The organism is Methylobacterium sp. 22177, from assembly GCF_052045615.1.
Classification (GTDB): domain Bacteria; phylum Pseudomonadota; class Alphaproteobacteria; order Rhizobiales; family Beijerinckiaceae; genus Methylobacterium; species Methylobacterium radiotolerans.
Genome location: NZ_JBQEPK010000021.1, coordinates 45446 through 99933 on the forward strand (window position 1 = coordinate 45446; position 54488 = coordinate 99933).

Below are 54488 nucleotides of genomic sequence, written 5' to 3' on the forward strand. Positions count from 1 at the left end.
GGCCTCGCCGCGCGCGCCATCTGGGACCGGTCGGATTGACTTGGCAGCGGGTCGCGCCGCTCTACCGAGGTGAGCTTTTCGGGGGCGGGATGGTGAGCTTTGCGCCGAGACGGTGCGGACGGGCGACCGCGTGGCTGGCGGCCTCCCTCGGCCTGTCGGCCTGCGCGGTCGGCCCGAACTACGTGGCGCCCGAGGCTCCGCCGGTCGGCCGCTACACCAAGGAACCGCTGCAGAATCCCTCCGCGGCCGACAAGATCCGGACGCGGCAGGGCGGCTCGGCCGACCAGAGCTTCGTCTCCGGCGCCGATATTCCTGGCTCGTGGTGGACCCTGTTCCACTCGAAGGCACTGAACCGCCTCGTCGAGCAGGCGCTCGCCAACAACCCGACGCTGGAGGCGGCGCAGGCCTCCCTGCGGGTGGCGCAGCAGAACGTGCTCGCCCAGAAGGGCACGCTCTACCCGAGCCTGACCGCGACGCCGCAGATCCAGGGGGCGCTGGCGCCCGGTCTCGACCTGCAATCGCCCCTCAACAACCAGAACCAGTATCTCTACAGCCTGTCCACGCCGCAGGCGGTGGTCTCGTACAATCCCGACGTGTTCGGCGGGAACCGCCGGCAGATCGAGTCCCTGGAGGCCACCACCGAGAACCAGCGGTTCCAGCTGGAAGCGGCCTACCTGAGCCTGACCGCCAACGTCGTCGCCGCCGCGATCCAGGAAGCGTCCCTGCGCGCGCAGATCGACGCGACCCGCAAGGTGATCCAGGCGCAGACCGAGGTGCTGCAGCTCTACAACAAGCAGCTGTCGCTGGGTCAGATCGCCGGGGCCGACGTGGTGCAGCAGCAGGCGGCGCTGGCGCTGTCGCAGCAGCTGCTGCCGCCGCTGGAGAAGGCGCTCGCCCAGCAGCGCAACCTGCTGACCGCGCTGGCAGGACGCCTGCCCTCCGACGAGGTCTCCGAGACCTTCGACCTCGCCGCCCTGCGCCTGCCGACCCGGCTTCCGGTGAGCCTGCCCTCGCGGCTCGTGCAGCAGCGGCCCGACGTGAAGGCGGCGGAGGCCCTGGTGCAGCAGGCGAGCGCCAGTGTCGGCGTCGCGGTGGCGAACCGCCTGCCGCAGTTCAGCCTGACCGCCACGGGCGGCTCCAGCGCCACGCGGATCGCGCAGGTGACCAGTCCGGGCGCGGCGTTCTTCACGATCATCGGGCAGGCGACGGCGCCGATCTTCGATGCCGGCACCCTGTTCCGGCGGCAGCGCGCCGCCGAGGAATCGCTGACGGAGGCGCAGGCGCAGTACAAGGCGACGGTGATCACCGCCTTCCAGAACGTCGCGGACGCGCTGCGGGCGCTCCAGGCCGACGCGAAGGCCGTGGCCGCTGCCGACGCCGCGGTGAGCGCCACGAACCAGAGCCTCGCGCTGATCCGCAAGCAGTACACCGCCGGGGCGATCACCTCCTCGCAGGTGCTGATCGCCCAGCAGGGCTATCTCTCGGCGCTGGTGACCTCGGCGGCGGCGCGGGCCACCCAGTACGCCGACACCGCCGCCCTGTTCGTGGCCCTGGGCGGCGGCTGGTGGAACCGCGCCGACGTGGCGCCGCCCCCGCCCGAGAAGGACCCGCTGAAGTTCCTCTGACGGGGTCGCGTCAGGTGTACATCGCGATGGCGTCCTGCAGCATCTGGTCGGTGGTGCTCATGACCTTGGTGTTGGCCGTGTAGGCCTGCTGGGTCTCGATCATCTTCGAGAACTGATCCGAGATCCCGGCATTCGACTGCTCCACCGAGCCGGCCGTGACGGTCGCGCCGTTGAGGCCGTAGCTCGGTGTCCCGGACTGGCCGGTGGCCACGTAGGTGCCGCCGTCGAGGGAGGCGAGGTTGTCCTGCATGCCGAACTGCGCCAGCTGCAGCGTCCCGAGGGCCAGGGTGCTGCCGTCCGCGGCCGTGCCCGTGAGGGTGCCGGCGGGCGAGACCGCGAGGCTCGCCAGGGTGCTGGCGCCGGTCGGGACCTGCACGGGGGTCGTCGCCGAGGGGCCGGCGAACAGGTAGTAGCCCGCGCCGTTGGAGAGGTAGCCGCTGGCGTCCGGCGCGAAGTCGCCGCGCCGGGTGTAGCCGGTATCACCGCCGAAGGCCGGGCTGTCCGGCGTCCCGGTGTTCTTCTTGACGATGAAGTAGCCGTTGCCCGAGATCGCGAGGTTGGTCGACACGCCGGTCGACTGCATCGTGCCCTGGATGTTGAGGCTGTTGCGCGTGCTCGGCAGCACGCCCCCGGCCAGCTGCGTGCTGTCGCCGGTCTCGGCCAGCATGTCGGCGAACCGCGTCTCGGTGGACTTGAAGCCCACCGTCTGGGTGTTGGCGATGTTCCCCGAGATGTTGTTCAGGGCCAGCGACTGCGCCGAGGCGCCGGAAATCGAGTTCGAGAGCGCAGTGAAAAGGCCCATCGGGGTCTCCGTTCGCCGGAGCGGCACGGTCCCCGATCCGACGGAGGCCGATAAGAGCCCGATATGGTTAACCGACGGTGTGTGACCGCGTGTTGCTGGGTCGGCGCGCCGCTCGCGCGACGCCGGCGGAGCGGTCACGCCCCGAGGACGCTCAGCACGATCTCCCGTCGGTGCGGCCGGTCGCGGTGCTCGATCAGGTAGATCCCCTGCCACGTGCCGAGCGCCAGCGCCCCGCCGACCAGCGGGATGGTCAGGGCCGAATCGGTGACCAGGGTGCGGATATGGGCCGGCATGTCGTCCGGCCCCTCGGCGCCGTGGACGTAGCCGGCCTGCCGCGGCGCGAACCCGTCCAGCGCGGTCATCAGGTCGGTCTGGACGTCGGGGTCGGCATTCTCCTGGATGGTCAGCGAGGCCGAGGTGTGCCGGCAGAACACCGTGACGAGCCCGTCCCGGACGCCGCTGCCGCGCACGAACTCGGCCACCGCCGCGGTGAAATCCGTGAAGCCCGGCCCCGGGGTCGCGACGGTGAGGCGGCCGCTGGCGTGGCGCGCCACCGGGCCGGAGGCCAGCGCCTCGACCGGCCCGATCCTGCCCTCCCGGCCGTGTCCCTGCCTCATGCGGTCTTCTCCATCAGCGTCGCGCCCGGCGCGATCTCGCGCTCGCCCCGGGCGAGGATCCGTTCGAGCACGTCGATCCGGTCGGCCTCCGCGGGCGGCTTGTCCCAGCGGATGCGGCTGACCCGGGGGAAGCGCATGGCCACGCCCGACTTGTGCCGGGTCGAGCGCTGCACGCCCTCGAAGGCGATCTCGAGGACGAGCCCGGCCTCGCGGCCGTGGGCGACCTCGCGCACCGGGCCGAAGCGCTTGGTGGTGTTGTTGCGGACGTAGCGGTCGAGCTTGGCCAGCTCGGCGTCGGTGAAGCCGTGATAGGCCTTGCCCACCGGCACCAGCTCGTCGCCGCCCTCGGGCGCCTCCCGCCAGACCCCGAACGTGTAGTCCGAGTAGAAGGACGAGCGCTTCCCGTGCCCGCGCTGGGCATACATCATCACGGCGTCGACGATGTGCGGCTCGCGCTTCCACTTCCACCACGGCCCCTTGGGGCGTCCCGGCAGGTAGGGGCTGTTGAGGCGCTTGAGCATCACGCCCTCGATGGCGTCGGCATCCGCGCCGGCGCCCACCGAGGCCGGATCCGCCCGGGCGGCCGCCAGGGCCTCCCAATCCGCGAAGGGCACGAGCGGCGAGATGTCGATCCGCGCGTGGTCGAGGCGCGTGACCAGCGCCTCCAGCTTCTGCCGCCGGGCCGCGAACGGCTCCCCGCGCAGATCGTCGCCCTCCAGGGTGAGGAGGTCGTAGGCCCGCACGTGGGCCGGGAACTCCTCCAGGAGCTTGCCCGTCACGGCCTTCCGGTTCAGGCGCTGCTGCAGCACGTTGAAGCTCTGCACCCGCCGCTCGCGGAGGATCAGCAGCTCGCCGTCGAGGGCGCCCGCGAAGGTGATGGCCTCGGCGAGGTCCGGGAACGCCCCGGTGATGTCCTCGCCGGTGCGGGAATAGACCTTCCCGACCTGCTGGCCGGCCCGATCGAGACCGCCGACGAGCTGGACGCGGATGCCGTCCCACTTCCACTCGGCCGAGAAGGCCTCGGCCTCCAGCTTCTCGAGGTCGGCCTCCTCCTCGATCGGGTGCGACAGCATCGGCGGCCGGAACGGCGCGGGGTTCAGGGTCTCGGGCCGCTCGGCCCGGCCCTCGACCCAGGCGAACAGAGTCTCGAAGGGCGGGGTCAGGCCGTGCCAGACCTCCTCGACGGCGTCGGCGTCGTGGCCGCCCAGCGCGCCGACGGCCGTCTTGGCGAGCCGCGCCGACACGCCGACCCGCAGGTTGCCGGTGACGAGCTTCAGGAGCGCCCAGCGCCCGGTCTCGTCGAGGGCGTCGAGCCAGTCCGCGAGATGGCGGGGCAGCTCGCGCTTGGGGATGGTCGCGAGGGTCTCCACGACCTCGGCCAGGGTCGGGACGTGGGGCGGCGGATTGTTGTGGCCGGGGCCCGGCTCCCGCGGCGCCTCCGTCGGTCCCGGCCAGATCAGCGCCGTCGTCTCCGCGAGGTCGCCCACGTAGTTGTGCGAGAGCCGGAACAGCACCGGGTCGATCCGCTCCTCCACCAGCCCGCGGATCAGGGCCGGCTTGGCCTCGCGGAAGCTCAGCGTACCGGTCATGGCGCCCAGCGCGTAGCCGCGCTCGGGGTCGGGCGTGCGCGCGAAGTAGTCCTGGAGCATGCGCAGCTTCGCGTTGCGGCGCGGCTCGTAGGCGAGGCGGTCGAGGAGATGGGCGAACTCGTTCACGCGGCCGCCTCCGCCTCAGAGCTCGCCTCCGAGGTCCCCTCGACCTCGCCGTCATCGCCGTAGCCGAGCAGGTGGAGCGGCTTCGCCCGGATGCCCTGCGTCCCGCACCAGTGGACCAGCGCGTCCTCCTGCCCGTGCGTCACCCAGACCTCTTCGGCGCCGGTGTCGCGGATGGTGCGGCACAAGTCAGGCCAGTCGGAATGGTCGGAGATCACCAGCGGCAGCTCGACGCCCTTCTGGCGGGCGCGGGCGCGCACCCGCATCCAGCCCGAGGCGAAGCAGGTCACCGGGTCGGGGAATTTGCGGGACCACAGGTCCTGGATCGACGAGGGCGGGCAGAGAACGATCGCCCCGTGCAGGTCCTTGCGCTCGGCGGCCACGACCTTGGGCGTGTCGCCCAGCGGCACGCCTTCCTCCTTGTACAGCGTGGTGAGCTTCTCCATGGCGCCGTGCAGGTGGATCGGGCGGTCCCAACCCTCCTCGCGCAGGAGCGCCATCACCCGCTGCGCCTTGCCGAGCGCGTAGGCCCCCACGATGTGGGCGCGCTCCGGGAACAGTCTGACCGATTCGAGGAGCTTGCGGACCTCGCCCCGCGTGTCGGGGTGGGTGAAGACCGGCAGGCCGAAGGTCGCCTCGGTGATGAACACGTCGCAGGGCACGACCTCGAACGGCAGGCAGGTCGGGTCCGGCGCGCGCTTGTAGTCGCCCGAGACCACGACGCGGACGCCGTCCCGCTCGATGGCGATCTGCGCCGAGCCGAGCACGTGGCCGGCCGGGGCGAAGCGCACGGTGACGTCGCCGACGCGGAGCGCCGCCCCGAGCGGCGCCTCCTGCCGCTGGCGGCAGAAATCCGTGCCGTAGCGCACCGCCATGATCCGCAGGGTCTCGGGCGTCGCCAGCACGTGGCCGTGGCCCGCGCGGGCGTGGTCGGCGTGCCCGTGGGTGATGAGCGCGCGCTCCACCGGCCAGGTCGGATCGACGTGGAAGCGCCCGAGGGGGCAGTAGAGACCCTCGCGGGTCAGGGTGAGGAGATCGCTGGCGCGTATCGGCATCGGGTCCGTGCTGCCGGTGGAGTCCGCCGGTGGCCCCGGTATATAGGCGCCCCCGAACCGGCAGACGCATGGCCTCGCAGCTCAGTTCCGGCGACCTCCTCGCCGATCGCCGCTACCGCTACGCCGAGGCCTGCCTCGCCGACGGCGACCACGCGGGCGCCGCCGACCTCGCCGAGCAGGCCCTGGAGCGCGCCCCGCGCTACGCGCCGGCCTGGCTCCTGCTGGGCCGGGCGCGCGCGGGTCTGGCCGCCTCCGGCACCGATCCGGCCCTGCGCGACGCGGCGGCGCAGGCCTACGCCCGCGCCCTCGACATCGATCCCGAGGACCGGCTGGGCGTGCGCGCGCATCTCGTCCGCCTGGGCGGTGGCGATACCCTCCCGGTCCTGTCGCCGGCCTATGTCCGCGCCCTGTTCGACGACTACGCACCGCGCTTCGAGCGCCACCTCGTGGAGGGCCTCGGCTATGTCGGCCCGCAACTCGTCCGCGACGCCCTGCCGCGCGTTCCGGAGCGCTTCGCGGTCGCCCTCGATCTCGGCTGCGGCACGGGGCTGATGGGCGAGGTCGTGCGCGACCGGGTCGATCATCTCACCGGGATCGACCTCTCCCCCGGGATGCTGGCGCTGGCGCGGACCAAGACGGCGCGGGGTCGGCCGCTCTACGAGCGCCTCGTCGAGGGCGACGTCGCCGCCGCCCTGGCCGACCTGCCGGAGGCCTCGGCCGACCTCTGCCTCGCCGCGGACGTCCTGATCTACGTCGCGGATCTGGCGTCGTTCCTGGCGGGCGTGGGGCGGGTCCTGCGGCCCGGCGGCCTCGGTGCCTTCACGGTGCAATCCCACGACGGCCCCGGCTCCGTCCTGGGCGAGGACGGCCGCTACGCCCACGCGGATGCCCATCTGGCGGCGACGGCCGCCGTGTCCGGCTTGGAACGGCTGGCGGCGAGGCCCGCGGAAGTCCGGCGGGAGGGAGGACGGCCGGTACCGGGCCGCGTCGTTGTGTTGCGGCGCACATCGGCATGAAACCGCCCCGCTATTCGTCCATTGTCAGTCGACCGCGACTGGGCGCGGCGGCTCGATCGGGGGATCAGCATGGCGGAATACGGAAGTCGGACAGGCGGAGCAGCACCGGAGCGGAAACCTGAGCCTCCAGCCGACAAGTCGTTTCCCGCCGACCCGCGAACCCGAATTCCCTTCGCGATCGCCCTGGCGGCGCTCGCGGGCTGCGCCGACTCCATCGGCTTCCTGGAATTCTCGCAGCTCTTCATGTCGTTCATGTCGGGCAACACCACCCGCTTCGGCGTGGCGGTGGCCAACGGCGACTGGGAGAATGTCAGCCGCGTCGCCAGCACCATCTGCATGTTCTGCTTCGGCGCCTTCCTGGGGACGCTGATCGCCGCCTGGGTCGGGCGCTGGCGCCTCGCCGTGCTACTGACGCTCCAGGCCCTGCTGCTCGCCGGCGGCCTGCTGATGCCCTGGGGCACCTTCGCCTACCCGCTGCACGCCTACCCGATCGTCCTGGCGCTGGGCCTCCAGAACGCGACGCTGCAGGACGAGGGCGGCCGCTCCCTGGCGCTCACCTACGTCACGGGCGCCGTGGTGCGTTTCGGCACGGGCTGCGCCAACCTGCTGCTCGGCACGGTGGCGCCCTCCTTCTGGATCCAGGCGCCGCTCTGGGCCGGGCTGAGCACCGGCGCGGTCGTGGGCGGCCTGCTCGACATGCGCTACGGCGAATCGGCCTTCCTGTTCCCGGCGGCTCTGGCCGCCATCCTGGCCCTGATCGCGATCGCCCTCACCGTCGCCAAGCCGGGCAGCACCCTGGTCGCCGGATCGTCCCCGGCACCCGATGCCAGCCCGAAGGCCGAGGTCATCGACGCGATCCACTGAGACCCGACCGGGGCAGGTGGGGTCAGCCGTCGGAATCCCGGATGCTGCCCCGGCCCTGCTTGATCGCGGCGCGGCTCTTCTTCGCGCCGATGCGCCGCTCCTGCGAGCCCCGGGTCGGCTTCGTGGGCCGGCGGATCGGCGGCGGCGGCTTGGCCGCCTCCGCCACGAGATCGACCAGCCGCTGCAGCACGTCGGCCCGGTTGCGTTCCTGTGTCCGGTGCCGCTGCCCCGCGAGGACGAGGACGCCGTCCTTGGTCATCCGCCGCCCGGCGAGCCGCGCGAGATTGGCCTTCACCCGCTCGTCGATGGCGGGGGACGCCAGCGCCGCCCAGCGGAGCTGGACGGCGGTCTCGACCTTGTTGACGTTCTGTCCGCCGGCGCCCGAGGCGCGCATGAAGGACAGCTCGATCTCGTCCTCGTCGATGGCGATGCGCGGCGTCACCCGCAGGGGCATGGCGGCCTCCCCGGCAGCGCGATGACGGCGCGCGGGCGGATGCGGATCGGCGGCTCCATCACCATATCTGTCCTGTGCTTCCCGCCCCGCTCACCGCGCCCCGTCGGAGCGATCTCCGGCAACCTCCCGGACGGAGCGACCCGGGCCGCGCCGCCGGTCGCCGCGCGTCGGCTCAGGCCGCCTCGGCCGGCGTGCGGGCGCGCAGCGCCAGGGCGTGCAGACCCCGCTTGAACGCGTCGTCGAGCAGCGCGTTCACCAAGCGGTGCCGCTCGACGCGGCTCTTGCCCTCGAACGCCGACGCGACGATGTCGAGCCGGTAATGGGTCTCGCCCCCCGGCCGCGCTCCGGCGTGGCCGGCATGCAGATGCGACTCGTCGATCACGTCGAGCCGCGCCGGCGCGAGCTGCTCCCGCAGCCGCGCCTCCATCCAGTCCCGCAGGGTGCTACCCGCGCCCGCACCGTCCGCCATCGTGCCCTCGCGTCGTGTCCGTGGGCGCCGTCAAGCCCGATCCCGCGCATGCGTCATCAGGCCCGGTGCCCTTGTGTCTCAGGTCCGCCCCCTCATAATCGGCCCGTCATGGATCTCAACTCGCGCCTGTTCGACAGCATCCGGATCAAACCGTCCTGCGACGAGCCGAAGGCCGCGGCCGAGGCCGTCTGCGAGAGTCCGGGCTGCACCCATCCGGGCCTCTACAGGGCACCGAAGGGGCGGAAGGCCGAGGGCCAGTACTGGCGCTTCTGCATCGACCATGTCCGCGCCTACAACGCCACCTACAATTACTTCGACGGCATGAACGACGCCGCCGTGCAGGCCTACCAGAAGGACGCGATCATCGGGCATCGTCCGACCTGGGCGATGGGCGTGAACCGGACCGGTCAGGCCAAGCCGGAGAATGAGCCGGCCCGCGACTGGGCCTACGTCGATCCGCTCGGCATCCTGCGCGGCGAGGGCGTCGGCGACGCGCGCCGGCGCGCCCGCCAGCCCGAGGAGCCGCGCAAGCCCAAACACTCGGCGACGGTGCGCCGCGCCCTCGACGTGATGGGCCTCGAGGAGGGGGCGGACTCGGCCGCCATCAAGGCGCAGTACAAGGTGCTGGTGAAGCGCTTCCACCCCGACGCCAACGGCGGCGACCGGTCGTTCGAGGAGCGCCTGCGCGACATCATCCGCGCCCACGACGTGCTCCGCGCGGCGGGTCTCTGCTGAGCGGCACGAACGATGCACGCCGGTTCGCAGCCAGGATAGGGCAAACCGCGCGGGGCGACCCTATATGGGATCCATGCCGGTCGGTGGCGCGCGAGCGCGCCGCCGTCTAAGGATGGCTCCGCCCCGCCGCGGAGGCCCGGCTCGACGTTCTTCCGCGCGGATGCTTCACTGTTTGGGAGTGGAGCGCCCGCGCCTCACGAGGTTCCGAATGCTCTCTGACGCTACGCCCGCCGCGCTGCCCGATCGCACCGTCTCCGTCCGCGATGTCTTCGGCATCGACCTCGACCTCAAGGTCCCGGCCTTCGCCGAGCCCGAGGAGCACGTGCCGGATGTCGACCCGGACTACATCTTCGACCGGGAGACGACGCTGGCGATCCTGGCCGGCTTCGCCCGCAACCGTCGCGTGATGGTCACCGGCTATCACGGCACCGGCAAGTCGACCCACATCGAGCAGGTGGCCGCCCGGCTGAACTGGCCGTGCATCCGGATCAACCTCGACAGCCACGTCTCGCGCATCGACCTCGTCGGTAAGGACGCCATCGTCCTGCAGGACGGCAAGCAGGTCACCGCCTTCCAGGACGGCATCCTGCCCTGGGCGCTGCAGAACAACGTCGCCCTCGTGTTCGACGAGTACGATGCCGGCCGCCCGGACGTGATGTTCGTGATCCAGCGCGTGCTGGAGCTCTCGGGCCGGCTGACGCTGCTCGACCAGAAGCGCGTGATCCGCCCGCACCCGGCCTTCCGGCTGTTCGCCACCGCCAACACGGTGGGCCTGGGCGACACGTCGGGCCTCTATCACGGCACCCAGCAGATCAACCAGGGCCAGATGGACCGCTGGTCGATCGTCACCACGCTCAACTACCTGCCGCACGACCGCGAGGTCGACATCGTGCTCTCGAAGGCGACCCATTACCGGGGCGACCAGGGCCGCGACATCGTCAACCGGATGGTGCGCGTGGCGGACCTGACCCGCAACGCCTTCATGAACGGCGACCTCTCGACCGTCATGAGCCCGCGCACGGTGATCACCTGGGCCGAGAACGCCGACATCTTCAAGGATATCGGCTTCGCGTTCCGGGTGACCTTCCTCAACAAGTGCGACGAGCTGGAGCGGACGCTGGTGGCCGAGTTCTACCAGCGCGCCTTCGGCAAGGAGCTGCCCGAGAGCGCGGTGAACGTCGCGCTGAGCTGACCCGCATGGAGGACGCGATGGCGCATCCGGCCCCCGCGCGCGAGGACGCCCCGGCGACTGCGCATGCCCGGGGACGGACGCGCCACGCGGACGATCTCTACACCTGGGTTCAGGAGCAGGTGGCCCTGCTCCGCGCCGGCCGGGTGGACGCGCTCGACCTCGACAACATCGCCGAGGAGCTGAGCGACGTGGGCCTGAGCGAGTATTACCGGCTCCAGAGTGCGGTCGAAATCATTATCCTTCACATGCTGAAGTGGGACCATCAGCCGGAACGGCGAAGCCGCAGTTGGGCACTCAGCATCGCCGAGCATCGGGAGCGCGCCACGATCCAACTGCGGAAGAGCCCGGGCCTGAAGTCGAGCCTCAATGAGATTCGGCACGACAGCTTCCGGCTCGGTCGCCTCGGGGCAGCCCGGCAGATGAAGCGCTCGCCCAAAACCCTGCCCGCGGACTGTCCCTACAGCTGGGATGAGATCCTGAACCGCCCCTTCGCGTTCGAGGACGACCGGTAGCGCTGATGTCCATCTCCAACCGCAAACCCGGCGAGCGCCGCGAACCCGTGGCCGAGCCCCTGAAGCGCTCGGTGGCCGGATGCCTGCGCGCCATCGCCCGGCGCTCCGAGGTCGAGGTCACCTACGCCACCGACCGGCCGGCGCTGACCGGCGACAAGGCCCGCCTGCCCGAGCCCCCGCGCAAGCTCTCGGCGCAGGACGTCGCGGTGCTGCGCGGCAACGCCGACGCCATGGCGCTGCGGCTCGGCTGCCACGACGTCGCCGTCCACCGCCGCCTCGCCCCCGAGAACAGCGCCGCCCGGGCGGTCTACGACGCGGTGGAGCAGGCGCGCGTGGAGGCGATCGGCTCGCGCCGGATGGCGGGCGTCGCCAGCAACATCTCGGCGATGCTGGAGGACCGCTATCACCGGGGCGGCAAGTACGAGACCATCACCGACCGGGCCGACGCCCCGATGGAGGACGCCGTCGCCCTGATGGTGCGCGAGCGCCTGACCGGCCAGAAGCCGCCCGAGGCCGCCACCAAGATCGTCGATCTGTGGCGGGAGCACATCGAGGCCAAGGCCGGCCCGAACCTCGACGGGCTGCTCGGCTCGATCGAGGACCAGCGCAAGTTCGCCCGCTCGGTGCGCGAGCTCCTCACCTCCCTCGACATGTCGGACGAGACGCCGTTCGACGCCGAGGACGACGAGAACGACGACGAGAACGACGCCCAGGACGACGAGCAGAACCCCAGCGAGGGCGATTCGGAGGAGAAGAGCCAGGGCGAGCGCGCCGAGATCGAGACCTCCGAGGAGGCCTCCGACGAGATCGAGGAGGGTGCGCAGGAATCCGCCGACGCGCCGTCCGGTGAGTTGCCCGAGGAGGCCGAGGACGCGGAGTCGGAGGAGGCGTCGGAGGCCTCGCGCCCGCCGCAGCGGCAGGGCAACGAGGCGCGCGGGCCCGAGTACAAGGTGTTCAATCCGCGGTTCGACGAGGTCATCCACGCCGAGGAGCTGTGCGACGCCGACGAGCTGTCGCGCCTGCGCTCCTACCTCGACAAGCAGCTCTCGCATCTGCAGGGCGTGGTCGGCCGGCTCGCGAACCGGCTGCAGCGGCGATTGCTCGCCCAGCAGAACCGCGCCTGGGATTTCGACCTGGAGGAGGGTCAGCTCGACCCGGCGCGGCTGGTCCGCGTGGTCATCGACCCCTACCAGCCGCTCTCCTTCAAGCAGGAGAAGGACACGAATTTCCGCGACACGGTGGTGACGCTGCTCCTCGACAATTCGGGCTCCATGCGCGGCCGGCCGATCACCGTGGCGGCGACCTGTGCCGACATCCTGGCGCGGACGCTGGAGCGCTGCGGCGTGAAGGTGGAGATCCTGGGCTTCACCACCCGGGCCTGGAAGGGCGGCCAGAGCCGCGAGGCGTGGCTCGCCGCCGGCAAGCCGCCGAATCCCGGGCGCCTGAACGACCTGCGCCACATCGTCTACAAGTCGGCCGACGCGCCCTGGCGGCGCGCGCGCAAGAACCTCGGGCTGATGATGCGCGAGGGGCTGCTCAAGGAGAACATCGACGGCGAGGCGCTCGACTGGGCGCACAAGCGCCTGCTCGGGCGGCCGGAGCAGCGCAAGATCCTGATGGTGATCTCCGACGGCGCGCCGGTGGACGACTCGACCCTGTCGGTGAATGCCGGCAACTACCTCGAGCGGCACCTGCGCTGGATGATCGAGGAGATCGAGACGCGCTCGCCCGTGGAGCTCCTCGCCATCGGCATCGGCCACGACGTGACCCGCTACTACCGCCGCGCCGTGACGATCATCGACGCCGAGGAGCTCGGCGGGGCGATGACCGAGAAGCTGGCCGAGCTGTTCGAGGAGGACGGCGCGGCGCCGACCGGCCGCATGCTGCGCGCGGCGGGCGGGCGGCGCTGATCGCCGGTCCGACCGAGCCGCTGCTCTGGCTCTCGGGCCGTCCGATCCGGGGCCTCATCCCGAGGCGCCCGAGCGCCGCGACTGACGCGTCCCTACCGTCACCGCGAGCGAAGCGCAGTGATCCAGGGCGCCCCGACCCCGGTGGGCGCAGCGCCACTGGTCTGCTTCGCTCCGCCCGCGATGACGGCGGCGTCGGAGGCATCGACCGGAGACGGTATGCATGGGACTGTCCGGATCAGTCTGCCTGTCGCGCAAGCGGAAACCGCCGCGGCCCCGAGGGTCACGGCGGTTGAAACCATCCGGTCAGGAACGGTGAAGCCCGACGACTCAGGCCGCGGCGGCCGGGGTCTCGGCGAGCTTCTTGTGGATCTCGCGCTTCAGGAGGCGCGCGGTCTGCGACAGGTCGCCCTCGCCGGCCTTGATCAGGAAGGCGTCGAGGCCGCCGCGGTGCTCCACCGAGCGCAGGGCGTGCGCGGTGACCCGCAGGCGGACACGCTTGCCCAGCGCGTCGGACTGAAGGGTGACGTTGCACAGGTTCGGCAGGAACCGGCACTTGGTCTTGCGGTTCGAGTGGCTCACGAGGTGGCCGACCTGAACGGCCTTGCCGGTGAGTTCGCAGCGGCGCGCCATGATAAAAAACGATCCCGTCTCGTTCCGCCCGGTAGAGACCCGATCGCGGCCGGCGCGATCTTCGTCGCAGCAGGCGGCGCCCGTTGCGTGTTCCAGGTCCGGCGGAGTCCTGTTGAAGGCGCGAGCCTATAGGCGACGAAGGCGCGGTGCGTCAAGGTGCCGACGGGTGCCGGAGCCGCGCCCGACGCCCAACGGTCTGTTAACCACGATGCCGGGATATAGCCTTCTTCCACCTGCAGGAAGGCGCCTCTCCCCGCTCCGTGCGTCGCAGAGGACGCTGGCGAGCGGGTGTGTTCGAGAGGGCGCGTTCGAGCGAGTGTCTTGGCCCGCCCGCCCTGGGATGCGATCCGGATCATGAGCGCCACGCCAGTCCGTCGGATGATCAAGCCGTTGACCGAGCCGTCGACGAAGCACGCTGTCGGGCGGCTCGCGGGCAGCCTCCTCGCGGTCGCGGCCCTCGCGGCCCCGACCGATGCCGGGGCGCGGGTGTCGCGGGCCAAGCGGGCCGCGCCCGCCGCCGCGACCGTGGCGGTCGATTACGGCATCAACCTCGCCGGCCTCCCGATCGGCACGGCGCGCCTCGCCGGCTCCTTCGACCGCGACCGCTACATGATGGACGTGTCGGCGGTGCTCACCGGCCTCGTCGGGGCGATCACCGGCGGGAAGGGCTCCGCCCGGGCCTCGGGCAGCTTCTCGGCCGCGCCGCAGCCCGGCGCCTTCGCCATCGCCACTCAGACGGCGAGTTCCGGCATCGCGGTGCGCATGGCCCTGGCGCACGGCAACGTCGTCCAGGCCGAGATCACGCCGCCGTTGATCGACATGCAGGACCGCGTTCCGGTCACACCGGCCAACAAGCGCGGCATCATCGACCCGGTGAGCGCCCTGCTGATGCCGACCCAGGGGCGCGGCGAGCCCCTCGACCCGGAGAATTGCAACCGGACCCTGCCGGTCTTCGACGGCGCCACCCGCTTCAACGTCGTGCTGAGCTACGCCGAGACCCGCCCGGTGCAGAAGCCCGGCTATGCCGGCCCGGTACTCGTCTGCAATGCCCGCTACCAGGCGGTCGCCGGCCACCGCCCGGACCGGCCGGGGGTGAAGTTCATGGAGGAGAACCGCGAGATGTCGGTCTGGCTCGCCCCCGTCGAGGGGACGCGCGTCCTGATCCCGCTGCGCATCTCGGTGCTCACCACGATCGGCACCAACATCATCGAGGCCACGCGCTGGAGCCAGAGCGGCACGCCGACGACCACCGGCACGGCCGGCACCGGCGTGGCCGGCAACAGCGTCGCGCAGGCGAGCTTGGCCGGGCAGTAGCGCCGCCGCCCAGGCGTTTGACCGGCGGCCGGTTTCCCGGCACCTCGGCGCGGCGCGGCAGCCGCGCGGGGAGGTCAGCAGTGCCCAAGGGCTACATCATCGTCCGGATGACGGTCACCGATCCGGACACCTACAAGGACTACGCCGCCATGGCCTCCGAGGCGATGCGCCGCTACGGCTGCAAGCCGCTGGTGCGCGGCGGCCGGTGCGAGGCGCTGGAGGGCGAGGGCCGTCCGCGCAACGTCGTGCTGGAATTCGAGTCCTACGAGGCGGCGCGCAGCTACTACTTCTCGCCCGAGTACCAGGCCGCGGTGGCCAAGCGCCGGCCGGCGGGAATCGGCGAGGTGGTGCTCGTCGAGGGTGTCGACTGATCGACGTCTGGGTTGCTCCCGGATTCCGCGCGGTCCGCGAAACGCCCCTGGGAGGCGCGGAGCCGGCCCTCACCGCTCTCCCGGCTCGCCGTGCCGGTGGGGACGCACGCGGCGAGGTCCGCAGCCGCGCGGGTGGAGGGAATCTTCACGTTCCCGGCGATAATGCCCGGATGTGCTCGCCTGCCCTCCGAATCGCCCTCGCCCTGGCCGCGCTCGCAGGCCCGGCCGCCGCACAGCCCCTGAGCGCCGGATCCGCCGATCAGGGCTGCGGCGGTGACGCCTTCTCGTCGGCCGAAGTCGTCGAGAACAGGCCGCCCCGCCGCGGTCCCCTCGTCGCGACTCCCGACACGCTCTGCGCCGACCTCGCGCCGCAGCCGGGCACCCCGACGACGCAGATCGATATCTACCCGATGATCACGCCGCAGATTGGACCTGGCGGCGGCGGCATCCCATATGAGGGAGGACCGTACCGGCCCTAACGTCCCCGACGCGGCCGGCCGGTCGGACCCGCCTCCCCGCCCGCGCCGCGACGGCGCCGCGACGGCCTTCCCGCTCGAAGGAACCGCCGACCATCGACGCGCTGCTCCGCCCCACGTCCAGTCGCTCGCTGTCCCGCGAGGCCCGCGCCCGCGGCGTCACCGCGGTCCTCGGGCCGACCAACACCGGCAAGACGCATCTCGCCATCGAGCGGATGCTCGCGCACCCGACCGGCATGATCGGGCTGCCCCTGCGGCTGCTCGCCCGGGAGGTCTACCTGCGCGTCGTCGCGAAGGTGGGCCCCGAGAAGGTCGCCCTCGTCACCGGCGAGGAGAAGATCAAGCCGGACCGGCCGCGCTACTGGATCTGCACCATCGAGGCGATGCCGCGGGACCTCGACGTGGCGTTCGTGGCCATCGACGAGATCCAGCTCGCCGCCGACATGGATCGCGGCCACGTCTTCACCGACCGCCTGCTCTACGTCCGCGGCCGGGAGGAGACCCTGCTGATCGGCTCCTCGACCATGCTGCCGCTGGTCCAGGACCTGATCCCCAACGTCCACACCACGACCAGGCCGCGGCTCTCGCAGCTCACCTTCGCGGGGGAGAAGCGGCTGTCGCGGCTGCCCCGGCGCACCGCCATCGTGGCGTTCTCGGCCGAGGAGGTCTACGCGATCGCCGAGCTGATCCGCCGCCAGCGCGGGGGCGCCGCGGTGGTGCTCGGTGCCCTGTCGCCGCGGACCCGCAACGCCCAGGTCGAGATGTACCAGGCGGGCGACGTCGACTACCTCGTGGCCACCGACGCGGTCGGGATGGGCCTCAATCTCGACGTCGATCACGTCGCGTTCGCGGCCAACTGGAAGTACGACGGCACCCGCTTCCGCAAGCTCACGCCCGCCGAGATGGGCCAGATCGCGGGGCGCGCGGGGCGCCACCTCTCGGACGGCACCTTCGGCTCCACCGGCCGCTGCCCGCCGTTCGAGGCCGAGCTGGTGGAGCGGCTGGAGAGCCACGACTTCGATCCCCTGCGCATCCTGCAGTGGCGCAACCCGGATCTCACCTTCGGCAGCCTGGACGGCCTGCAGGCGAGCCTCGACGAGCACCCGCGCGAATCGGGCCTGACCCGCGCCCCGATGGGCGAGGATCAGCAGGCCCTCGAGATCCTCATGAAGGAGGACGACATCCGCGACATGGCGCGCAGCGCCGCCGCGGTGCGCCGCCTGTGGGACGTCTGCGGCGTCCCGGACTACCGCAAGGTCCACCCGCAGGTGCACGCCGACCTCGTGGCCCAGCTCTACCGGTTCCTCATGAAGGGCATGGCGGGCCGCATCCCCGACACGTGGTTCGCCGAGCAGGTCGCGATGATCGACCGGACCGACGGCGACATCGACACGCTGTCCCGCCGGATCGCGCAGGGGCGCACCTGGACCTTCGTGGCGAACCGTCCCGACTGGCTGCGCGACCCAGAACATTGGCAGGGCGAGACGCGTCGGGTAGAGGACAGGCTGTCCGACGCCCTGCACGAACGCCTCGCGAGCCGCTTCGTCGACCGGCGCACAAGCGTCCTGATGCGGCGCCTGAGAGAGAACACGATGCTCGAAGCCCAGATCACCGCCGACGGTGACGTCACCGTCGAGGGTCAGCATGTCGGCCACCTTCACGGATTCCTGTTCGTTCCCGATGCCAGCGCCGAGGGGCACGAGGCAAAGACACTGAGGAGCGCCGCCGAGAAGGCGCTCGCGGGCGAGATCGAGGCGCGGGCCGAGCGATTCGCCGCGGCCGCCGATTCGACCCTCGTGCTCTCGCACGACGGCACGATCCGCTGGACCGGCGCGCCCGTCGCCAAGCTCACGCCCGGCGAGAAGCTGTTCGCCCCGCAGATCCGTCTGCTGGCGGACGACAGCCTGACCGGCGCGCATCGCGAGAAGGTCGAGGGCCGCCTCGACGCGTGGCTGAAGGCCTACATCGTGCGGCTGCTCGGCCCGCTCATGGAGATCGAGACCGCGGCCGACCTCACCGGCCTCGCCAAGGGGATCGGCTACCAGGTGGTCGAGGCGCTCGGCGTCCTGGAGCGCTCGAAGGTGGCGCACGAGATGCGCAGCCTCGACCAGGACGGCCGCGGGGCCCTGCGCCGCCACGGCGTCCGCTTCGGCGCCTACCACATCTTCCTGCCGGCCCTGCTGAAGCCGGCGCCCCGCACGCTCGCGGCCCAGCTCTGGGCCCTGCGCAACGGCGGCCTCGACCAGCGCGGCCTCGACGAGATCGCGCATCTCGCCGGCTCCGGCCGCACCTCGATCAAGGTCGATCGCGAGATCGCCAAGGGGCTCTACCGCGCCGCCGGCTTCCGGGTCAGCGGCGAGCGGGCGGTGCGCGTCGATATCCTGGAGCGGCTCGCCGACCTGATCCGCCCGGCGATCGCCTACCGGCCCGGCACCACCCCGGGCGCACCGCCGGACGGCACGGCCGACGGCGACGGCTTCGTGGCCACCGTCGGCATGACCTCGCTGGTCGGCTGCTCGGGCGAGGATTTCGCCTCGATCCTGAAGTCGCTCGGCTACACGGCCGAAGCGCGCCCCGGCCCGGCCATCACGGTGCCGCTCGTCCCCGCCGCCGCCACCGCGCCGGCGGCACCGGCCGTCGCCGCCGAGGCATCCTCCGAGGAGGCCGTCGCCGCGCAGGCGGACGCCGCCGAGCCGGTCGGCGACGAGGTTCCGGACGCCGAGGGCGAGACCGCCGCCGACAACGCTCCCGCGGCCGAGGAAGCCCCGGCCGCCGAAGCCGAGGCGGCGCCCGCCGTGGGCGAGGTTCCGGACGACGCGGCCGGCGCGCCCGTCGAGGAGGCCGCCGCGACCGAGGCCTCCGCGGCCGAGGCTTCCGCGACCGACGCGCCCCACGCCGGGGCGGAGCAGCCGGCCGACGGGGTCACCGAACCCATGGCCGAGTCCATCGCCGAGCCCCCGGCCGCATCCGCCGAGGAGACCGCGCCCGAGACCGCCGCCGAGGCGCAGCCCGCCGCGGCCGACATGGCGGACGCCTCGGGTGCCGAGGGCGAGGGTGCCGCCGAGATCCCGCAGATCGAGGTCTGGCGCCTGCAGCGCCACCAGCGCCCGGCTCACCAGCGCCCGCAGAACCGCCCTCGCGGGGGCGGCCGGGGCCGTGACGGCAGCCAGCAGGGCCAGCACCCGGGACAGGGTCGGCCCGAGGGCGGCCGGCCCGAGCAGCGCCGGGCCGAGGGCGACGGCCCGCGTCCCGGCCGGGATCGCGGCCCGCGCCGCGACCGGTTCGAGGGTGGGCGGCCGGAGCGCCGCGACGACCAGCGCAGCGCGGAGCAGCGCCATTCCGGCCCGCGGCCCGACCAGCGGCCGCCGCGGCGCGAGCGGGCGCCCGATCCGGATTCGCCGTTCGCCAAGCTCGCGGCCCTGAAGGCGCAGCTCGAGGCCGGCGACGGCGGGAAGCGCTGACCCGCGGCGGATGCGCGAGGACCGGCAGCGCCTCGACAAGTGGCTGTGGTTCGCGCGGTTCGCGCGGACCCGGTCGCTCGCGGCGCGGCTGGCTTCCGACGGCTTCGTGCGGGTGAACGGCAGCCGGGCCGAGAACCCCGCGAAGGCCATCGGCGTCGGCGACGTGGTGACGGTGGCCGCGCCGCACGCGACGCTGGCGGTGCGGGTGCTCGGTCTCGGCCTGCGCCGCGGCCCGGCGCCGGAGGCGCGGCTGCTCTACGACGACCTGTCGGGCGGTGCTCTGTCCGTCGAGGCCGGCCCGGAGGGGCCATCCGAGTGATGAGGCCGGGCCACAGCGGCCGCGCGAGCGACCCGGCGCGAACCCATGCGGCGCCCGCACGCTTGTCAGTCCGGGAGGCAGCGTCTAGAGCCGTGGGCCTCCGAGGCCCGGCTCCGTGCCGTGTCTCACCGGCGTTCCCCTCGCAGCACCCTCCGGGCGCGCGGGCCGTCTCCAGGCTCCGCCCGGGCCAAGTCGAGTTTTAGGACGAAGACATCCGATGACCTACGTCGTCACCGACAATTGCATCAAGTGCAAGTACACGGACTGCGTCGAGGTCTGTCCGGTGGACTGCTTCTACGAAGGCGAGAACATGCTCGTCATCCACCCGGACGAGTGCATCGACTGCGGCGTCTGCGAGCCGGAATGCCCGGCCGAGGCGATCAAGCCCGACACGGAGTCGAACCTCGACACGTGGCTGAAGCTGAACGCCGACTACGCCAAGAGCTGGCCGAACATCACGCAGAAGAAGGAAGCCCCGGCCGACGCCAAGGAGTGGGACGGCAAGACCGGGAAGCTCGAGGCGCATTTCTCGCCCAACCCCGGCTCGGGCGACTGAAGCCCGGCCTCGGAGGTTCTGGCGTCGGCCCGCGGCTCGCTCTCCAGATCGCAGGAAGATCTGCCGAGCCCATCCCGCCGCTGAACCGCGCGGCGGGGCTGCGTCATACGAAGCCCTGATACGCGGCCAGGTCATTCCTGTCCCGCCGCACCAGTGTAAAACTCTTTGGCGCCGCGCTCGGTCCGCGCGTGCGTCTTCAGGGATGCTTTGATCTGCGCGCCGGATTGTGGTAGACAATCTGCCTGCCGTCGCTCGCGCCTGACGTGCTCCCTCCGGCCGAAACGCCTTCGAATTTCGTGGGTTAGGAGTAGTACGCGCTCGACCGCTGAAGGAGACTTCGGCGGACGGGCCAGGCGTTCGCACGGCCGCGCCGGGGAACGTCCGGATTCGTGCGCTCGGCGCCGGGTCCGGGAGCGGCGAGGCAGACCGGGTGTCCCGCCCGGAAGAACACGGTTTCGCGCGGCGCCGAACGCTGCGCGCCAGTGGAGGCCCTTCTCGCATGACCACAGCCAAGAAGACGACGACCGCAGGCCGGCAGGGCTTCAAGACCGGCGAGGCTGTCGTGTATCCGGCCCACGGCGTCGGTCGCATCACCGCGATCGAGGAGCAGGAGATCGCCGGCTACAAGCTTGAGCTGTTCGTCGTATCGTTCGAGAAGGACAAGATGGTCCTGCGCGTCCCCACCGCGAAGGCCAACAGCGTCGGCATGCGCAAGCTCGCCGAGCCGGAGCTGGTGAAGAAGGCCCTCGACCTGCTGACCGGCCGTGCCCGGATCAAGCGCACCATGTGGTCGCGCCGCGCGCAGGAATACGAGGCCAAGATCAACTCGGGCGACCTGCTCGCCGTCACCGAGGTCGTGCGCGACCTGTTCCGGTCCGAGGCCCAGCCGGAGCAGTCCTACTCCGAGCGTCAGCTCTACGAGGCCGCGCTGGATCGGATCGTGCGCGAGATCTCGTCGGTGAACCGCATCACCGAGACCGAGGCCCTGAAGCTGATCGAGCAGAGCCTCGCCAAGTCGCCCCGCCGCGCCAAGAGCGAGGCGGAGCCCGAGGCCGAGGCCGACGGGGACAGCGAGGGCGACGACATCCAGGAGGAGGCCGCCTGAGGCGCCTTTCTCCGCGAACGGCATCGAACCCGGCCCTGGTGGCCGGGTTTTTTGTGCCTGCGGGCCGGACCGGAGCGCCGAACGCGGTCGTTTCGGGACTTGCGGCCTGGACGGCGCGGGGCCGGATCCCATCTGATCGAGACAGAACACGATTTCGTGGCCGCCCGACTGTCGCATTGTGGGGCATCGGGACGGAACTTTCGCGTTTTGCCTTCCGTTGTCGGTTGCCTGGCGTCGCCCCCCGGTGGCGCCTGCGCGTCGGGCTATTGGCTCGACGCCGCAACAGCACTCGACAACAAGAGGCAGGCGGATGGCTGAGATCGCGGGAATTCGACGGCAGTTCATACGGACTGCCATGGAGGCACCCTTCCTGGCCCGGGAAGAAGAGCGCGGCCTCGCCGTCCGCTGGAAGGACGAGCGCGACGAGCGGGCCCTCCACCGTCTGATCTCGGCCCATATGCGCCTCGTCATCGCCCTGGCGGGGCGTTTTCGTCACTACGGCCTGCCCATGGCCGATCTCGTCCAGGAAGGGCATGTCGGCCTGATGGAGGCCGCGGCCCGGTTCGAGCCCGAGCGGGATGTCCGCTTCTCGACCTACGCGACGTGGTGGATCCGCGCCTCGATCCAGGACTACATCCTGCGCAACTGGTCGATCGTGCGCGGCGGCACCTCCTCCGCGCAGAAAGCCCTGTTCTTCAACCTGCGCCGGCTGCGCGCCCGGCTGATGCAGTCCACCGAGGAGCATGTCGGCGACGAGATCCACCGCCGCATCGCCAGCGCCATCGGCGTCTCCCGCGACGACGTCGCCCTGATGGACGCGCGCCTGTCCGGGCCTGACATGTCGCTCAACGCGCCCGTGGGCGAGGACAGCGACGCCTCCTCCGAGCGGATGGACTTCCTCGTCGACGGCGCCGACCTGCCGGACGAGACCGTGAGCGCCACGGTCGACGGCGAGCGTCGGTTGAGCTGGCTCCAGCAGGCCCTGACGGTCCTGTCGGAGCGCGAGCTGCGCATCCTGCGCGAGCGACGCCTCGCCGAGGATCAGGCGACCCTGGAGGCCCTCGGCCAGCGGCTCGGCATCTCCAAGGAGCGCGTCCGCCAGATCGAGAACCGGGCCCTGGAGAAGCTGCGCCGCGCCCTGGCCGACCGCTTCCCCGCCGCCACGGGCAGCCCGCATATCGGCTGACCCTCGGTCGCGTCGCTGTCCCGAAGCCCGGCCCCGAGGCCGGGCTCCCGCATGTCAGACATCAGTCGTTCGGCGCCCCGCCGTCCGGACGCGAGGCCGCGACGGCGCGGCCGATTCAGGCTCCCTGAACGGCGGCGCCGCGCCGCTCCCGGCGGCGGCGGCGGCGGCCGGGCTCGGGCGTCGCGTCGAGCCAGATCACCAGCGCGAGGGCGACGAGCGCCGGCACGCCGAGGGCCAGGAAGGCGCCGGTCCAGCCGAACAGCCCGTAGGACAGGCCGCCGTACCAGCCCGACAGCGCCCCGCCGACGCCCTGCACGGCGTTGACGCTGCCGAGGGCCGTCTGCGTCCGGCCGGATCCCCAGGTCAGGTCGGCGACCACCACCGGCACCGCCACCCCGACGATGCCCGAGGCGACGCCGTCCAGCACCTCGGCGGCGATCAGCCAGACCGGATCGTCGATCAGGCCGGACAGGAGCGCCCGCACCGGCAGGACCGCGAAGGCGACCATGAGCAGCTGGCGGCGGCCGCGCCTGTCGGCGAGCGATCCGGCGAACAGCGCCACCGGGACCATCACCAGCTGGGCCACCATGACGTAGCGGGCCGTCCAGGTCGTCGCGTCGGAGGCGGTCGCGACCAGCTTCTGGCCGAGCAGCGAGAGCATGCCGCCGTTCCCGAGATTGAACAGGGTCAGCGCCACGGTCAGCACCAGCAGGCGGCGGTTCCCCAGGACTTGGCGGATGCCGCTGCGTTCCGGCTCGTCGGCATCGTCCTCCTTCCAGCCGACGGCGCGGCGGCGGTTCCAGGCTCCGGCCGGCGTCGTCACCGTCGCGACGATCGCCGCCAGCGCCATGCCGCCGAGCACCCAGAAGGCGATCGCGGGCCCGAAATAGCCGGTGCCGAGGCTGATGCCGCCCGCCGCGATCAGGATGCCGATGTGATTGAAGGCCTGATTGCGCCCCTGCTGCGCGGGGAACCGGTCCTTCCCGACGATGCCCAGGGTCAGCGCCGCGACGGCCGGCAGCAGCAGCGTGCCGCCGGCCGCGGCGAGGAGCTGCGCGCCCAGCACCGCCGGGAAGCTGCGGGCCGGCAGGAGCAGCAGCGTCCCCACCAGGATCGCCCCGCAGGCCAGCGCGATCAGCAGGCGCGGGCGCGGGAACCGGTCAACCAGGGCGCCGAACGGACCGCTCAGGAACAGCGTGCCGAATCCGACCAGCGTGATGACGAACCCGACCCGGGCCGGGCTCCACGAGGCCGACTGCGCCAGCCAGGTCCCGAGGAAGGGTCCGAGGCCGCCCTGGATGTCTCCGATGAACAGGTTGATCAGGGCGAGGTTTGCGGTGGGGGCCATGCGATCCTGGAGCCGTTTCGGGCCCCGGACCTGTACTCCGCCCCCGGAACGGTCAAGCCCGGATCGTGGCCGCCATCGCCGCACCGCGCCCGCGGCGGCTTCGCCGCGCCGGCCTCACGGCTCCGGGGCCCGTCCTGCATCGGCCCGTTCCCGAGCGATCGGGCCTCCGCGCTGACCTCGACGGAGTTGATGAAGACGTCCGCCGGTGCCACGCCGGGGTCGCGGGCGAGATTGCGGCTCACCGCGGCGCAGGGGGCGCGCTTCTGCGCCGTGCCCTGCGCGGCGTTGGCGCGGATCTGGACGATGACGGGGCGGTCGCGGCGCCGGATCCCGAGATCGTCGGGTCCGTGGCCGGGATCCGACACGCGTGGTCGATCTCGGCAGCGTCACCCGGACGCCGAGGCGCTCGCCGCCCGGCCGGGCGCCCAGCGGCGGCCCTGCGCGCGCTGACGGGCGCCTATCGCGGCCCCGGCGGCCGCAGAGCGGCCGCCGGCCCGTCCTGACTCAGGAAGCGAGCGGGCCCTGGGCGCCCTGCTGCTCCATCACCTTCTGCCGGTAGAGGCCGACGAAATCGATCGGATCGATGTACAGCGGCGGGAAGCCGCCGTTGCGCACCGCCTCGGCCACGATCTGGCGGGCGAAGGGGAAGAGCAGGCGCGGGCACTCGATCATCACCGCCGGATGGATCTGGTCGGCCGGGATGTTGAGGAGCCGGAACACGCCGGCATAGGTCACCTCGAAGGCGAACAGCACCTCGTTCTGGATCTTGGCGTCGCCCTCGAGCTTCAGCTCGACCTCGAAATCGGTCTCGGAGAGCTGCTGCGCGTTGACGTTCACCTGGATGTTGATCTGCGGCCCCTGGCCCTCCTTGGGCTGGAGCGAGCGCGGCGCGTTCGGGTTCTCGAAGGAGAGATCCTTCGTGTACTGCGCCAGGGCATTGATGGTCGGCACATCGCCCTGCGGCATGCCGCCGCCGTTGCCGTTCGCTGCCGGGGAATCGGCCATGCGGATCATCCTTCTCGATCGACCGGCAGGGCCGGCGCGGGTTGTTGTCGCGGCGGGAGCGGCTGGATCACGCCGCGGAACTGCCCAAACGGCAGGGCCGCTAACACGCGGGCCGAGCCTGGACAAGCGAGCGAGCGGGCGCGGCGCTGGCGCCCGCGGCCCCCGCGACCCATATCGGCCGGTATCGCAATTGACGCGTGGGTTCGATCGTCCGGCCGACACAACCGGCTCGCTCCCGACGCGTTGGTCGGATATGAGTCGGCCAGACCTCTGCGCGCTTAGCCGGCGCCGCACCGCGCGTGGCCTGAGCAAGGGGCACAGGGTCTCGCCGCGGCCACCATCGGATCGGTGATGCAGGACAGTTTCGACGTTACGACGATCATCTTCCTCGCGCTGGCCGTCTTCGTGATCTGGCGTCTGCGCTCCGTGCTCGGCCAGAAGACGGGGGCGGAGCGCTCCCCGTTCAAGCCGGTCGACCGCAGCCGCACCGAGCCGCAGGCGCGCTCCGACGGCGACAACGTCGTGCGCCTGCCCGGTGCCGACCGGGTCCAGGCCGCGCCGCCGCCCGCCGCCGCGCCGCGGGACTGGCGGGGCATCGCCGAGCCGGGATCCGAGGTCGCCCGCGGCCTGGAGGCCTGCATCCAGGCCGAGCCCAGCTTCGATCCCCGCGCCTTCATCGAGGGCGCGAAATCCGCCTACGAAGCCATCATGATCGCGTTCGCCAAGGGTGACCGGAAGACCCTGCGCGGCCTGCTGTCGAAGGAGGTCGGCGAGGCGTTCGAGCGGGCGATCGCGGAGCGCGAGCGCAACCGGCAGACGCTCGAGACCACCTTCGTGTCGATCGACAAGGCCGAGATCGTCGCCGTCGAGGTGCGCAACCGCGTGGCGCACGTCACCGTGCGCTTCCTGTCAAACCTGATCACCGCCACCCGCAACGCCGACGGCAAGGTGGTGGACGGCAGCGCCGAGACGGTGGTCGAGGTGCCGGATGTCTGGACCTTCGCCCGCACGCTCGGCTCGCGGGATCCGAACTGGCAGCTCGTGGCCACCGAGGCCGGCGCCTGAGCCCGTGACCGGCGTGCCGTGACGATCTCGCCGTGCCGATCCCCCGCGCCCGGTCCGGAGCAGTCCCGGCCGCCCTCCTCGCGTCCCTCCTGAGCCAGGCCGTGTCCGCCGCGCCGGCGGCGGTCGGCGACGCGGTGCTGATCCCCGTCGCCGCGGCCGACCTGCCGGGCTTCCCCGGCGCGCGGGCGGACGCGGCGCTCGCCGCCTTCCGCCGGGTCTGCGCGGCTCCGCCGCCCGCCCTGCCCCAGCCCGACGGCGTCGCGGGGGATCCGGCGGCCCTCGCCGAGGCCTGCGCGGCCGCCGCCGACCCCGTGCCGGACGCGGCCGCCTTCTTCCGGGACCGGTTCGCGGCGTTCCGCGTCGCGCGGCCCGGCGCGGACCGACCCGGCTTCCTGACCGGCTATTTCGAGCCGGAACTCACGGGCTCCCTCGAGCCGGGCCCGGACTTCCCGACGCCGGTGCTCGCCCGCCCCGACGACCTGATCTCCCTCGGCCCCGGCGAGACCCGCCCGGGGCTCGATCCCGGCCTGCGCGCCGCCCGGGCCACGGCGGACGGGTTCGCCCCCTACCCCGACCGCGCCGCGATCGAGGACGGTGCCCTCGGCGCGCGCGCGAAGCCGATCCTGTGGCTGCGCGACCCGGTCGACCTGCTGGTCCTGCAGGTCCAGGGTTCCGGGCGCGTCCGGCTGCCGGACGGGCGCGCGGTCCGGGTGCTCTACGACGGCCGCAACGGCCGCCCGTACACGGCGGTGGCCAAGCTGATCGTCCAAGAGGGCCACCTGCCCCTGGAAGGACTGACGCTCGCCCGCTGGACCGGCTGGCTGCGCGCCCATCCCGAGACCGCCAAGCGCCTGATCCGCGCCAACGCCTCCTACATCTTCTTCCGCCTCGCCCCGGTCGCCGACCCGGCCCTCGGGCCGCCGGGCGCCGCGAACGCCCCGCTCAGTCCGGGCCGCAGCCTGGCGGTGGATTCGACCCTCTGGCGCTACGGCCTGCCGTTCTGGCTCGCGGGTCCGCTCCCCGCGGAGGCGGAAGCCGGCGCGCCGGACACGGCCGGGCGCCTCGTCGTCGCCGCCGATACCGGCTCGGCGATCGTCGGCCCCGCCCGCGGCGACCTCTTCGTCGGCACCGGTCCGGAGGCCGGGGCGGTCGCCGGAAACCTCCGCGACGCCGTGGGTTTCGTGGTCCTGCTGCCGCGTCGCGGCGGTGCATCCGGAGCCGCGCCGTGAGGGCCCCGCGCTGCGGGCGCCGCCTCACCGCGGGCGAGGCCCGGCTCTGGGACGCGATCGCCAAGCTGGTGACCCCGTTGCCGGGCCGCGCAGCCCCGATGCCCGAAGCGCCTCCGCCAGGGCCGGGCCCGACCGCCACCATGCCGGCCCTCTCGGCTCCGATCCTGAAGCCCAGCGCGCCGCCGGCCGCCAAGACGCCGCGGCCGAAGCATCCGCCGAAGCCGGCGCCCGAGCCGCCGCGCCCGGCCACCGCGCTGCCGTACCAAGCTCCCCCGCAGCGGCACGCGCCGACCGCGGGGCTGGAGCGGACCGCCAAGCTCGGCCTGCGCCGGGGACGGCTCGCGATCGAGGCGCGGATCGACCTGCACGGGATGGTGCAGGCCGAGGCCCACGCCGCGCTGACGGGATTCCTGCTCCGCGCCCGGGCCGCCGGGCATTCCTACGTGCTGGTCGTCACCGGCAAGGGCGGGCCGGGCTACGCGGACGCCTTCTCCGAACGGGGCGTGCTCCGCCGCAGCGTGCCGCACTGGCTGCGGGGGCCGGATCTGCGCGGCATCGTCCTCGGCTTCGAGGAGGCTGCCCGCCACCACGGCGGCGGCGGCGCGCTCTACGTTCGCCTGCGCCGCCGGTAGGGCGGGCCTCGTCAGGGGCCGCGCGGCAAACCGCGCCGGTTCCGCGCGGTTGCGGCCCGGGCCGATCCCGCCGATATCCGGGGCCGGCGCACCGGGCGCCGCGCACGCGAAAGCCGCGAGAGAGATGCCGGAGCTTCCCGAGGTCGAGACCGTGCGGCGGGGATTGGCGCCCGCCCTGGTCGGCGCGCGCTTCAGCCGCGTCACCCTGCGCCGGGCCAACCTGCGCTTCCCCTTCCCCGAGCGCTTCGCCGCCCGCCTCGAGGGCCGGACCGTCACGGGCCTCGCGCGCCGGGCGAAGTACCTCACCGCCGCGCTCGATTCCGGCGAGACGCTGGTCATGCATCTCGGCATGAGCGGCCGCTTCGACGTGGTTCTGCCCGACGGCAGCAACCTGTCGCCGGGGGATTTCTACCTCGAGGGCGCCCAGGGCACGCCCAAGCACGACCACGTGGTGATGGCGATGAGCACCGGCGCCACGGTGACCTACAACGACGCCCGCCGCTTCGGCTTCATGGATCTGGTCCCGAGCGCGGAGCTCGCGGCCTGCCGCCACTTCGCCCGGATGGGCGTGGAACCCCTCGACGGACTGACCGGGGCGGTGATCGCGCGGCTCTTCCGGCACAAGATCGCGCCGCTGAAGGCCGCCCTGCTCGACCAGCGCCTGATCGCGGGCCTCGGCAACATCTACGTGTGCGAGGCGCTGCACCGGGCGCGCCTGCATCCGGAGGCCCTGGCCGGGAGCCTCGCCCGGCCGGACGGGCGCCCGACGCCCGAGGCCAACGCCCTGGCCAAGGCGATCGTGCAGGTCCTCGAGGAGGCCGTGAAGGCCGGCGGCTCGACCCTGCGCGACTACGCCCACACGGACGGCAGCGCGGGCGCCTTCCAGCACGCCTTCCGGGTCTACGACCGGGTCGGCCTGCCCTGCAGCCGGCCGGGATGCGCCGGCGCGATCACCCGCATCGTGCAGGCCAACCGCTCGACCTTCTTCTGCGCCACCTGCCAGCCCCCGGGCTGAGCGTGCCGGCCGGCGCCTATCGCGCCGCGGAACGGCAATTTCGCCACAAACCCGACTAGGGTTAGAGCCCTCGACGTGCGCACCCGGTTGCGGGCAGCCGATCCCGGCCCGCGACGCGTGACGGGTCGCGCGGGCCCAGACAGGATCCCGATGTTCTTCCGCCGCTCAAAGACGCCCGCGCCCGAGACCACCGCGCAGGATCCGACGGACGAGCCCGCCCTGCCGCAGCGGCTGTCGCCGCGCTCGCCCGGCGAGGCGATCAAGCCGACGGTCGCGCCCCCGCCGCCGGAGAAGCCCGAGCGCGAGCGGAGCGGGCTCGTGGGCCTGATCAGCGGCGCCCTCACCTTCGCGGTCGTCATCGCCATCGCGGCGATGATCGGGATCACGCTGTTCCAGCGGCAGGTGCGCGAGCCGGGACCGCTCGCGGCCGACAAGGTCGTGGTCATTCCGACCCACAGCGGAACGGCCGAGATCGCCGAGACCCTCAAGCGCGAGGGCGTGATCGACCATACCGGCCTGTTCGAGTTCGCCGCCCGCTTCGGCGGCCGGCCGGCGCTGCGGGCCGGGGAGTACGTCTTCAAGGCGCACGCGAGCATCTCCGACGCGCTCGACACGATCGCCACGGGCCGGCAGGTCCAGCACGCCATCACCTTCCCGGAGGGCCTGACCTCCGAGCAGATCGTCAACCGCCTCAACGACAACGACGTGCTCGCCGGCGAGATCAACGAGATTCCCCCGGAGGGCTCGCTCCTGCCGGACACCTACAAGTTCGAGCGCGGCGCCACCCGGCAGCAGATCGTCAACCTGATGAAGGCCAAGCAGCGCGAGGTCCTGAACCAGATCTGGCTGCGGCGCAGCGCCGACGTGCCGGTGCGGACCCCGGCCGAGATGGTCACCCTCGCGTCCATCGTCGAGAAGGAGACCGGCCGCGCCGACGAGCGGCCCCGGGTGGCCGGCGTCTTCATCAACCGCCTCAACAAGCGGATGAAGCTGCAATCCGATCCCACGATCGTCTACGGGCTCGTGGGCGGGCGCGGCACCCTCGGCCGCGGCATCCTGCGCTCCGAGATCGACCGGCCGACCCCCTACAACACCTACGTGATCGAGGGCCTGCCGCCGGGCCCGATCGCCAATCCCGGCCGCGCCGCCCTGGAGGCGGTGGCCAACCCGTCCCGGACCAAGGATCTGTACTTCGTGGCGGACGGCACCGGCGGCCACGCCTTCGCCGATTCCCTCGAGGCGCACCAGCGCAACGTCGCCCGCTGGCGGGCGGTGGAGAAGAGCCGGCAGGCGCCGCCGGACGCCGTCGACAAGGTCGAGCCGGGCCCCGATCCGGCGACGCCCGGCCGCGCCTCGGCCTACGCGCCGGGCGGCGCCCCCGCGGGCAACGGGATCAACACCAACGCGGCCTTCGCCCTGGATACCGGCACGCCGGGCACGCGCGCCTTCGACGCCTCCGAGGGCACGCGCCTCGATCCGCTCAAGAACCGCACCTACGACCTGGGCTCGCCCAAGACGGTCCCGACCCTGAGCGAGCCGGCGCCGGCGCCCCGGGGTCGCCGCTAGGGAGCGGCGCCGGCCGCGACGCCGTCGCGCCGGCCTCAGTGCGCCTTCGGGTTCCGAGGGCGCCGCGCCACGTCCGGAGGGCTGCCCGACAGGGAGGCCGCGATCTGGCGTCCCAGCTCATACAGCAGGGCCTCGAGCAGCGGCTGAACCCGAGCCGCCTCGTCGGGCCCGAGATCGCCGACCATTTCCCACAGGCGCATCGCGTAATCCGCCATCCGCTCGACCGCGGTACCCTGCTCGGCCGGGGCGCCGAGAAAGCCGGCCGGCGGCTCGAGCGGGCCGTCGATCCGGCTGTCGGTGATGTCGATCACGATGCCGCGGCCGTAGACGTGCCCGTCCGGGCGCCGCTCGAACCGGCCGCGCGCCAGGACCCAGCGCACGAGCCCCGGGGCGGGCACGATGCGGTGCTCCCAGGCGAAGAGGCCGCCTTCCTCGCGCACGCGGCGGCGCTCGCTCTGATCCCGGGCGAGATCCTCGGGGTGGAAGATCGCGGAGAGCTGCTCCCAGGAAATCCCCTCCGCCGCCTCGGCCTCGCTCAGGCCGAAGATCCGCGCCATCGTCGCATCGCCGCGCACCCAGCCCTCGTGCGGCGCATCCTCCCAGATGCCGACGCCCAGCGCGGACATCCCGAACGGCTTGAGCGCGGCCCACCCCAATACTGATCGCGGCATGCGCCATCCGAGGTCATGTGCAAACGTGCGAGATTTCGAGCACACCTTCACTGCCAAATGCAACGTCGGCCGCGCGACACGACAGCGGAAACGTGGCGAGCCCGACCGGGCGATGACGACGGGCGCGCGGCCGCGGTCACGGTCGCGGACAGCCATCCCCGGCCGGGCAAGGATCCCGGCGCGTCCCGGCCGCACCGCCCTACAGGGCCGAGCCTGCGGTCGCCTTGCACGGGTCGCGCGGTGCCGGTCGCGGCGCGACGGCGGCGACCGGCCTCTTCCCCTCGGAGAGATCCGTGCTACAGGCCCCGATCTTCGAGGAGACGGGGGTCGGCGTGGCCCAGATCGCGAGCATGACCGGTTTCGCCCGGACGGCGGGCAGTGCCGGACCGGTGCACTGGGCCTGGGAGGTCCGCAGCGTCAACGGGCGCGGCCTCGACGTGCGCACCCGCGTGCCGGCCGGCTACGACGGGCTCGGCGAGACCGCCCGCACCGCCCTGCAGAAGACCCTGACCCGCGGACAGTGCCAGCTGACGCTGACCCTCACCAAGCCGGAGACGACCGCGCGGGTGCGGATCAACGAGACGCTCCTGGCGAGCCTCGCCCAGGCGGTGGCCCGGGTGCCGGTCCCCGAGGGCGTGGCCCCCGCCACGATGGACGGGCTGCTCGGCGTGCGCGGCGTGATCGAGGTCGAGGACGAGGCGGCCGACACCGACACCCTCGCCCGGGATCTGGCCGCGGGCGTGGTCCAGCTGGTCGCGGATCTCGTCGAGGCCCGCCGCGCCGAGGGGCGCCAGCTCGAGCAGGTCGTCACCGGCCAGGTCGAGCGGATCGCCGCGCTGACCCAGGCGGCCGAGGAGAATCCGGCCCGCCAGCCCGAGGCCGTGCGGGCGCGCCTGGAGGCGGCCGTCGCGGCCCTCGGCGGCAGCGGCCTCGACCCGGACCGCCTGCACCAGGAGGCGATGCTGCTCGCCGGCAAGGCGGATGTCCGCGAGGAGCTGGACCGGCTCCGCGCCCACGTGGCGAGCGCCCGGGACCTGCTGGCGGCCGGCGGGGCGATCGGCCGGCGGCTGGACTTCCTGGCCCAGGAATTCGGCCGCGAGGCCAACACCCTGTGCGCCAAGGCCAACGATATCAGCCTGTCGCGGATCGGACTCGACCTGAAGGCCGTGGTCGAGCAGTTCCGCGAGCAGGTGCAGAACATCGAGTGATGCCGGGCACGATGCCGGATCGGGACGTGAGGATGCGGATGCGAAACGTCGGGGAGCCACGCGCATGACCGAGGCGGCCGGGAACGTCTCCGACTCGATCGCGCGGCGCGGGTTGATCCTGATCCTCTCCTCGCCCTCCGGGGCGGGGAAGACCACCCTGACGCGGGCGATCGCGCAGGATCCGAGCTGGGCGCTCGACCTGTCGATCTCGGTGACCACGCGGGGGCGGCGGCCCTCGGAGATCGACGGGCGGCACTACCACTTCATCGATCGCGAGGCGTTCGACGACCTGCGCAACCGCGACGACCTGCTCGAATGGGCCGAGGTCCACGGCAACTTCTACGGCACGCCCCGGCGGCCAGTGGAGAAGGTGCTCGGCTCCGGCCGGGACATGATCTTCGACATCGACTACCAGGGCACGCGGCAGGTTCGCTCCAAGCTCGCCCAGGACGTGGTGACGGTCTTCATCCTGCCGCCCAGCATGGCCGAGCTGCGCCAGCGCCTGGAGCGCCGGGCGGAGGATTCCGCCGAGACGATCGAGAAGCGTCTCGCCAACGCCCGGACGGAGATCCAGCGCTGGGTCGAGTACGACTACGTCATCGTCAACGACGACCTGCAGAACGCCTTCCGGGCCCTCCAGGGGATCCTGGCGGCCGAGCGTCTCCGGCGGGCGCGCCGCACCGGACTCGCCCCCTTCGTCGAGGGCCTGCTGGCCGAGACGCCGTGATCCGGCCCTAGCGACGGATCAGCACGACGCCGCCGATCAGGAGCGCGATCCCGAGGAGGCGCGGCAGGTCGACGGGCCGCTGCGCGAGGCCGAGCAGGCCGGCGTGGTCGAACAGCACCGAGGCGAGCATCTGGCCCGTGACCAGGAGGGCGAAGAAGGTCGCGGCGCCGAGCTTCGGGACGAGCAGGATCGCGAGGCCGATGAACACCGCGCCGAACAGGCCGCCGCTCCAGGTCCACCACGGGATCCGCTCCGCCGCGCCGGCGGTCGGCACCGGGTCGCGCAGGGCGGCGGCGAGGAGCGCCATGCAGGCGAGACCGACCGCGTAGCTGGAGACGCCCGCCCAGGACGCCGAGTCGAGGCCCGCGCGCAGATTCGCGTTCAGGATCTGCTGCAGGACGAGGCCGGCGCCCGCCAGCACGGCGAGCAGGGCGGAGAGCGCGAAGGCGAGCATTGCGGGACGGACCTCTCAGTCGGGACGGCGGGCGGCATTGACGCCCGTCCCGGCCGGTGCCGTCAAACGCCGCGCCGGCCCGCGTCCATGCGTTCCGGCATGCCGAGTCCCGCCCGTCGCGACTTCCGCGGCGTCGCGGCTGATGGTCCATCCGGGGGAGAGCGCGACGCCCTCGGCGGCGCCCGAACGGCTCAGGCAGCGGCCGGCAGGTCCGGGACCGGGCAGAGCCACGCGCGCATCGCCGCGAAGGTCGACACGGCCGCGCCGGTGAGCGCGGCCTCCGCGGCCGGGTCGTCGCCGAACGCGTCCAGGCGCGCGCGGAAGGCGGCCCACATCGCCCCCGCGGCGGGCCCGTGCGCCCGGTAATAGGCGAGCCCCGCGCCGGAGAATCCGTGCAGGCCGGCGATGTGCCGGCCGATCAGCTGCCCGCCGAGGGTCGATCCCTCCAGCACGTAGAGCGCGCCCGTGGCGGCGGCCGGCCCGTGGAGAGCCGGAGCGGCCGGCCGCGGGAGCGCCGCGACCGCGTCCGGACGGAGGCCGAGATGGTCGAGATCGGCCGCGAGGAGCGCGAGACGGCGCCGCGGCGCCAGGAACGGCTCGTCGGCGAGTCCCGATCCGATGGCCGCCTCCCAGACCGCGTGGAAGCCGTAGAGGCGCCCCAGCAGGTCCCGGTAGCCGTCGAGCGTCGCCACCCGCGCCTGCCAGTCGAGGGACACCTCCAGCGCCCGGTGGGCCGGATCGGTCGCGGCGCGCAGCCGCGCGTGCAGGCCGTCGCGGGACCTCACGCGGTGATCGTGAAGCAGGCGCCGGGATTGTTGGCGACGGTGAGCTTGGCGTTGATCTGGTCGAGCATCGCCCGGATCAGTTTCATGCCGAGGCCCGAGCCCTTGCTCCGCGCCTTGGCGTCGGCCCAGTCGTCGGGCAGGCCGGCCCCGTCGTCGCAGACGCGCAGCTGGACCTCGCCGGGGCCGGAGGCCGAGACGCTGACCTCGACACGGCCGCCGCCGGCCGGGTTCGCCGCGTACTTGAAGGCGTTGGTGACGAGTTCCGTGGCGATCAGCGAGAGCGCCACCGCCTTGCGGTAGGGCACCATCAGGCCGGGCTCCGCCGACATGTCGACCGCGTGCCCGTCGCCGGCCAGCCCCGCGAGGTCGTTGCACAGGCTCTCGATGGTCTGGCCGAGATCGACCTCGTCGAACCGATCCGCCTGGTACAGGCTGTCGTGCACCCGCGCGACGCTCATCACCCGCGCGGAGGTGTCGGCGAAGGCCTGCCGGGCCTCGCCGTCGGCGATCTGGCGCCGCTGCATCTGCAGGAAGGCCGAGACGATCTGCAGGGAGTTCTTGACCCGGTGGTCGATCTCCCGCGTGAGGAGATCCTTCTGCTCGAGCAGGCGCTCCTTCTCGGCGAGCAGGCCGGTGAGTTCGTCGATCTTGCGCCGCTGGCGCAACACGACGCCCTCGACCGCCTCGGCCAGGGAGCCGGCGAGCTGGACCTGCCATTCCGCGAAGGGCGCGGCGAAGCCGGTGCGCTCCTCGACCCAGCGCTCGAACGAGCGGCGGGGCAGCACCGCCACGGGACCGCTTCCGGCGAGGACGGGCTTGCGCGGGTCGCCGCCCCACGTGACCGTGCTGGGCACCTCGGGCCGGAACCACACCAGCAGGTTCTCGCGCGAATCGTCCACGAAGGCCGAGAGCAGGCCGCTGGCGATCTCGCGATGCGGCCCGGTCTCCGGATAGTCGGCGCTGAAGCTGTCGCTGCTGTAGACGACCTCGCCCTCCGGCACGCGCGCCCGCAGCCAGCCCGCGATCGCCGCCACCATCTCGGCCGGCGGCGTCCGTCCGATCAGCGTGACCCGCTCGCCGGAGACGATGCCGGCGCCGGTGGCGCTGAACAGGTCGAGCAGCGTCGTCGTCCCGGCGGTCAGGGCGGCGACGAAGTCGTCGGATCGGGTCAGGCCGCGCACGAGGCGTCCCTCGACGTCGAGATGCGCCTGCCGCTCGGCCCAGAGCCGGCGCGACTCGATTTCCTCCACCCGCATGGCGAAGGCGTCGGTGAGCACCGTGGCGGCCGCGCGCGTCTCCGGCGTGACGTAGTGCGGGCGGCGATGGTGACCGATCATCAGGCCCCAGAGCCGTCCCTCGACCATGATCGAGATCGACATCGAGCCGTTCACGCCGAGGTTGCGCTGGTACTCCAGGTGGATCGGCGAGAGCGTGCGGTGCTGGGCGAAGGTCAGGTCGATCGGGCCGTTTCCGGCCCCGGGCGCCGCGACCAGCCCGACCGGGACGCTGTCGCGGTCGATGACGAAGCGGCTCTTGGCCTTGGTGTAGAGGGCCCGGGCCTGGGCGGGAATGTCGGAGGCGGGAAAGCGCAGGCCCAGCAGGCTGCGCGACCAGCCGGGCACCTTGTCCTCCGCCACGGCCTCGCCGTTCCAGTCCACGTCGAAGCGGTAGACCAGCACCGCCTCGAACCCGGTGAGGGCGCGGATCTCGAGGGCCGCGATCCGGGCGGCCTCCGCCAGGGTCCCGGCCTCGCGCAGGCGCCCCACGGCGAGTTCGGTGTCGACTTGGCTCGCCGTGGCGAAATCGTCGGCCGAATCCGGCTCCAGCTCGAGCTCGACGATGACGCGGCCGGCATGGGCGTGGGCGACGGCGTGGTAGGCGGCGCCGCGGTCCGGGATGGTCAGGGTCCGGCGCATGGAGGCGCCGTCGTCGAGGGTCCCGCTCGCGAGCCGGGCGCGGATCGCCGCGACGAACTCCGCCGGCAGCACGTCCGCCAGGGGCCGGCCCGCCAGCGGCGGCTCGATCGGGTCGATGATCTCGCCGACATTGGCCGAGTAGGCCGCGACCAAGAGAGTTCCGGCATCGGCCGCGAGCATCACGGCGTTGGGCTGGATCGAGCCCGGAATGTGGATCGGCTCGCGCTCGCAGATGCTGGCATCCACGGGCTCGGCGCGCACCCGCTGGCCGATCGCCGCCAGGACCGCCTCGCGCGACAGGTCGGCCCCGAGGCTCTCGACGGGATCGATGGTCAGCCACGTCACGGGGCGCAGGCCGCCGATCTGGCCGTGACGCATGTGGATCCGGGCCCGGAGCGGCTGCGGCAGCCGGCCGAAGACGTAGTCGAAGGTCTCGTCGAGGGCACCGCGGCGCGCGCCCGCCAGGAACCGGCCGCGGAAGCTCGGCACGTTCGTGCCGGGCATCACGTCGCGGAAATAGTCGCGCCCGAGGACGGCCTCGCGCGACAGCCCGGAGATCGCGCTCGCGCCCTCGCTGAAGGCCACGACGGTGCCGGCCGGGTCGAGGCCGATCACGCCCTGGTCCAGGCGGTCGAGCGCCTCCGGCGCGATGGCGTCGAGATCGACGTCCGTATCGGGGATCTGACTGGGCGGCATCAGGAACGAAACCGGCGTATTCAGCGGGGTATGGCGACCGAAATGGCCGAGCGCAATGCTTGTGATATCGGCAAGATCAACGCCTCAGCTTCTCTGTATCATCTTAGACATAATACTAGTAAGCCCTTCTTCAACCGTAGGATGATATACCGGCCGGTCATGCACGGCCTGGGCCGTTTTCTCGTCGGCGACGGCGTAGGTGAGCAGGTGCGCGAGGTGTTCCACCGCCGGCCCGAGCATCTCGCCGCCGAGCAGTCGCCCGGACCGATCGGCCCAGATCCGCATGCCGCCGCGGTTCAACCCCTCCACGCGGGCGCGCCCCTGATCCGAGAAATCCAGGGCGCCGACAATCCGTCGATCGTCCTCCGGATCGTAGGGCGCGCCGATCACCGCCGCCTGGGGATGGGTGAAGACCATCGCGAGGCGCGTCCACGGCTCCGGGGTCGCGACCGGGCGGCCCGCCGCGAGGGCTGCCGCGTTGGCGCCCGCGATCCCACCCTGGCGGCTCGCCTCGTGCAGCACCGGCCTCCAGCCGTCGACGTCGCCCGCGATCAGGATCGGTGCCCCCGCGCAGACGAGGCTGCGCCGGTCGAAAGCCGGCATGCCTTCGGGCTCGAGGCATAGACCGGTCGCCTCAAGCCGGAGGGCCTCCAGATTAGGAGAACGGCCGGCGGCGGCCAGCACCCGCGCCGCCCGCGTGGTCCGCTCGCGGCCGGCGCGGTCGGTCCAGTGGAGACACACGCCGTCGCCTTCCGGAACGGCCTTCCGGAGCTCGGCGCCGAGGTGGAGATCCAGCTCCGCGCCGAAGATCGCGGCGGCCTGCTGGGCGAGGTCGGGCTGGGTCAGGCCGGCGACGGTGTCGCCCGCGTCGATCACCGTGACGGCGACGCCGAGCCGCGCCATCGCCTGCGCGATCTCGATTCCGACGGCTCCGGCGCCGAGGACCGCCAGCGAAGCCGGGAGGTCGGGGATCTCGAAGAGGGTGTCGGTGGTGAGGACGAACGCGCCGAGGCCGCGCAGAGGCCCGGGGACGATCGGGCTCGATCCCGTGGCGATGACCGCCGCCCGGAAGCGGATCCGGGTCGCGTCGTCGACCAGGAGGGTACGGTCGTCCTCGAACCGGGCCGTGCCGTCGAGGCGCTCGCCCTCGGGGAGATCGTCGAGGCCGTCGAGGACACTGCCGACGAACCGGTCGCGCTCCGCGCGGAGGCGCCGCAGCACGGCGGGCCCGTCCACCGCGACCTCCGGAATCCGGATGCCGAACAGGTCCGCGGTGCGCGCCGCGTGGGCGGCAGCGCCCGCGGCGATCAGGAGCTTCGAGGGCATGCAGCCGACCCGCGCGCAGGTCGTCCCGCCGGGTCCGCGCTCGATCAGCACCGAACGCGCCCCAGCCGCCGTCGCGGCGCGATGGGCCGCGATGCCGGCGGTCCCGGCACCAATCACCGCCACGTCGTAGTCGAGCTCGCGCATCAGCATCCCGGACCGTCCGCCGGGGCCAAAGCGTCACGGCTCAGGTTCGTTCCGCCTGCGCGCTCACGTCTCAGCCCGACCTGCACCGGCCGGAGCCCCGCGCCCGCCCGCCCGGGCGGCGCGGAGCCGGGATGTCAGGCGCTGCGGCCGGGGGCCGTCCCGCCGAGGTGGAAGACCCGGTGCGGGATCAGCTCGCCGCGCTCCACGTCGCCCACGGCGACCAGGATGCCGGCGCAGGTCGCGAAGGCCTTGCCCTCGACGGGGGCGTCGCGGCCCCGCAGGATGACCGGCTGCCCCCGCATCAGGCGCAGGCCCAGATCGCGCGACACCGCGACCTCCGGGATGGAGTCGAGGGCCGTCTCCACGGGGCGCAGGTAGGCGAGGGCGGCCTCGGGGCTGCCGTCGGTCAGGGCCGAGACCGCGCAGGCCTCGGCCTCCGAGAAGGGCCCGACGCGGGTCCGCCGCAGGGCGGCCACGTGGCCGTAGCAGCCGAGCATCCGCCCGAGGTCGCGGGCCAGCGCCCGCACGTAGGTGCCCTTGCCGCACTCGGCCTCGATCACAGTGCGCTCGCCGTCGTGCTCGACCACCGCGAGCCGGTCGATCTGCACCGGCCGGGCGACCAGCTCCACGGTCTCGCCTTCGCGGGCGAGGTCGTAGGCACGCTCGCCCTGGATCTTGATGGCGGAGTAGCGCGGCGGGACCTGCTCGATCGCCCCCACGAAGGCCGGCAGCGCCGCCTCGACCGCCGCCCGGTCCGGGCGGGCATCGCTCGTCGCGACGGGGCGCCCCTCGGCATCGTCGGTGTCGGTCTCGATGCCCCACTGGACGGTGAACCGGTAGGCCTTGCGGCCGTCCATCACGAACGGGACGGTCTTGGTCGCCTCGCCGAGGGCGATCGGCAGGATGCCGGAGGCCAGCGGGTCGAGGGTGCCGGCATGGCCGGCCTTCTTGGCGTTGAAGGCGCGCTTCACCACCGCGACCGCGTGCGTCGAGGTCATGCCGACATGCTTGTCGAGGATCACCCAGCCCGAGACGTCCCGGCGCTTCGGCCGGTCGGGACGCGGCCCGCGCTGAGGACGGCGCCCCTCCGGCCCGCGGCGCTCAGCGCTCGGCAGGGGAGCCTGGCGCTCGGCCGGCGGCAAATCTTCCATGGAAACCGTCATGTCCGCGTGTCCCCCGGGGTCGATGCCCCGTCCCTTTCTGCTTGGTATCGGGACTCAATGCCCCGTCCCGGTCTCCGGTTCGTCGTCCTCGGGCGCGGAGTCGAGGTCGCGCTGGACCCGCTCGTCCCGCAGCAGCCTGTCGATGCGCGCCGCCTCGTCGAAGGTCTCGTCCCGCCGGAACCGCAGCTCCGGCGCGAATTTCAGGTTCACCCGTCGGGCCACCGCCTGGCGCAGCACCTTCCGGTGGCGCTCCAGAGCGGCGATCACAGGCGCCTCGTCGAGGCCGCCGAGCGGCATCACGTAGGCGGTGGCGAGCTTCAGGTCCGGCGACATCCGCACCTCCGGCACGGTCACGACATGCGTGCCGAGCACCGGATCCTGGATGTCGCCCCGCTGGAGCACCTCGGCGAGCGCGTGCCGCACGAGTTCGGCCACGCGCTGCTGGCGCTGCGAGGGGCCGGTGGAGGTCGGTTTCTGAGCCATTCTGTCTCGGGCCGGCCCGCCGGAGCGGTCGGCGCACGTCCTGAAAAAGAAAAGACGGCCGCGGCAGGTGCCGCGGCCGCCCTGTCCGGATGAGTCCGGAGCGTCAGAGGGTGCGGCGGATCTCCTCGACCCGGTAGCACTCGATCACGTCGCCCGCGCGCATGTTCTCGAAGTTCTCGAAGGCCATGCCGCACTCCTGGCCGGAGGTGACTTCCTTCGCGTCGTCCTTGAACCGCTTGAGCGTCTTGAGCTTGCCCTCGTGGATCACGACGCTGTCGCGGATCAGGCGGACATGGGCGCCCCGCTCCACGATGCCGTCGGTGACGCGGCAACCCGCGACCTTGCCGACCTTCGAGACCTCGAAGACCTCCTGGATCGTGGCCTCGCCCAGACGCTCCTCGCGCAGCGTCGGCGGCAGCATCCCCGACAGCGTGGCTTTGATGTCGTCCACGAGGTCGTAGATGATGTTGTAGTACCGGATCTCGATGCCGGCCCGCTCGGCGGCCTCGCGGGCCTCCTTGTGGGCGCGCACGTTGAAGCCGATGACGACCGCCTTCGAGGCCTGCGCCAGGGTGATGTCCGACTCGGTGATGCCGCCGACACCCGCCAGAAGGATGCGGGCCGCGACCTCGTCGTTGCCGAGCTTCTCCAGCGCGCCCGAGATCGCCTCGACCGAGCCCTGCACGTCCCCCTTGATGACGACCGGCAGCTCCTTGCGGCCGGCACCTTCCTTGAGGTCGCGCATCATGTCGACCAGCGAGCGGTTGGCACCGCCGGTCCGCGCGTTCTGGCGCTCGCGCTTCTGACGGGCGCGGTACTCGGTGACCTCGCGGGCGCGGGCCTCGCTCGGCACCACGATCACGCGGTCGCCGGCGTCCGGCGTGCCGTTGAAGCCCAGCACCTCGACCGGAACCGAGGGGCCGGCGTACTGCACGTTCTCGCCCAGATCGTCGATCAGGGCGCGCACGCGGCCCCACTCGGCGCCCGCCACGACGATGTCGCCGGTGAACAGGGTGCCGCGCTGGACCAGAACCGTAGCCACAGGGCCGCGGCCGCGGTCGAGCTGGGCCTCGATGACCGTGCCCTCGCCGTCGCGCTTCTCGTTCGCGCGCAGATTCATGATCTCGGCCTGGATCTGGATACCCTCCAGAAGCTGCGGCAGGCCGGCGCCGGTCTTGGCCGAGACCTCGAACTCGAGGGTCTCACCGCCCATCGACTCGACCTGGATGTCGTGCTGCAGCAGCTCTGTGCGGACCCGCTCCGGCTTGGCATCCGGCTTGTCGATCTTGTTGACCGCGATGATCATCGGGACACCCGCCGCCTTGGCATGCTGGATGGCCTCAATGGTCTGGGGCATCACGCCGTCATCGGCCGCGACCACGATCACCACGATGTCGGTGACCTTGGCGCCGCGGGCGCGCATCGACGTGAACGCCGCGTGGCCGGGCGTGTCGATGAAGGTGATCATGTCGCCGGACGGCGACGCGACCTGATAAGCGCCGATGTGCTGGGTGATGCCGCCGGCCTCGCCCTCGACCACGTTCGCCTTTCGGATCGCGTCGAGCAGCGACGTCTTGCCGTGGTCGACGTGTCCCATGATGGTGACCACCGGCGGACGGGGATCGAGATCCTCCTCCAGATCCGGCTCGTCGGAGGATAGGCCCTCCTCGACGTCGGACTCAGCGACGCGGCGCACCGTGTGGCCGAGCTCTTCGGCGATGAGCTGGGCGGTGTCCGAGTCGATCACGTCGGTGATCTTGTGGATCTGGCCCTGCTTCATCAGCAGACGGATCACGTCCACGGCCCGCTCCGACATGCGGTTGGCGAGCTCCTGGATGGTGATCGTCTCGGGGATCGTCACCTCACGCGACAGCTTCTCCTTCTGCTCCACGTGGCCGCGGCCGCTCATCCGCTGCTGGCGGCGGCGGAACGAGGCGACGGAGCGCGTGCGCTCCTCCTCGCCCGAGGTCGCGTTGGCGATGGTCAGGCGGCCACGGTTCCGGTCGCCGCCCGGAGATTTCGGGGTCTTCGGCGGCGCGATGATCTTGAGCGGCATGCCGGGACGGCGGATCACCCGCTTGGTCTCGGACTCGTCCTCGTTGGTCTGGGCGCCGCGACCGGCGGGGCGCGCCGCGGCCGCAGTGCCGGCGGGACGCGCGGCGGTCGCCGGCGTCGCGCTCTTCTCGGGCTCGGGCGCCGGGGCCGGACGGGCCATGAAGTTGAGGTCGCGCGGCTTGCGCGAATCGGCCGTGATGGTCTTGCGCGGCTCGCCCGTGGAGGGGCGCGGCGTCAGCGGCGGGCGCGGCGCGGCCGGAGCCGCGGCGGGCGCCGCCGGACGCGCGGCGGCCGGACGGGCCGCCTCGGGTTGGCGGGCCGGCGTGGCCGCAGGGCGCGCGGGCGCCGCGGCGGGACGGGCGGCGGCCGGCTGGGCCGGCGCCTCGGCCGGGCGGGCCGGCGTCGCGACAGGTGCAGCGGCAGCGGGTGCAGGCGCAGCGGCCTGCACCTCGGCGGCCTTGGCGGCCTCAGCCGCCGCGGCGGCGGCCGCAGCCGCGGCCTTGCGCTCCTCGTCCTCGCGACGGCGGGCCTCGGCGGCCTCGCGCTCGCGGCGGGCCTGCTCTTCGGCCTCGCGGCGGCGCGCCTCGGCTTCCGCCTCGGCCTTCCGACGGGCCTCGGCCTCGCGGCGCTGGGCGTCGGCGAGGGCGGCGGCGCGGGCGGCGCTCTCCTGCTCGCTCAGGGTGCGCAGGACGACGCCCGAGGCGGCGCGCTGCGCCGGACGCGGCGGCGGCGCCGTCGGTGCAGGGGCCGCCGGGCGCGGTGCGGGCGCAGGCTCACGGGCGGGGGCGGCCGGTGCCGCACCGATGACGCGGCGCTTCACCGTCTCGACCACGACCTGCTTGGAGCGGCCATGGGAGAAGCTCTGACGCACGGTGCCCGCCTCGATCGGCCGCTTGAGGGAGAGCGGCTTCGGGGAAGTCCGATTCAGAGTCTTGTCGCCCGGGTTGTTCGTATCGCTCATTCAGCCTGAACCCTGAGGGTTTCCATCGTCCCGTGAACCGACACCCGGTGGCGCCGGTCAAAATAGTCCTGCGTCGTCAACGTGAGGCTTCGTCGATCCCGCCGATTCGGGCTGGATCGGGCTCCCCGGTCGCCGCGGCGGCGCCCTCGAAGGAGCGTAGCCGACGCCAACGCGACAGGCAGCCGGCGGCTCCGGCTCCTGCGACGAGCGCAGCGTGTATCACATGATCCCGACCTAAGGCCATGTCCAATTCGTCCTCGGACAGGTCATCGATGATCGGGATCCTTGACATGGCGTCACCGTGGCGCCTGTGCAAGGCCGACGCGATCTTCCGCCGGCCGTCCGGACTCGCCTCGGCGGCGTGAATCACAGCGATGGCGCCGGGCTGGCCGCCGATCGCCGCCTCGACCTTCGAGAAGCCCGCGACCACGCAGCCCGCCTTATTGGCCATGGCGATGGCCTGCCGGAGGTCCTCCCGGAGACCCGCGACGATCCGGTCCGGCAGGTCGGGGGCGGCCGGTGTCGGCCCCTTGAACGCCCGGGCGAACAGGTTCTTGCGCACCGCGGTGGCGACCGCCTCACGGCGGGCGCTGACCCAGGCGCCGCGGCCCGGCAGCTTGGCACGCAGGTCGGGCACGACGCTGCCGTCCGGCCCGCGCACGAACCGGATCATCGCGTCCGGCGCCTGCGCGACGCGCGTGACGATGCAGGTCCGCTCGGGCAAGCGGCGGCCGGGGCCGGCATCGAGCCCCCCGGCCTCCAGCCCGTCCTCGGGCGGGGTCGTGTCGACCGCGACCATCGCGCCTCCGCCGGCTCTCGGCTCAGGCCTCGGCCTGCGCGGGGGCGGTCTCTTCGCCCTCGGCCGCCTCGGCACCCTCCTCGGCCCCTTCCTCGGTCTCCGGCTCCGGCAGAGCCTCGATCCAGCCGGCCTTCAGGCGAGCGGCCATGATCAGGGCCTCGGCCTCGGCGCGGGACAGGTCGAACCCGTCGAGGTAGCCGGCGTGGCGCACGGCGTCGGGACCGCGGCCCTCGGTGTAGCCGACGAGGTCGTCGGTGGCGCAGCCCGCCAAGTCCTCGACGGTCTTCACGTCGTTCTCGCCGAGCGCGACCATCATGGGCGTGGTGATGCCCTCGATCTCGCGCAGCTCGTCGGACACGCCGAGCTCGGTGCGGCGGGCGTCGTGGGCCTGCTCGATCCGGGCGAGATGGTCCTGGGCGCGGGCCTGGATCTCGGTGCCGGTCTCCTCGTCGAGCCCCTGGATGCCGGAGAGCTCCTGGATGTCGACGTAGGCGATCTCCTCGACGTTGCGGAAGCCTTCCGCCGCGAGCAGCTGGCCGACCGTCTCGTCGACGTCGAGCGCCTCCATGAACACCTGGGTCCGCTCGGCGAACTCCTTCTGGCGGCGCTCCGATTCCTCGGCCTCGGTGAGGATGTCGATGTCCCAGCCGGTGAGCTGCGAGGCGAGGCGCACGTTCTGGCCGCGGCGGCCGATCGCCAGCGACAGCTGGTCGTCCGGCACCACCACCTCGATGCGGTCGGCCTCCTCGTCGAGCACCACCTTCACCACCTCGGCGGGCTGGAGGGCGTTGACGATGAAGGTCGCCTCATCCTCCGACCACGGGATGATGTCGATCTTCTCGCCCTGGAGCTCGCCGACGACGGCCTGCACCCGGGATCCGCGCATGCCCACGCAGGCGCCGACCGGGTCGATGCTGCCGTCGCGGGAGATCACCGCGATCTTGGCGCGCGAGCCCGGATCGCGGGCCACCGCCTTCACCTCGACGATGCCGTCGTAGATCTCCGGCACTTCCTGACCGAACAGCTTGGCCATGAACTGCGGGTGCGAGCGCGACAGGAAGATCTGCGGCCCGCGCACTTCCGAGCGCACGTCGAACAGGTAGGAGCGGATGCGGTCGCCCGGCCGGAAGGTCTCGCGCGGGATCATCTCGTCCCGGCGGACGATGCCCTCGCCGCGGCCGAGATCGACGATGACGTTGCCGTACTCGACGCGCTTCACGATGCCGTTGAGGATCTCGCCGATGCGGTCCTTGTACTCGTCGAACTGGCGGGCGCGCTCGGCGTCGCGGACCTTCTGGACGATGACCTGCTTGGCCGACTGGGCGGCGACGCGGCCGAAATCGAAGGGCGGCAGGGTGTCGGAGATCACGTCGCCGACCAGCGCGCCCGGGTTGTAGCGGCGGGCCTGGTCGAGGGTGATCTCGCGGGCGTCGTTCTCCACCTGATCGACGACCAGGAGGTGGCGCGAGAGGCGGAGCGCCCCGGTCTTCGGGTCGATCTCGGCGTGAACGTCGGTCTCGGCGCCGTAGCGGGAGCGGGCGGCCTTAGCGATCGCCTCCTCCATCGCGTCGATCACGATGGAGCGGTCGATCACCTTCTCGCGGGCGACCGCGTCGGCGATCTGGAGGAGTTCGAGCCTGTTGGCGCTGACGACGGCCATCGGTGTCGGTCCTTCTCTTCCGTCAAATCTTCGGGCCGGCCGCCGGGCAGCCGACGCGGGGGTCTCAGTGCAGGGAGTCGCGGTCCTTGAGCCGGGACGCCTTGGTCACGACCGGCTTCTTGGGGCCGGTCCGGGCCTGTTTCTGGGGCTTGGCCGCGGGGCTGGCCTTCCGGGGCCCCTTCGGCTGGAAGGGCGCCCGCGCCGGCGACGACGCGCTCTCCGCGGCGACCTCCTCGTCCTCGGCCTCTTCGGCCTCATCCGCGGCGGGCGGCCCGCCGCGGCGGAGCGATTCGCGGATCAGCTCGTCGGTGAGGACGAGATGCGCCTCGGCGAGGTCCTTCAGCGGCAGGTCGATGCGGCTCGGCAGCCCTTCCTTCACGTCGGGCAGGTCGATCGGGACGGTCGTCCCCGTCGGATCGGGCGCGCCCAGGATGCCGCGGAACCGCTTGCGCCCGTCCAGCGGCGGGCTCAGCTCGACCTTCGCCTCGTAGCCCGCCCAGCGGGCGAAGTCCGAGACCCGGACCAGCGGCCGGTCGATGCCGGGCGAGGACACTTCGAGGTTGTAGGCGCCGCCCACCGGATCGTCGACGTCGAGGATCGGCGAGATCGCGCGGCTCACCGCCTCGCAATCGTCGATCGTGAAGGTGCCGTCCGGCCGCTCCGCCATGATCTGCACGGTGCACCCGTTGACGTTGGACATCCTCACCCGGACCAGCCGGAAGCCGAGGCCCGCGAGCGGCCCCTCGATCGCCTGCGCGACGCGCGCGGCGACCCCGGCCTCGCGGACGAGGCGCTTCTCGGACAGATCCGCTTCAATCTCGGACGACATGGATGTTCAGCGCGCAACCTTCGCGGCGTCCTGCCTGGCCGCCCGCGGCGTGGGGCCTCGTGCGGCGAGAGGGTGTGCGGCGAAAAAAAAGAGCGGACCCGGTGGGGCCCACTCCCGAACCGCAGCCTCTCGACTGCCATCAGAACTGTTGAGAGCTAGATAGCGGTCCCGCGCCCGGAGCGCAAGGTGGATCCGCCGCGCCGCGCGCGCCCGCTCGTCCCGATCTCGGCCTCGTCCCGCGGTGCCGGAGCGTCGCGGGGGCCTCGAAGGAGCCCTCCTTCGAGGCCCACCGCGCTCGCACCCCGGGATGAGGGGTTCGGTCGGAGATCGCCTTTGCTCAGCCGCTGCGTGGCACCCGCCCCTCCAGCGGATAGGCCGGATCGTTGTAGCCCGGCGTCGTCGGATGCCCCGCGGCCACGAACCCGTCGACCAGCGCCTCGTCCTCCGGGGTGAAGGCGTAGTCGAGGGCGCCGAGATATTCCTGCCACTGCGCCTCCGTGCGCGGCCCGGCGATCACGCCCGTGACGAGGCGGTTGTTCAGCACCCAGGCGGTGGCGAACTGGCCGGCCGTGATGCCGCGGGCCTCGGCGTGCTCCCTCAGGGTCCGGGCGATGCGCAGGGATTCCGGGCGCCACTCGGTCTGCATCATCCGAGCATCCTGGCGGCCGGCGCGCGACTCGGCCGGCGGCGGCGCGTCGGGGTCGTACTTGCCGGTGAGTACGCCGCGGGCGAGCGGCGAGTACGGCACGACGCCGAGCCCGAAATGCGCGCAGGCCGGCAGGTGCTCGGTCTCGGGCATCCGGTTGAAGGCGTTGTAGTAGGGCTGGCTCACCACCGGCCGGTCGATCCCGGCCTCGTCGCAGAGCCGGCAGATCTCGGCGACCCGCCAGGACCGGTGATTCGAGACGCCGAAATGGCGGATCTTGCCCGCCCGCACGAGGTCGGCGATCGCCCGGACCGTCTCGGCGAGCGGCGTGTCGTGGTCCTCCTTGTGGAGGTAGTAGACGTCGATGACATCCGTGCCGAGGCGGCGCAGGCTGTCCTCGGCGGCCCTCATCACGTGGACCCGCGAGAGGCCGCGGTCGTTGACGCCCGGCCCGGTCGGGTTGGCGACCTTGGTGGCCAGGACCCAGGCGTCGCGCTCGGCCTTGATCGCCCGGCCGGTGATCTCCTCCGACCGGCCCTCCGTGTAGACGTTGGCCGTGTCGATGAAGTTGATCCCGGCCTCCCGGGCGCTGGCGACGACGCGGCCGGCCGTGGCCTCGTCGGTGGGGCCGCCGAACATCATCGTGCCGAGGCAGATCGGCGAGACCTTGAGGCCGGAGCGGCCGAGCGTGCGGTACTGCATGGGATCCTTCCAACCTCCGTCGTCCCGCTATCTCGCCGCGGGAACGGCGCGGTCAACCACAACACAGGTCAACGCCGCCCTGTAACCTGCGCCTGCCCGCGGCGAACCGACCCGTGACGGCACCGATGGCCCGGGCAGCCGTTCCCGCCGGTGGCCCGGGCCATCGGCGCGGCGCCGTCGTCCACCGCGAAGCTTCCGTTCGGACCCATGATCGATCGCTTGGCCGCTCCCCTCGGCATCCCGCTCCCCTGGCTCGACCGGGCCGGCCGTCTCTCCTGGCTGAAGCTCGCGGTGTTCGCGGGCTGCGTCGCGCCCGCGCTCTACCTCGCGGCCGCCTACCGGCTCGACGCCCTCGGGGCGAAACCGATCACCGCCCTGATCCACGCCACCGGCGAGTGGGCCGTGCGCTTCCTGCTCTTCTCGCTGGCGATCTCGCCGCTGCGGCGCCTCGCGGACTGGCCGAAGGTCATCGTCGTGCGGCGCATGCTCGGCGTCACCGTCATGGCCTACGCGGTGGCCCACCTCACCCTCTACGCCGTCGACCAGAATCTGATCCTCACCAAGGTGATCTCGGAGATCGCACTCCGGCTATACCTGACGATCGGCTTCGTAGCCCTGGTCGGCTTGATCGCCTTGGGGTTGACCTCCACGGACGCGGCGATCCGCAATCTCGGCCCGAACTGGAACCGCCTGCACCGCCTCACCTACACGATCGCCGTGGCGGCCCTTGTCCACTACTTCCTGCAGTCGAAGATCGATGTCACCGACCCGGTCTTCTCGGCCGGCCTGTTCCTGCTGCTGATGGGCTGGCGGGTGATGCGGCGTTTCCAGTGGCCGGAGCGGCCCTGGTCGCTCCTCCTCCTGGCGATCGTCGCCGGGCTCGCGACGGCCGGGCTGGAGGCCGCGTGGTACGGCCTCGCCAGCGGTGTGCCGGCCAACCTCGTCCTCGCCGCCAACCTGGACTTCTCCGGGCCGATCCGGCCGGCCTGGTGGGTGCTGGCCGTCGGCCTGTCGCTCCCGCTCGTGGCGCTCGTGCGCGGCCCGAAGGCCCCGGCACCGGGCAGGCGACCGGCCCAGGCGGCCCGCCGGGAGCCCGTCCGGGAGCCCGTCCGGGAGCCCTTGTCGCCGTCGGCCTGATGCCGCAGAACCCGCTCCCGGTCCTCCGCCGCCGGCGGCCCCGGGCCCAGCGGAGCTTTCGAGACGCCATGCGCGGCACGCCTCTCCTGATCGCGGGCTTGCTCGCGCCGACCCTCGCCTTCGCGACGCCCGCGAAGCCGGCCGCCAAGGCGGCGCCCGCCGCGCCGCCGCCGGCCGCTGCCGCGCCGGCGGCCGCGGACTGCACGCCGCCCGAGCCGCCGCCGGCCTCCGCGCGCCCGGCCAAGCCGGCGCTGCCGCCGAAGCCCGCCTGCCTCGACGCCAAGGAGGGCTGCCCAGGCTGGGAGGCCTACAGCTACAACGACGCGATCAAGGCCTATAACCTGCAGGCGCAGGCCTTCCGGCCGATCGCCGAGGCCTACCTGCAGAAGCTCAACGCCTACGTGAAGGCGAGCGCGGACTACGCTCAGTGCGAAGTGAACGCGATGCAGAAGTAGCCGGCTGAACGTCAGCCGACACGGCGACTCGGGGGCGGTTCAGGCGCCCGGTCGCACCCTCCGGCGATGATGGCCGCGATCCCCGCGCGCCCGCCCACGCCGAGGCCACCGTGCCCGCTCGTCGACTCCTCGTCCGAACCGGTTTCTGCGCCCTGCTCCTCGCCGCCGGCCCGGCCCTGGCCGCCGATTTCGACGGCCCGTACCCGCCGCCGCACGGCTACGGCGGCCCCGCTCAGGAGGACGAGCCGGAGCGCCGGCCACCGCCGCCCCCGCCTCCTCCGGGCCCGAGGCCCGAGCCCGAAGTTCGAGGGCCCCGCTTCACCGCTGTGCCCCCCGAAGCGTCCCCGGAAGCGTGCCGGGAATTCGTGCGGCGGCGCTTCGGTCCGGACGGGGAGCCGGTGCTGCGGCGGGTGCGGGTCTGCGACGAGCCGGTCGTCGACCGCGGGCCGCCGCCTCCGCCCCCGGAGGACATCCCACCCCGCCGCTGGGGCGGGCCGCGCTGGTAGCGCGGGGCCCGGCTCAGATCCGGGCCGGCGCCTTCCTGAGTGCGGCCGCGAAGGCCTTGAGCTGGCGGTTCAGATCCGCCAGCTCGTTCAGCGCGATGGTCTTGTGGCCGTCGCGGACCGCGCGCTCGATATCCTCGACCTGCAGGTCGACGAGGCGGCGGATGGCGGTGGCGACTTGTTGTCGGGTCATCGATTCGAGCGTCTCGTCCGAGCGTCCTGGCGGGCCTCAACGGACGGCCGGTACACGGCCGTCGACACGTTTCGGTGATAGGCCGGTAGGCTTAACCGATGGTGTCCGCGGCCCCGCCGTGCACAGGGGATCGGGCCCCGGCCGAGGCCCTAGCGGCGCTCGCGCATCTCGGTCCGGCGCATCGGCATCGCGTCGATCGTGGCGAACAGCCTCTGCGGCGCGATCGGCGCCGCTGCAGTGATCTTGGCGCCCCCGTCCTTGCCGATCAGGACCGCGCGGAAGCTGTCCGCGGGGAGGCCGAGGCGCTCGCGCAGGGTTCGCGCCTCCGCCCCGGAACCGACCGCTTCCAGCACCACGAGGTCGCGCTCGGCGACACCGGCGCGGACCGAGGCCAGCGCCGCCCGCTGCGCCCGGAGCTGAGCGTCCCCGGCCTCGGGCGCCGACAGGACCAGGACCCGCGCCCGGTCGCGAAAGCCGTCGAGGGGCCCGGCCGGGGCAGCAGCCGCCGCCATGGCTGTCGTGGCTGCCAGTCCGAGTCCCAGTGCCGTCTCCCGCATGCCGACGCTCCGCGCTCCCGCGTCGGGACAACGCGCGACTCGTCCGCGCGATCACGGCGGCGCCTTTGCCTCCCGGGCCCGGCGCCCCAGATCGGAGCGGGAGCCAGTTTCCGGGAGTCCGCCATGACCACCGCCATGAACCGCCGCATCGTCCTGGCCTCGCGCCCGCACGGCGAGCCGCGGCCCGAGAATTTCCGCCTGGAAGAGGTGCCGGTGCCGCAGCTCGGACCCGGCCAGGTCCTGCTGCGCACCCGCTGGCTGTCCCTGGACCCCTACATGCGCGGCCGGATGAGCGACGCGAAATCCTACGCGGCGCCGGTCGAGATCGGCGCGCCGATCACCGCCGAAACCGTCGGTGAGGTGGTCGCCTCCAACCACCCGGATCACGCCGTGGGCGACCTGCTGACGGCCTTCGCGGGCTGGCAGGAGTACTGCGTCACCGACGCCAAGGGGTCGCGCAAGGTCGACCCCGCCGCCGCTCCGCCCTCGACGGCGCTCGGCGTGCTCGGGATGCCGGGCATGACCGCCTATACCGGCCTCCTCAACATCGGCCGGCCGAAGTTCGGCGAGACCGTCGTGGTGGCGGCCGCCGCCGGCCCCGTCGGCTCCCTGGTCGGCCAGATCGCCAAGATCCACGGCGCCCGCGCCGTCGGGATCGCGGGCGGTCCCGATAAGTGCCGCTACCTCACGGAGGAGCTCGGCTTCGACGCGGCCATCGACCACCGCGGATCCGACCTGCCGGGTGCGCTCGCCGCAGCCTGCCCGAAGGGCATCGACGTGTACTTCGAGAATGTCGGCGGCGCGGTCTTCGCGGCTGTTCTGCCGCTGCTGAACCCGTTCGCGCGGATCCCGGTCTGCGGCCTCGTCTCCGCCTACAACGCCACCGAGGTGCCCCCCGGCCCGGACCGCCTGCCCGGCCTGATGCGCTCGGTCCTGACCAACCGGCTGCACATCCAGGGCTTCATCGTCTGGGACTTCGCCGAGCAGGCGGAGACGTTCCGCAAGGAGGTCACCGGGTGGATCCAGGACGGGCGCGTCCGCTACCGCGAGGACGTGGTCGAGGGGCTGGAGAACGCTCCGGAGGCGTTCATCGGCCTGTTGAAAGGCCGGAATTTCGGCAAGCTCGTGGTCCGAGTGTCCTGACGGAGCCTTGCCGCCCGAATGGAACAGAGATAGAACAAGAAGATCCGTCGGCGCTGCGGAAAGCGGGCACAAGCCTGACCCGCCCGTTGCCGCTCCGGAAGCCCGGGCGCATGGTTCGCGCGCCGCCGGGCTGGTGCCCTGTGAGATCCGTACGACTAGGAGAGAGCGATGGCGGGCAGCGTCAACAAGGTGATTCTGGTGGGCAACCTCGGGCGCGACCCCGAGATGCGCCGCCTCGGTTCGGGCGACCCGGTCTGCAACCTGCGGCTCGCGACGTCGGAGTCCTGGAAGGACAAGGCGACCGGCGAGCGCAAGGAGAAGACCGAGTGGCACTCGGTCGTGATCTACAACGACAACCTCGCCCGGGTGGCCGAGCAGTACCTGCGCAAGGGCTCGAAGGTCTACATCGAGGGCCAGCTCCAGACCCGGAAGTGGACCGACAATTCCGGCGTCGAGAAGTACACGACCGAGGTGGTGCTCCAGCGCTTCCGCGGCGAGATGACGATCCTCGACGGGCGCGGCGGCGGCGACTTCGCCGGCGAGGACGAGGGTGGCGGCCAGATCAGCCGCGGCGGCGACTTTGGCGGTGGCCGGGGCGGTGATCGCGGCGGCGATTTCGGCGGCGGTCGCGCCCAGGGCGGCGAGCGGCGTCCGGCCCCGGCCTCCTCGGGCAGCGGCGGCGGCAGCCGCGGCGGCTACGACCTCGACGACGACATCCCGTTCTAGGATCGCGTCCGGTCCAGGGGCTGCGCCCTCCCTCACCCGGGCGGGCCGCCCGTTCGGGTGAGTCGAACCTCCGGGCCGGATCGGCCCGGCCGTATCGATGCATCGTCCCGGGGCCGCGCGGCGGAGCCCGGGATCCGGATCCGCCGACGCGCCCGGATCGCGCGCCGGCGCAGGTTCCGGGGCGCCCGCCTCCGGTGCCTCGGAACGCCGCCGCTCAGCCCTTGAGCTGCCGGTTGCAGGCCGAGTAGTAGCCGCCGCCCTTCTCGATCCACTTCATGCCGCCCAGCGTGCCGGCGGCCTTCGCGGCGTTGTAGCTGTCGAGGCAGGTGTGCATTCGGGCCTTGCCGGCCGATTCCTTGGCGTATCGCGGATCGACGGCGCGGGGGAACGTGGCCGACGCCGCGGCGGCGGACGTCGTCCCGGCGCGCGGAGCCGCCGGCGGGGCGGCCGGCGCGGTCGTCGCCGCGGTGGGCGAGACCGGATTCGGTGCGGTCGTCGGGGCGTTGTCGGCCGCCGCACCGCACTCGGCCTTGCGGAAGTCGTTCCACTTCTGGCCGTTCAGCGTGCCCGCCTGCTTGGCGGCCTGGTACTTGACCGAGCAATCCTTCGCGGAGAGCGCCGCGGCCGGCGAGGCGCCGGCCACCACGCCGGCGATCATCAGGGATGCAAATACATAGCGACTCATGACGAAGAATCTCCGGGACACTATGTTGCGTCCCGAAAGACATTAATATGGCTCTATGCCGTCGTGAATATGGCTTTGTCCGTTCCGGGGGGACAAGTCGGTGGCCGGGCACTGGTCCAGCACCGACCGGCCGCGGATCCGGAGGCGCGCGGCGGGCCGAGCTCGAGACGCGGCGACCGGTTCGAGGGTCGCCGGTGCGGATCACCAGCCGCCGTAGGACCGGCGCGGACCGTCGTAGCCACCGTAGCCGCGGTCGTAGCCGCCGTAGCCGGGCCGGCCACCGTAGGGTCCGCGCGGGCCGCCCCAGCCCCAGCCGCGATCGTTGGGCCGGCAATGGCCCCAGGGATTGGGGTGGAAGCCCGGACCGCAGCCGCCGGCCACGCGCTCGATCACCGCGCCGGCCTCGGGCGGGCCGTAGCCGAACGGCGCCGCGTTCGCCGCCGTGGCGGTCGCGAGGCCCGCCGCGGCCATCGCGACGAGGCCGAGCATCTTGGAGCGCATCATGACACGATCTCCTGAACCTGCGTCCCGGACGCACCGGGCCGATGACAGGAGGATGCGCCGGCGGCTGTGAACCGGGACAGGCCCGGGCATTCATCAACCCGACGGCTTCGACCGGACGGGTCGGAACGCGGAGGTCGATCAGGCGGCCTGGAGCTGGATCGGCGCCGGTGCGGGCGCCCGCGAGCGCGCGAACAGATCGGCGCCGACCGTTTCGCCCGCGGCCCGGACGAGCGTGGCCTCGTCGCAGGACCGCGCGACCTTCAGGCCGAGCGCCTCGAGCCGCGCGTGGTCGGCGCAGTAGGCGGCGATCCGGGCGCGGCCGTAGGCCGGCATCGGCGCGAGCAGCCGGTCGCGCTCGGCATCGTCGGCGCGGAACAGGGCCGAGATCAGCTCGATCGGAACCGGGTAGCGCGCGAGGGCGCTGGGGTGGGGTCGGTTGCCGTCGCGCGCCATGGATGCCTCTCCGCTTCGCTGTGCGGTGGAAGGTTCGGCAACCATAGTTAACGATCAGTTGTGATCGCGACCTGGGCGCTCCGGTGCCGCTCCGACCGGCCTTCCTGAGAGCCCAGTGAGCCGATCGGCCCGTCGCCTCAGCGGCGGGGCGGGCTCACCCAGGCGCCGCCGGCGGCGCGATCCGACTCGGGCGTGGCGAGCGCAGGCTGCGCGTCCGCCCAGAGGACGACCGTGCCCGCGGCCGGCGCGATCGAGCCCGTCGTCTCCGGGTCGGTCCACGCGGGGGCGCCCGCGGCGACCAGCGCGGGTGCCGCCGACGGATCCGGCAGGTTCCGCTCGTAGCCGGCGACGACCGCCGCGAGGGCGATCGCCACGAGGAGGAACGCTAGACCGTCGACGATCATGGAGCCGAGTCTCGGCATGGTGCCCGCGCCTGTTGACCAAGCGTCCGGGCTACGGCGGCAGGGTTAACGAACCCTGTCCGAACTTGGCGGATCGGGCCGGCGCCCTCACGTGTTGCGCGCGCCGCGCAGCGTCTTCAGGCCGATGCCGGTCGACTCGAAACCGCCGTCGACGGCGAGCTGCTGACCGGTGATGTAGGAGGCGCGCTCCGAGCAGAGGAACACGATCGCCTCCGCGAGTTCCGTCTCCAGCCCGTAGCGGCCG

General features: G+C 72.6%; 55 protein-coding genes (1 of these 55 cut by a window edge). 26 read left to right on the top strand and 29 right to left on the bottom strand.

The features are described from left to right. The first annotated feature begins 89 nt into the window (after nt 1–89). Nucleotides 90–1625, top strand: coding sequence for an efflux transporter outer membrane subunit (locus ACTJK8_RS18865; RefSeq protein ID WP_440762358.1), 1536 nt, complete (start codon nt 90–92; stop codon nt 1623–1625). A 10-nt stretch (nt 1626–1635) separates the two neighbouring features. Here the strand turns inward: ACTJK8_RS18865 and ACTJK8_RS18870 are convergent, their stop codons facing one another. From ACTJK8_RS18870 to ACTJK8_RS18885, 4 genes are all read right to left on the bottom strand, one after another. After that, nucleotides 1636–2427, bottom strand: coding sequence for a flagellar hook basal-body protein (locus ACTJK8_RS18870; RefSeq protein WP_012320624.1), 792 nt, complete (start codon nt 2425–2427; stop codon nt 1636–1638). Nucleotides 2428–2561: 134 nt separating this feature from the next. Then, nucleotides 2562–3044, bottom strand: coding sequence for a secondary thiamine-phosphate synthase enzyme YjbQ (locus ACTJK8_RS18875; RefSeq protein ID WP_012320625.1), 483 nt, complete (start codon nt 3042–3044; stop codon nt 2562–2564). Beyond that, nucleotides 3041–4759 (bottom strand): cisplatin damage response ATP-dependent DNA ligase, encoded by a 1719-nt coding sequence (locus ACTJK8_RS18880; protein ID WP_029360235.1) that lies wholly within the window; start codon nt 4757–4759, stop codon nt 3041–3043. Before ACTJK8_RS18880 ends, ACTJK8_RS18875 begins: the two co-directional genes overlap by 4 nt. Next, nucleotides 4756–5811, bottom strand: coding sequence for a ligase-associated DNA damage response exonuclease (locus ACTJK8_RS18885; protein ID WP_440762349.1), 1056 nt, complete (start codon nt 5809–5811; stop codon nt 4756–4758). Before ACTJK8_RS18885 ends, ACTJK8_RS18880 begins: the two co-directional genes overlap by 4 nt. 68 nt (nt 5812–5879) lie before the next feature. Between ACTJK8_RS18885 and ACTJK8_RS18890 the strand changes: the two genes are divergently transcribed. Both ACTJK8_RS18890 and ACTJK8_RS18895 read left to right on the top strand, forming a co-directional pair. Then, nucleotides 5880–6827, top strand: a complete 948-nt coding sequence (locus tag ACTJK8_RS18890; RefSeq protein WP_053621512.1) for a methyltransferase domain-containing protein — start codon at nt 5880–5882, stop codon at nt 6825–6827. A gap of 69 nt (nt 6828–6896) precedes the next feature. Beyond that, nucleotides 6897–7691, top strand: coding sequence for a YoaK family protein (locus tag ACTJK8_RS18895; RefSeq protein WP_012320629.1), 795 nt, complete (start codon nt 6897–6899; stop codon nt 7689–7691). Nucleotides 7692–7713: 22 nt separating this feature from the next. On the opposite strand, the gene arfB is transcribed toward ACTJK8_RS18895, so the two are convergent. Then, nucleotides 7714–8145 (bottom strand): alternative ribosome rescue aminoacyl-tRNA hydrolase ArfB, encoded by a 432-nt coding sequence (gene arfB / locus ACTJK8_RS18900; protein ID WP_012320630.1) that lies wholly within the window; start codon nt 8143–8145, stop codon nt 7714–7716. A gap of 172 nt (nt 8146–8317) precedes the next feature. After that, complete coding sequence (locus tag ACTJK8_RS18905; RefSeq protein ID WP_012320631.1) at nt 8318–8614, bottom strand: BolA family protein; 297 nt, start codon at nt 8612–8614, stop codon at nt 8318–8320. 108 nt (nt 8615–8722) lie between these two features. On the opposite strand from ACTJK8_RS18905, the gene ACTJK8_RS18910 reads away from it, so the two are divergent. From ACTJK8_RS18910 to cobT, 4 genes are all read left to right on the top strand, one after another. Next, the gene (locus ACTJK8_RS18910; RefSeq protein ID WP_012320632.1) at nt 8723–9349 is read left to right on the top strand and encodes a J domain-containing protein; all 627 of its coding nucleotides are present in this window, start codon (nt 8723–8725) and stop codon (nt 9347–9349) included. A gap of 208 nt (nt 9350–9557) precedes the next feature. Then, entirely contained in the window at nt 9558–10541 is a 984-nt protein-coding gene (cobS, locus tag ACTJK8_RS18915) for a cobaltochelatase subunit CobS (protein WP_012320633.1), read from the top strand. Nucleotides 10542–10546: 5 nt separating this feature from the next. Beyond that, complete coding sequence (locus tag ACTJK8_RS18920) at nt 10547–11053, top strand: DUF29 domain-containing protein (protein ID WP_106427843.1); 507 nt, start codon at nt 10547–10549, stop codon at nt 11051–11053. Nucleotides 11054–11058: 5 nt separating this feature from the next. Further along, nucleotides 11059–12963 carry a cobaltochelatase subunit CobT gene (gene cobT / locus ACTJK8_RS18925; RefSeq protein WP_012320635.1) on the top strand — a complete coding sequence of 635 codons (1905 nt, stop codon included), beginning with the start codon at nt 11059–11061 and terminating at the stop codon, nt 12961–12963. Between the two features lie 327 nt (nt 12964–13290). On the opposite strand, the gene rpmB is transcribed toward cobT, so the two are convergent. Then, nucleotides 13291–13593: a 50S ribosomal protein L28 gene (gene rpmB / locus ACTJK8_RS18930; protein ID WP_012320636.1), complete on the bottom strand. Its 303-nt coding sequence runs from the start codon at nt 13591–13593 to the stop codon at nt 13291–13293. Nucleotides 13594–13971: 378 nt separating this feature from the next. Between rpmB and ACTJK8_RS18935 the strand changes: the two genes are divergently transcribed. From ACTJK8_RS18935 to ACTJK8_RS18965, 7 genes are all read left to right on the top strand, one after another. Further along, nucleotides 13972–14907: a DUF3108 domain-containing protein gene (locus ACTJK8_RS18935; RefSeq protein WP_012320637.1), complete on the top strand. Its 936-nt coding sequence runs from the start codon at nt 13972–13974 to the stop codon at nt 14905–14907. Between the two features lie 80 nt (nt 14908–14987). Continuing rightward, nucleotides 14988–15278 carry a DUF1330 domain-containing protein gene (locus tag ACTJK8_RS18940; protein WP_012320638.1) on the top strand — a complete coding sequence of 97 codons (291 nt, stop codon included), beginning with the start codon at nt 14988–14990 and terminating at the stop codon, nt 15276–15278. A 580-nt stretch (nt 15279–15858) separates the two neighbouring features. After that, entirely contained in the window at nt 15859–19215 is a 3357-nt protein-coding gene (locus tag ACTJK8_RS18945) for a helicase-related protein (protein ID WP_440762359.1), read from the top strand. 10 nt (nt 19216–19225) lie between these two features. Further along, nucleotides 19226–19534, top strand: coding sequence for an RNA-binding S4 domain-containing protein (locus ACTJK8_RS18950; protein WP_012320641.1), 309 nt, complete (start codon nt 19226–19228; stop codon nt 19532–19534). A gap of 217 nt (nt 19535–19751) precedes the next feature. Beyond that, nucleotides 19752–20090: a ferredoxin FdxA gene (fdxA, locus tag ACTJK8_RS18955; protein ID WP_012320642.1), complete on the top strand. Its 339-nt coding sequence runs from the start codon at nt 19752–19754 to the stop codon at nt 20088–20090. 499 nt (nt 20091–20589) lie between these two features. Then, complete coding sequence (locus tag ACTJK8_RS18960) at nt 20590–21195, top strand: CarD family transcriptional regulator (protein WP_012320643.1); 606 nt, start codon at nt 20590–20592, stop codon at nt 21193–21195. 310 nt (nt 21196–21505) lie between these two features. Further along, nucleotides 21506–22381, top strand: coding sequence for an RNA polymerase factor sigma-32 (locus tag ACTJK8_RS18965; RefSeq protein ID WP_012320644.1), 876 nt, complete (start codon nt 21506–21508; stop codon nt 22379–22381). A gap of 115 nt (nt 22382–22496) precedes the next feature. Here the strand turns inward: ACTJK8_RS18965 and ACTJK8_RS18970 are convergent, their stop codons facing one another. The 3 genes from ACTJK8_RS18970 to secB form a co-directional block, all read right to left on the bottom strand. Beyond that, a complete protein-coding gene (locus ACTJK8_RS18970; protein WP_012320645.1) occupies nt 22497–23729 on the bottom strand; it encodes an MFS transporter in 1233 nt (410 codons plus the stop codon). Then, complete coding sequence (locus ACTJK8_RS18975; protein WP_083743806.1) at nt 23702–24094, bottom strand: tautomerase family protein; 393 nt, start codon at nt 24092–24094, stop codon at nt 23702–23704. Before ACTJK8_RS18975 ends, ACTJK8_RS18970 begins: the two co-directional genes overlap by 28 nt. 139 nt (nt 24095–24233) lie before the next feature. Further along, nucleotides 24234–24734, bottom strand: coding sequence for a protein-export chaperone SecB (secB, locus tag ACTJK8_RS18980; RefSeq protein WP_012320646.1), 501 nt, complete (start codon nt 24732–24734; stop codon nt 24234–24236). 351 nt (nt 24735–25085) lie between these two features. On the opposite strand from secB, the gene ACTJK8_RS18985 reads away from it, so the two are divergent. The 5 genes from ACTJK8_RS18985 (at nt 25086) to mltG (ending at nt 30241) form a co-directional block, all read left to right on the top strand. Next, nucleotides 25086–25799, top strand: a complete 714-nt coding sequence (locus tag ACTJK8_RS18985; RefSeq protein WP_012320647.1) for a Tim44/TimA family putative adaptor protein — start codon at nt 25086–25088, stop codon at nt 25797–25799. Between the two features lie 32 nt (nt 25800–25831). Beyond that, entirely contained in the window at nt 25832–27028 is a 1197-nt protein-coding gene (gene mltA / locus ACTJK8_RS18990; protein ID WP_059409559.1) for a murein transglycosylase A, read from the top strand. Further along, complete coding sequence (locus ACTJK8_RS18995; protein WP_440762350.1) at nt 27025–27660, top strand: Smr/MutS family protein; 636 nt, start codon at nt 27025–27027, stop codon at nt 27658–27660. The genes mltA and ACTJK8_RS18995 overlap by 4 nt, the downstream gene beginning before the upstream one ends. A 124-nt stretch (nt 27661–27784) precedes the next feature. Next, entirely contained in the window at nt 27785–28675 is an 891-nt protein-coding gene (gene mutM, locus ACTJK8_RS19000) for a bifunctional DNA-formamidopyrimidine glycosylase/DNA-(apurinic or apyrimidinic site) lyase (protein WP_440762351.1), read from the top strand. A gap of 150 nt (nt 28676–28825) precedes the next feature. Next, entirely contained in the window at nt 28826–30241 is a 1416-nt protein-coding gene (mltG, locus tag ACTJK8_RS19005; RefSeq protein WP_012320651.1) for an endolytic transglycosylase MltG, read from the top strand. A 35-nt stretch (nt 30242–30276) separates the two neighbouring features. Here the strand turns inward: mltG and ACTJK8_RS19010 are convergent, their stop codons facing one another. Beyond that, nucleotides 30277–30912: a PAS domain-containing protein gene (locus ACTJK8_RS19010; protein ID WP_012320652.1), complete on the bottom strand. Its 636-nt coding sequence runs from the start codon at nt 30910–30912 to the stop codon at nt 30277–30279. 350 nt (nt 30913–31262) lie between these two features. Between ACTJK8_RS19010 and ACTJK8_RS19015 the strand changes: the two genes are divergently transcribed. After that, the gene (locus ACTJK8_RS19015; protein WP_041372727.1) at nt 31263–32120 is read left to right on the top strand and encodes a YicC/YloC family endoribonuclease; all 858 of its coding nucleotides are present in this window, start codon (nt 31263–31265) and stop codon (nt 32118–32120) included. 64 nt (nt 32121–32184) lie between these two features. Further along, nucleotides 32185–32847: a guanylate kinase gene (gene gmk, locus ACTJK8_RS19020; protein WP_012320654.1), complete on the top strand. Its 663-nt coding sequence runs from the start codon at nt 32185–32187 to the stop codon at nt 32845–32847. A gap of 7 nt (nt 32848–32854) precedes the next feature. Here the strand turns inward: gmk and ACTJK8_RS19025 are convergent, their stop codons facing one another. The 11 genes from ACTJK8_RS19025 to ACTJK8_RS19075 form a co-directional block, all read right to left on the bottom strand. Beyond that, on the bottom strand, nt 32855–33301 hold the full coding sequence (locus ACTJK8_RS19025; RefSeq protein WP_012320655.1) for a DMT family transporter: 447 nt from the start codon (nt 33299–33301) through the stop codon (nt 32855–32857). A 191-nt stretch (nt 33302–33492) separates the two neighbouring features. Beyond that, complete coding sequence (locus tag ACTJK8_RS19030) at nt 33493–34086, bottom strand: biliverdin-producing heme oxygenase (RefSeq protein WP_012320656.1); 594 nt, start codon at nt 34084–34086, stop codon at nt 33493–33495. Beyond that, a complete protein-coding gene (locus ACTJK8_RS19035) occupies nt 34083–36698 on the bottom strand; it encodes a histidine kinase dimerization/phosphoacceptor domain -containing protein (protein WP_012320657.1) in 2616 nt (871 codons plus the stop codon). The genes ACTJK8_RS19030 and ACTJK8_RS19035 overlap by 4 nt, the downstream gene beginning before the upstream one ends. A gap of 84 nt (nt 36699–36782) precedes the next feature. Next, nucleotides 36783–38168, bottom strand: coding sequence for a dihydrolipoyl dehydrogenase (locus ACTJK8_RS19040; RefSeq protein WP_440762360.1), 1386 nt, complete (start codon nt 38166–38168; stop codon nt 36783–36785). A 134-nt stretch (nt 38169–38302) separates the two neighbouring features. Then, nucleotides 38303–39319 (bottom strand): tRNA pseudouridine(55) synthase TruB, encoded by a 1017-nt coding sequence (gene truB / locus ACTJK8_RS19045; protein ID WP_024829159.1) that lies wholly within the window; start codon nt 39317–39319, stop codon nt 38303–38305. 66 nt (nt 39320–39385) lie between these two features. After that, on the bottom strand, nt 39386–39814 hold the full coding sequence (gene rbfA / locus ACTJK8_RS19050) for a 30S ribosome-binding factor RbfA (RefSeq protein WP_012320660.1): 429 nt from the start codon (nt 39812–39814) through the stop codon (nt 39386–39388). Between the two features lie 103 nt (nt 39815–39917). Further along, nucleotides 39918–42830 carry a translation initiation factor IF-2 gene (gene infB / locus ACTJK8_RS19055; RefSeq protein WP_440762352.1) on the bottom strand — a complete coding sequence of 971 codons (2913 nt, stop codon included), beginning with the start codon at nt 42828–42830 and terminating at the stop codon, nt 39918–39920. 76 nt (nt 42831–42906) lie between these two features. Beyond that, nucleotides 42907–43629, bottom strand: coding sequence for an RNA-binding protein (locus ACTJK8_RS19060; protein WP_012320662.1), 723 nt, complete (start codon nt 43627–43629; stop codon nt 42907–42909). A 22-nt stretch (nt 43630–43651) separates the two neighbouring features. Next, nucleotides 43652–45289, bottom strand: coding sequence for a transcription termination factor NusA (nusA, locus tag ACTJK8_RS19065; RefSeq protein ID WP_012320663.1), 1638 nt, complete (start codon nt 45287–45289; stop codon nt 43652–43654). A 64-nt stretch (nt 45290–45353) separates the two neighbouring features. Beyond that, nucleotides 45354–46118: a ribosome maturation factor RimP gene (rimP, locus tag ACTJK8_RS19070; RefSeq protein WP_440762353.1), complete on the bottom strand. Its 765-nt coding sequence runs from the start codon at nt 46116–46118 to the stop codon at nt 45354–45356. A 337-nt stretch (nt 46119–46455) separates the two neighbouring features. Next, nucleotides 46456–47466, bottom strand: a complete 1011-nt coding sequence (locus ACTJK8_RS19075) for an aldo/keto reductase (protein ID WP_043074265.1) — start codon at nt 47464–47466, stop codon at nt 46456–46458. A 207-nt stretch (nt 47467–47673) separates the two neighbouring features. Between ACTJK8_RS19075 and ACTJK8_RS19080 the strand changes: the two genes are divergently transcribed. From ACTJK8_RS19080 to ACTJK8_RS19090, 3 genes are all read left to right on the top strand, one after another. Then, the gene (locus tag ACTJK8_RS19080) at nt 47674–48603 is read left to right on the top strand and encodes a sulfite oxidase heme-binding subunit YedZ (RefSeq protein WP_059410285.1); all 930 of its coding nucleotides are present in this window, start codon (nt 47674–47676) and stop codon (nt 48601–48603) included. A 68-nt stretch (nt 48604–48671) separates the two neighbouring features. After that, nucleotides 48672–49058 (top strand): hypothetical protein, encoded by a 387-nt coding sequence (locus tag ACTJK8_RS19085; RefSeq protein WP_024829154.1) that lies wholly within the window; start codon nt 48672–48674, stop codon nt 49056–49058. A 110-nt stretch (nt 49059–49168) separates the two neighbouring features. Then, complete coding sequence (locus ACTJK8_RS19090; RefSeq protein WP_127992567.1) at nt 49169–49564, top strand: hypothetical protein; 396 nt, start codon at nt 49169–49171, stop codon at nt 49562–49564. Between the two features lie 13 nt (nt 49565–49577). Here the strand turns inward: ACTJK8_RS19090 and ACTJK8_RS19095 are convergent, their stop codons facing one another. Together ACTJK8_RS19095 and ACTJK8_RS19100 are read right to left on the bottom strand one after the other, a co-directional pair. Continuing rightward, on the bottom strand, nt 49578–49754 hold the full coding sequence (locus ACTJK8_RS19095; RefSeq protein ID WP_012320668.1) for a hypothetical protein: 177 nt from the start codon (nt 49752–49754) through the stop codon (nt 49578–49580). Between the two features lie 149 nt (nt 49755–49903). Next, the gene (locus ACTJK8_RS19100) at nt 49904–50311 is read right to left on the bottom strand and encodes a DUF4174 domain-containing protein (protein ID WP_058607956.1); all 408 of its coding nucleotides are present in this window, start codon (nt 50309–50311) and stop codon (nt 49904–49906) included. Between the two features lie 123 nt (nt 50312–50434). Between ACTJK8_RS19100 and ACTJK8_RS19105 the strand changes: the two genes are divergently transcribed. After that, entirely contained in the window at nt 50435–51454 is a 1020-nt protein-coding gene (locus tag ACTJK8_RS19105) for an NADP-dependent oxidoreductase (RefSeq protein WP_440762354.1), read from the top strand. Nucleotides 51455–51622: 168 nt separating this feature from the next. Continuing rightward, complete coding sequence (ssb, locus tag ACTJK8_RS19110; protein WP_058607958.1) at nt 51623–52180, top strand: single-stranded DNA-binding protein; 558 nt, start codon at nt 51623–51625, stop codon at nt 52178–52180. 214 nt (nt 52181–52394) lie between these two features. Here the strand turns inward: ssb and ACTJK8_RS19115 are convergent, their stop codons facing one another. The 5 genes from ACTJK8_RS19115 to ACTJK8_RS19135 form a co-directional block, all read right to left on the bottom strand. Then, nucleotides 52395–52865, bottom strand: coding sequence for a hypothetical protein (locus ACTJK8_RS19115; protein WP_043074269.1), 471 nt, complete (start codon nt 52863–52865; stop codon nt 52395–52397). 201 nt (nt 52866–53066) lie between these two features. Continuing rightward, complete coding sequence (locus ACTJK8_RS19120; protein WP_012320673.1) at nt 53067–53369, bottom strand: GCG_CRPN prefix-to-repeats domain-containing protein; 303 nt, start codon at nt 53367–53369, stop codon at nt 53067–53069. Between the two features lie 138 nt (nt 53370–53507). Next, complete coding sequence (locus tag ACTJK8_RS19125) at nt 53508–53822, bottom strand: hypothetical protein (RefSeq protein WP_012320674.1); 315 nt, start codon at nt 53820–53822, stop codon at nt 53508–53510. 137 nt (nt 53823–53959) lie between these two features. Continuing rightward, on the bottom strand, nt 53960–54226 hold the full coding sequence (locus ACTJK8_RS19130; protein WP_012320675.1) for a hypothetical protein: 267 nt from the start codon (nt 54224–54226) through the stop codon (nt 53960–53962). 105 nt (nt 54227–54331) lie between these two features. Continuing rightward, nucleotides 54332–54488: the 3' portion of an SDR family NAD(P)-dependent oxidoreductase gene (locus ACTJK8_RS19135; RefSeq protein ID WP_071000012.1), read on the bottom strand. Its footprint extends 626 nt past the window's final position; the window shows 157 of its 783 coding nt (coding positions 627–783); its start codon lies off the right edge, out of view — the gene reads right to left on this strand; the stop codon is at nt 54332–54334.

What these genes read in the sequence shown, in the direction of transcription:
- ACTJK8_RS18865 (WP_440762358.1), top strand. Translation starts at nt 90, where the DNA reads ATGGTGAGCTTTGCGCCGAGACGGTGCGGACGGGCGACCGCGTGGCTG.
- ACTJK8_RS18870 (WP_012320624.1), bottom strand. Translation starts at nt 2,427, where the DNA reads ATGGGCCTTTTCACTGCGCTCTCGAACTCGATTTCCGGCGCCTCGGCG.
- ACTJK8_RS18875 (WP_012320625.1), bottom strand. Translation starts at nt 3,044, where the DNA reads ATGAGGCAGGGACACGGCCGGGAGGGCAGGATCGGGCCGGTCGAGGCG.
- ACTJK8_RS18885 (WP_440762349.1), bottom strand. Translation starts at nt 5,811, where the DNA reads ATGCCGATACGCGCCAGCGATCTCCTCACCCTGACCCGCGAGGGTCTC.
- ACTJK8_RS18890 (WP_053621512.1), top strand. Translation starts at nt 5,880, where the DNA reads ATGGCCTCGCAGCTCAGTTCCGGCGACCTCCTCGCCGATCGCCGCTAC.
- ACTJK8_RS18895 (WP_012320629.1), top strand. Translation starts at nt 6,897, where the DNA reads ATGGCGGAATACGGAAGTCGGACAGGCGGAGCAGCACCGGAGCGGAAA.
- arfB (WP_012320630.1), bottom strand. Translation starts at nt 8,145, where the DNA reads ATGCCCCTGCGGGTGACGCCGCGCATCGCCATCGACGAGGACGAGATC.
- ACTJK8_RS18905 (WP_012320631.1), bottom strand. Translation starts at nt 8,614, where the DNA reads ATGGCGGACGGTGCGGGCGCGGGTAGCACCCTGCGGGACTGGATGGAG.
- ACTJK8_RS18910 (WP_012320632.1), top strand. Translation starts at nt 8,723, where the DNA reads ATGGATCTCAACTCGCGCCTGTTCGACAGCATCCGGATCAAACCGTCC.
- cobS (WP_012320633.1), top strand. Translation starts at nt 9,558, where the DNA reads ATGCTCTCTGACGCTACGCCCGCCGCGCTGCCCGATCGCACCGTCTCC.
- ACTJK8_RS18920 (WP_106427843.1), top strand. Translation starts at nt 10,547, where the DNA reads ATGGAGGACGCGATGGCGCATCCGGCCCCCGCGCGCGAGGACGCCCCG.
- cobT (WP_012320635.1), top strand. Translation starts at nt 11,059, where the DNA reads ATGTCCATCTCCAACCGCAAACCCGGCGAGCGCCGCGAACCCGTGGCC.
- rpmB (WP_012320636.1), bottom strand. Translation starts at nt 13,593, where the DNA reads ATGGCGCGCCGCTGCGAACTCACCGGCAAGGCCGTTCAGGTCGGCCAC.
- ACTJK8_RS18935 (WP_012320637.1), top strand. Translation starts at nt 13,972, where the DNA reads ATGATCAAGCCGTTGACCGAGCCGTCGACGAAGCACGCTGTCGGGCGG.
- ACTJK8_RS18950 (WP_012320641.1), top strand. Translation starts at nt 19,226, where the DNA reads ATGCGCGAGGACCGGCAGCGCCTCGACAAGTGGCTGTGGTTCGCGCGG.
- fdxA (WP_012320642.1), top strand. Translation starts at nt 19,752, where the DNA reads ATGACCTACGTCGTCACCGACAATTGCATCAAGTGCAAGTACACGGAC.
- ACTJK8_RS18960 (WP_012320643.1), top strand. Translation starts at nt 20,590, where the DNA reads ATGACCACAGCCAAGAAGACGACGACCGCAGGCCGGCAGGGCTTCAAG.
- ACTJK8_RS18965 (WP_012320644.1), top strand. Translation starts at nt 21,506, where the DNA reads ATGGCTGAGATCGCGGGAATTCGACGGCAGTTCATACGGACTGCCATG.
- ACTJK8_RS18970 (WP_012320645.1), bottom strand. Translation starts at nt 23,729, where the DNA reads ATGGCCCCCACCGCAAACCTCGCCCTGATCAACCTGTTCATCGGAGAC.
- secB (WP_012320646.1), bottom strand. Translation starts at nt 24,734, where the DNA reads ATGGCCGATTCCCCGGCAGCGAACGGCAACGGCGGCGGCATGCCGCAG.
- ACTJK8_RS18985 (WP_012320647.1), top strand. Translation starts at nt 25,086, where the DNA reads ATGCAGGACAGTTTCGACGTTACGACGATCATCTTCCTCGCGCTGGCC.
- mutM (WP_440762351.1), top strand. Translation starts at nt 27,785, where the DNA reads ATGCCGGAGCTTCCCGAGGTCGAGACCGTGCGGCGGGGATTGGCGCCC.
- mltG (WP_012320651.1), top strand. Translation starts at nt 28,826, where the DNA reads ATGTTCTTCCGCCGCTCAAAGACGCCCGCGCCCGAGACCACCGCGCAG.
- ACTJK8_RS19010 (WP_012320652.1), bottom strand. Translation starts at nt 30,912, where the DNA reads ATGCCGCGATCAGTATTGGGGTGGGCCGCGCTCAAGCCGTTCGGGATG.
- ACTJK8_RS19015 (WP_041372727.1), top strand. Translation starts at nt 31,263, where the DNA reads ATGACCGGTTTCGCCCGGACGGCGGGCAGTGCCGGACCGGTGCACTGG.
- gmk (WP_012320654.1), top strand. Translation starts at nt 32,185, where the DNA reads ATGACCGAGGCGGCCGGGAACGTCTCCGACTCGATCGCGCGGCGCGGG.
- ACTJK8_RS19025 (WP_012320655.1), bottom strand. Translation starts at nt 33,301, where the DNA reads ATGCTCGCCTTCGCGCTCTCCGCCCTGCTCGCCGTGCTGGCGGGCGCC.
- ACTJK8_RS19035 (WP_012320657.1), bottom strand. Translation starts at nt 36,698, where the DNA reads ATGCCGCCCAGTCAGATCCCCGATACGGACGTCGATCTCGACGCCATC.
- ACTJK8_RS19040 (WP_440762360.1), bottom strand. Translation starts at nt 38,168, where the DNA reads ATGCGCGAGCTCGACTACGACGTGGCGGTGATTGGTGCCGGGACCGCC.
- truB (WP_024829159.1), bottom strand. Translation starts at nt 39,319, where the DNA reads ATGGAAGATTTGCCGCCGGCCGAGCGCCAGGCTCCCCTGCCGAGCGCT.
- rbfA (WP_012320660.1), bottom strand. Translation starts at nt 39,814, where the DNA reads ATGGCTCAGAAACCGACCTCCACCGGCCCCTCGCAGCGCCAGCAGCGC.
- infB (WP_440762352.1), bottom strand. Translation starts at nt 42,830, where the DNA reads ATGAGCGATACGAACAACCCGGGCGACAAGACTCTGAATCGGACTTCC.
- ACTJK8_RS19060 (WP_012320662.1), bottom strand. Translation starts at nt 43,629, where the DNA reads ATGGTCGCGGTCGACACGACCCCGCCCGAGGACGGGCTGGAGGCCGGG.
- nusA (WP_012320663.1), bottom strand. Translation starts at nt 45,289, where the DNA reads ATGGCCGTCGTCAGCGCCAACAGGCTCGAACTCCTCCAGATCGCCGAC.
- rimP (WP_440762353.1), bottom strand. Translation starts at nt 46,118, where the DNA reads ATGTCGTCCGAGATTGAAGCGGATCTGTCCGAGAAGCGCCTCGTCCGC.
- ACTJK8_RS19075 (WP_043074265.1), bottom strand. Translation starts at nt 47,466, where the DNA reads ATGCAGTACCGCACGCTCGGCCGCTCCGGCCTCAAGGTCTCGCCGATC.
- ACTJK8_RS19080 (WP_059410285.1), top strand. Translation starts at nt 47,674, where the DNA reads ATGATCGATCGCTTGGCCGCTCCCCTCGGCATCCCGCTCCCCTGGCTC.
- ACTJK8_RS19085 (WP_024829154.1), top strand. Translation starts at nt 48,672, where the DNA reads ATGCGCGGCACGCCTCTCCTGATCGCGGGCTTGCTCGCGCCGACCCTC.
- ACTJK8_RS19095 (WP_012320668.1), bottom strand. Translation starts at nt 49,754, where the DNA reads ATGACCCGACAACAAGTCGCCACCGCCATCCGCCGCCTCGTCGACCTG.
- ACTJK8_RS19100 (WP_058607956.1), bottom strand. Translation starts at nt 50,311, where the DNA reads ATGCGGGAGACGGCACTGGGACTCGGACTGGCAGCCACGACAGCCATG.
- ACTJK8_RS19105 (WP_440762354.1), top strand. Translation starts at nt 50,435, where the DNA reads ATGACCACCGCCATGAACCGCCGCATCGTCCTGGCCTCGCGCCCGCAC.
- ssb (WP_058607958.1), top strand. Translation starts at nt 51,623, where the DNA reads ATGGCGGGCAGCGTCAACAAGGTGATTCTGGTGGGCAACCTCGGGCGC.
- ACTJK8_RS19115 (WP_043074269.1), bottom strand. Translation starts at nt 52,865, where the DNA reads ATGAGTCGCTATGTATTTGCATCCCTGATGATCGCCGGCGTGGTGGCC.
- ACTJK8_RS19120 (WP_012320673.1), bottom strand. Translation starts at nt 53,369, where the DNA reads ATGATGCGCTCCAAGATGCTCGGCCTCGTCGCGATGGCCGCGGCGGGC.
- ACTJK8_RS19125 (WP_012320674.1), bottom strand. Translation starts at nt 53,822, where the DNA reads ATGGCGCGCGACGGCAACCGACCCCACCCCAGCGCCCTCGCGCGCTAC.
- ACTJK8_RS19130 (WP_012320675.1), bottom strand. Translation starts at nt 54,226, where the DNA reads ATGATCGTCGACGGTCTAGCGTTCCTCCTCGTGGCGATCGCCCTCGCG.